The 57,271-nt window shown below is 71.9% G+C and carries 49 protein-coding genes (1 of these 49 cut by a window edge); 30 read left to right on the top strand and 19 right to left on the bottom strand.

Annotated elements, in window-relative coordinates:
- The 5 genes from ACH4SP_RS29730 to serC form a co-directional block, all read left to right on the top strand.
- Positions 1-309, top strand: partial view of a DUF742 domain-containing protein gene (locus tag ACH4SP_RS29730; protein WP_398419261.1) — the 3' portion only. 66 nt of this gene lie to the left of the window's left edge; the window shows 309 of its 375 coding nt (coding positions 67-375); its start codon lies off the left edge, out of view; its stop codon occupies positions 307-309.
- Between the two features lie 148 nt (positions 310-457).
- Entirely contained in the window at positions 458-1,090 is a 633-nt protein-coding gene (locus tag ACH4SP_RS29725) for a GTP-binding protein (RefSeq protein ID WP_398419757.1), read from the top strand.
- Positions 1,087-2,403, top strand: a complete 1,317-nt coding sequence (locus ACH4SP_RS29720) for a cytochrome P450 (protein ID WP_398419259.1) — start codon at positions 1,087-1,089, stop codon at positions 2,401-2,403. The genes ACH4SP_RS29725 and ACH4SP_RS29720 overlap by 4 nt, the downstream gene beginning before the upstream one ends.
- A gap of 122 nt (positions 2,404-2,525) precedes the next feature.
- The gene (locus ACH4SP_RS29715) at positions 2,526-3,734 is read left to right on the top strand and encodes a cytochrome P450 (RefSeq protein WP_398419755.1); all 1,209 of its coding nucleotides are present in this window, start codon (positions 2,526-2,528) and stop codon (positions 3,732-3,734) included.
- A 119-nt stretch (positions 3,735-3,853) separates the two neighbouring features.
- Positions 3,854-4,972 carry a phosphoserine transaminase gene (gene serC / locus ACH4SP_RS29710; protein ID WP_398419258.1) on the top strand — a complete coding sequence of 373 codons (1,119 nt, stop codon included), beginning with the start codon at positions 3,854-3,856 and terminating at the stop codon, positions 4,970-4,972.
- Positions 4,973-5,312: 340 nt separating this feature from the next.
- Here the strand turns inward: serC and ACH4SP_RS29705 are convergent, their stop codons facing one another.
- Together ACH4SP_RS29705 and ACH4SP_RS29700 are read right to left on the bottom strand one after the other, a co-directional pair.
- Positions 5,313-6,152 (bottom strand): ABC transporter permease, encoded by an 840-nt coding sequence (locus ACH4SP_RS29705; protein WP_398419256.1) that lies wholly within the window; start codon positions 6,150-6,152, stop codon positions 5,313-5,315.
- The gene (locus ACH4SP_RS29700; protein ID WP_398419254.1) at positions 6,149-7,150 is read right to left on the bottom strand and encodes an ATP-binding cassette domain-containing protein; all 1,002 of its coding nucleotides are present in this window, start codon (positions 7,148-7,150) and stop codon (positions 6,149-6,151) included. The genes ACH4SP_RS29705 and ACH4SP_RS29700 overlap by 4 nt, the downstream gene beginning before the upstream one ends.
- An 84-nt stretch (positions 7,151-7,234) precedes the next feature.
- Between ACH4SP_RS29700 and ACH4SP_RS29695 the strand changes: the two genes are divergently transcribed.
- Positions 7,235-8,044 (top strand): TetR/AcrR family transcriptional regulator, encoded by an 810-nt coding sequence (locus ACH4SP_RS29695; protein WP_398419251.1) that lies wholly within the window; start codon positions 7,235-7,237, stop codon positions 8,042-8,044.
- 161 nt (positions 8,045-8,205) lie between these two features.
- On the opposite strand, the gene ACH4SP_RS29690 is transcribed toward ACH4SP_RS29695, so the two are convergent.
- Positions 8,206-9,216 carry a WD40 repeat domain-containing protein gene (locus ACH4SP_RS29690; protein ID WP_398419249.1) on the bottom strand — a complete coding sequence of 337 codons (1,011 nt, stop codon included), beginning with the start codon at positions 9,214-9,216 and terminating at the stop codon, positions 8,206-8,208.
- A 59-nt stretch (positions 9,217-9,275) separates the two neighbouring features.
- Here ACH4SP_RS29690 and ACH4SP_RS29685 point away from each other — a divergent pair, with 59 nt between their 5' ends.
- Together ACH4SP_RS29685 and ACH4SP_RS29680 are read left to right on the top strand one after the other, a co-directional pair.
- Entirely contained in the window at positions 9,276-9,971 is a 696-nt protein-coding gene (locus ACH4SP_RS29685) for a GDSL-type esterase/lipase family protein (protein WP_398419248.1), read from the top strand.
- Positions 9,958-10,227, top strand: a complete 270-nt coding sequence (locus ACH4SP_RS29680; RefSeq protein WP_398419246.1) for a hypothetical protein — start codon at positions 9,958-9,960, stop codon at positions 10,225-10,227. Before ACH4SP_RS29685 ends, ACH4SP_RS29680 begins: the two co-directional genes overlap by 14 nt.
- A 33-nt stretch (positions 10,228-10,260) precedes the next feature.
- Here ACH4SP_RS29680 and ACH4SP_RS29675 read toward each other — a convergent pair whose 3' ends face one another.
- Positions 10,261-10,713, bottom strand: coding sequence for a hypothetical protein (locus ACH4SP_RS29675; RefSeq protein WP_398419245.1), 453 nt, complete (start codon positions 10,711-10,713; stop codon positions 10,261-10,263).
- Positions 10,714-10,823: 110 nt separating this feature from the next.
- Here ACH4SP_RS29675 and ACH4SP_RS29670 point away from each other — a divergent pair, with 110 nt between their 5' ends.
- Positions 10,824-11,321 (top strand): peptidylprolyl isomerase, encoded by a 498-nt coding sequence (locus tag ACH4SP_RS29670; RefSeq protein WP_398419243.1) that lies wholly within the window; start codon positions 10,824-10,826, stop codon positions 11,319-11,321.
- A 279-nt stretch (positions 11,322-11,600) separates the two neighbouring features.
- The gene (locus tag ACH4SP_RS29665) at positions 11,601-12,809 is read left to right on the top strand and encodes an esterase/lipase family protein (protein WP_398419242.1); all 1,209 of its coding nucleotides are present in this window, start codon (positions 11,601-11,603) and stop codon (positions 12,807-12,809) included.
- Positions 12,810-12,885: 76 nt separating this feature from the next.
- Here the strand turns inward: ACH4SP_RS29665 and ACH4SP_RS29660 are convergent, their stop codons facing one another.
- Positions 12,886-14,037, bottom strand: coding sequence for an alpha/beta hydrolase family protein (locus ACH4SP_RS29660; RefSeq protein ID WP_398419240.1), 1,152 nt, complete (start codon positions 14,035-14,037; stop codon positions 12,886-12,888).
- A gap of 82 nt (positions 14,038-14,119) precedes the next feature.
- Positions 14,120-14,650 (bottom strand): carboxymuconolactone decarboxylase family protein, encoded by a 531-nt coding sequence (locus ACH4SP_RS29655; protein WP_398419238.1) that lies wholly within the window; start codon positions 14,648-14,650, stop codon positions 14,120-14,122.
- 25 nt (positions 14,651-14,675) lie between these two features.
- On the opposite strand from ACH4SP_RS29655, the gene ACH4SP_RS29650 reads away from it, so the two are divergent.
- Positions 14,676-15,188 (top strand): MarR family winged helix-turn-helix transcriptional regulator, encoded by a 513-nt coding sequence (locus tag ACH4SP_RS29650; protein ID WP_398419237.1) that lies wholly within the window; start codon positions 14,676-14,678, stop codon positions 15,186-15,188.
- Positions 15,189-15,315: 127 nt separating this feature from the next.
- The gene (locus ACH4SP_RS29645; RefSeq protein WP_398419235.1) at positions 15,316-16,314 is read left to right on the top strand and encodes an aldo/keto reductase; all 999 of its coding nucleotides are present in this window, start codon (positions 15,316-15,318) and stop codon (positions 16,312-16,314) included.
- Positions 16,315-16,498: 184 nt separating this feature from the next.
- Here the strand turns inward: ACH4SP_RS29645 and thpR are convergent, their stop codons facing one another.
- Positions 16,499-17,098, bottom strand: coding sequence for an RNA 2',3'-cyclic phosphodiesterase (thpR, locus tag ACH4SP_RS29640; protein ID WP_398419753.1), 600 nt, complete (start codon positions 17,096-17,098; stop codon positions 16,499-16,501).
- A gap of 10 nt (positions 17,099-17,108) precedes the next feature.
- Positions 17,109-17,852, bottom strand: coding sequence for a TetR/AcrR family transcriptional regulator (locus ACH4SP_RS29635; protein WP_398419234.1), 744 nt, complete (start codon positions 17,850-17,852; stop codon positions 17,109-17,111).
- A gap of 359 nt (positions 17,853-18,211) precedes the next feature.
- On the opposite strand from ACH4SP_RS29635, the gene ACH4SP_RS29630 reads away from it, so the two are divergent.
- The gene (locus tag ACH4SP_RS29630) at positions 18,212-19,657 is read left to right on the top strand and encodes an APC family permease (RefSeq protein ID WP_398419751.1); all 1,446 of its coding nucleotides are present in this window, start codon (positions 18,212-18,214) and stop codon (positions 19,655-19,657) included.
- A 34-nt stretch (positions 19,658-19,691) separates the two neighbouring features.
- Positions 19,692-21,347, top strand: a complete 1,656-nt coding sequence (locus tag ACH4SP_RS29625; RefSeq protein WP_398419232.1) for an amidohydrolase — start codon at positions 19,692-19,694, stop codon at positions 21,345-21,347.
- Positions 21,348-21,548: 201 nt separating this feature from the next.
- Here ACH4SP_RS29625 and ACH4SP_RS29620 read toward each other — a convergent pair whose 3' ends face one another.
- Positions 21,549-22,889, bottom strand: a complete 1,341-nt coding sequence (locus ACH4SP_RS29620) for an MFS transporter (RefSeq protein WP_398419230.1) — start codon at positions 22,887-22,889, stop codon at positions 21,549-21,551.
- Positions 22,890-22,965: 76 nt separating this feature from the next.
- On the bottom strand, positions 22,966-23,403 hold the full coding sequence (locus ACH4SP_RS29615; protein WP_398419228.1) for a MarR family winged helix-turn-helix transcriptional regulator: 438 nt from the start codon (positions 23,401-23,403) through the stop codon (positions 22,966-22,968).
- A gap of 157 nt (positions 23,404-23,560) precedes the next feature.
- On the opposite strand from ACH4SP_RS29615, the gene ACH4SP_RS29610 reads away from it, so the two are divergent.
- The gene (locus tag ACH4SP_RS29610; protein WP_398419750.1) at positions 23,561-23,743 is read left to right on the top strand and encodes a ribbon-helix-helix protein, CopG family; all 183 of its coding nucleotides are present in this window, start codon (positions 23,561-23,563) and stop codon (positions 23,741-23,743) included.
- 25 nt (positions 23,744-23,768) lie between these two features.
- On the opposite strand, the gene ACH4SP_RS29605 is transcribed toward ACH4SP_RS29610, so the two are convergent.
- Positions 23,769-25,241, bottom strand: coding sequence for an NCS2 family permease (locus ACH4SP_RS29605; protein WP_398419226.1), 1,473 nt, complete (start codon positions 25,239-25,241; stop codon positions 23,769-23,771).
- Positions 25,242-25,443: 202 nt separating this feature from the next.
- Here ACH4SP_RS29605 and ACH4SP_RS29600 point away from each other — a divergent pair, with 202 nt between their 5' ends.
- Together ACH4SP_RS29600 and ACH4SP_RS29595 are read left to right on the top strand one after the other, a co-directional pair.
- Complete coding sequence (locus tag ACH4SP_RS29600; protein WP_398419224.1) at positions 25,444-25,743, top strand: DUF2530 domain-containing protein; 300 nt, start codon at positions 25,444-25,446, stop codon at positions 25,741-25,743.
- Between the two features lie 214 nt (positions 25,744-25,957).
- The gene (locus ACH4SP_RS29595) at positions 25,958-28,411 is read left to right on the top strand and encodes an HAD-IC family P-type ATPase (RefSeq protein WP_398419222.1); all 2,454 of its coding nucleotides are present in this window, start codon (positions 25,958-25,960) and stop codon (positions 28,409-28,411) included.
- Positions 28,412-28,646: 235 nt separating this feature from the next.
- Here ACH4SP_RS29595 and ACH4SP_RS29590 read toward each other — a convergent pair whose 3' ends face one another.
- Complete coding sequence (locus tag ACH4SP_RS29590; RefSeq protein WP_398419220.1) at positions 28,647-31,775, bottom strand: sacsin N-terminal ATP-binding-like domain-containing protein; 3,129 nt, start codon at positions 31,773-31,775, stop codon at positions 28,647-28,649.
- 220 nt (positions 31,776-31,995) lie between these two features.
- Positions 31,996-32,925 carry a DUF3027 domain-containing protein gene (locus ACH4SP_RS29585; protein ID WP_398419218.1) on the bottom strand — a complete coding sequence of 310 codons (930 nt, stop codon included), beginning with the start codon at positions 32,923-32,925 and terminating at the stop codon, positions 31,996-31,998.
- A gap of 286 nt (positions 32,926-33,211) precedes the next feature.
- Here ACH4SP_RS29585 and ACH4SP_RS29580 point away from each other — a divergent pair, with 286 nt between their 5' ends.
- The 4 genes from ACH4SP_RS29580 to ACH4SP_RS29565 all read left to right on the top strand — a co-directional run bounded on the left by ACH4SP_RS29580 (position 33,212) and on the right by ACH4SP_RS29565 (position 36,813).
- Positions 33,212-34,603 (top strand): MFS transporter, encoded by a 1,392-nt coding sequence (locus ACH4SP_RS29580; protein WP_398419216.1) that lies wholly within the window; start codon positions 33,212-33,214, stop codon positions 34,601-34,603.
- Between the two features lie 197 nt (positions 34,604-34,800).
- The gene (locus ACH4SP_RS29575; protein ID WP_398419214.1) at positions 34,801-35,289 is read left to right on the top strand and encodes a DUF2771 domain-containing protein; all 489 of its coding nucleotides are present in this window, start codon (positions 34,801-34,803) and stop codon (positions 35,287-35,289) included.
- Positions 35,290-35,303: 14 nt separating this feature from the next.
- On the top strand, positions 35,304-35,975 hold the full coding sequence (locus tag ACH4SP_RS29570) for a futalosine hydrolase (RefSeq protein ID WP_398419748.1): 672 nt from the start codon (positions 35,304-35,306) through the stop codon (positions 35,973-35,975).
- Positions 35,959-36,813 (top strand): 1,4-dihydroxy-6-naphthoate synthase, encoded by an 855-nt coding sequence (locus ACH4SP_RS29565; RefSeq protein ID WP_398419212.1) that lies wholly within the window; start codon positions 35,959-35,961, stop codon positions 36,811-36,813. The genes ACH4SP_RS29570 and ACH4SP_RS29565 overlap by 17 nt, the downstream gene beginning before the upstream one ends.
- A gap of 9 nt (positions 36,814-36,822) precedes the next feature.
- Here the strand turns inward: ACH4SP_RS29565 and ACH4SP_RS29560 are convergent, their stop codons facing one another.
- Positions 36,823-37,206 carry a cold-shock protein gene (locus tag ACH4SP_RS29560; RefSeq protein WP_384357350.1) on the bottom strand — a complete coding sequence of 128 codons (384 nt, stop codon included), beginning with the start codon at positions 37,204-37,206 and terminating at the stop codon, positions 36,823-36,825.
- Positions 37,207-37,373: 167 nt separating this feature from the next.
- Between ACH4SP_RS29560 and ACH4SP_RS29555 the strand changes: the two genes are divergently transcribed.
- Complete coding sequence (locus tag ACH4SP_RS29555) at positions 37,374-37,658, top strand: hypothetical protein (RefSeq protein ID WP_398419210.1); 285 nt, start codon at positions 37,374-37,376, stop codon at positions 37,656-37,658.
- Here ACH4SP_RS29555 and ACH4SP_RS29550 read toward each other — a convergent pair.
- A complete protein-coding gene (locus ACH4SP_RS29550) occupies positions 37,613-38,284 on the bottom strand; it encodes an HAD family hydrolase (RefSeq protein WP_398419208.1) in 672 nt (223 codons plus the stop codon). The two genes, ACH4SP_RS29555 and ACH4SP_RS29550, sit on opposite strands and share 46 nt — an antisense overlap.
- Positions 38,285-38,363: 79 nt before the next feature.
- Here ACH4SP_RS29550 and ACH4SP_RS29545 point away from each other — a divergent pair, with 79 nt between their 5' ends.
- The 4 genes from ACH4SP_RS29545 to ACH4SP_RS29530 are packed head-to-tail and all read left to right on the top strand — an operon-like array spanning position 38,364 to position 42,395.
- A complete protein-coding gene (locus ACH4SP_RS29545; protein ID WP_398419206.1) occupies positions 38,364-39,422 on the top strand; it encodes a FecCD family ABC transporter permease in 1,059 nt (352 codons plus the stop codon).
- Positions 39,419-40,513 carry a FecCD family ABC transporter permease gene (locus tag ACH4SP_RS29540; RefSeq protein WP_398419205.1) on the top strand — a complete coding sequence of 365 codons (1,095 nt, stop codon included), beginning with the start codon at positions 39,419-39,421 and terminating at the stop codon, positions 40,511-40,513. Before ACH4SP_RS29545 ends, ACH4SP_RS29540 begins: the two co-directional genes overlap by 4 nt.
- A complete protein-coding gene (locus ACH4SP_RS29535; protein WP_398419204.1) occupies positions 40,510-41,415 on the top strand; it encodes an ABC transporter ATP-binding protein in 906 nt (301 codons plus the stop codon). The genes ACH4SP_RS29540 and ACH4SP_RS29535 overlap by 4 nt, the downstream gene beginning before the upstream one ends.
- Complete coding sequence (locus ACH4SP_RS29530) at positions 41,412-42,395, top strand: ABC transporter substrate-binding protein (RefSeq protein ID WP_398419202.1); 984 nt, start codon at positions 41,412-41,414, stop codon at positions 42,393-42,395. The genes ACH4SP_RS29535 and ACH4SP_RS29530 overlap by 4 nt, the downstream gene beginning before the upstream one ends.
- Positions 42,396-42,443: 48 nt before the next feature.
- On the opposite strand, the gene ACH4SP_RS29525 is transcribed toward ACH4SP_RS29530, so the two are convergent.
- On the bottom strand, positions 42,444-43,517 hold the full coding sequence (locus ACH4SP_RS29525; protein WP_398419200.1) for a hypothetical protein: 1,074 nt from the start codon (positions 43,515-43,517) through the stop codon (positions 42,444-42,446).
- Between the two features lie 137 nt (positions 43,518-43,654).
- Between ACH4SP_RS29525 and ACH4SP_RS29520 the strand changes: the two genes are divergently transcribed.
- Both ACH4SP_RS29520 and ACH4SP_RS29515 read left to right on the top strand, forming a co-directional pair.
- Positions 43,655-46,396 carry a helicase-associated domain-containing protein gene (locus ACH4SP_RS29520; protein ID WP_398419198.1) on the top strand — a complete coding sequence of 914 codons (2,742 nt, stop codon included), beginning with the start codon at positions 43,655-43,657 and terminating at the stop codon, positions 46,394-46,396.
- Between the two features lie 119 nt (positions 46,397-46,515).
- Positions 46,516-48,177, top strand: a complete 1,662-nt coding sequence (locus ACH4SP_RS29515) for a DNA repair helicase XPB (protein WP_398419196.1) — start codon at positions 46,516-46,518, stop codon at positions 48,175-48,177.
- A gap of 114 nt (positions 48,178-48,291) precedes the next feature.
- On the opposite strand, the gene ACH4SP_RS29510 is transcribed toward ACH4SP_RS29515, so the two are convergent.
- Together ACH4SP_RS29510 and ACH4SP_RS29505 are read right to left on the bottom strand one after the other, a co-directional pair.
- Positions 48,292-49,506, bottom strand: coding sequence for a glycosyltransferase 87 family protein (locus tag ACH4SP_RS29510; protein ID WP_398419746.1), 1,215 nt, complete (start codon positions 49,504-49,506; stop codon positions 48,292-48,294).
- A 734-nt stretch (positions 49,507-50,240) separates the two neighbouring features.
- Positions 50,241-50,546 (bottom strand): hypothetical protein, encoded by a 306-nt coding sequence (locus ACH4SP_RS29505; RefSeq protein WP_398419194.1) that lies wholly within the window; start codon positions 50,544-50,546, stop codon positions 50,241-50,243.
- A 384-nt stretch (positions 50,547-50,930) separates the two neighbouring features.
- On the opposite strand from ACH4SP_RS29505, the gene ACH4SP_RS29500 reads away from it, so the two are divergent.
- The gene (locus ACH4SP_RS29500) at positions 50,931-53,102 is read left to right on the top strand and encodes a HelD family protein (RefSeq protein WP_398419192.1); all 2,172 of its coding nucleotides are present in this window, start codon (positions 50,931-50,933) and stop codon (positions 53,100-53,102) included.
- A 764-nt stretch (positions 53,103-53,866) separates the two neighbouring features.
- Here the strand turns inward: ACH4SP_RS29500 and ACH4SP_RS29495 are convergent.
- On the bottom strand, positions 53,867-54,565 hold the full coding sequence (locus tag ACH4SP_RS29495; protein WP_398419189.1) for a copper homeostasis protein CutC: 699 nt from the start codon (positions 54,563-54,565) through the stop codon (positions 53,867-53,869).
- Positions 54,566-54,843: 278 nt separating this feature from the next.
- On the opposite strand from ACH4SP_RS29495, the gene ACH4SP_RS29490 reads away from it, so the two are divergent.
- Positions 54,844-57,129: a heavy metal translocating P-type ATPase gene (locus ACH4SP_RS29490; protein ID WP_398419187.1), complete on the top strand. Its 2,286-nt coding sequence runs from the start codon at positions 54,844-54,846 to the stop codon at positions 57,127-57,129.
- Positions 57,130-57,271: the final 142 nt, after the last annotated feature.

Below are 57,271 nucleotides of genomic sequence, written 5' to 3'. Positions count from 1 at the left end.
ACCGGGGGCCGCAGCCGCACCCACTCGGACGTGTTCGACCTGGTCACCCTGGTCGTCGCGGAGTGCGACCCGACGCCGGGCATGCAGTCCGAGCACGCGGCGATCCTGCGCATGTGTGACTACCCGATCGCCGTCGTGGAGATCGCCGCCGAGCTCGCTCTGCCCGTCGGCATCACCCGCATCCTGCTGGCCGATCTGCTCGACACCGGCCGGATCAGCGCCCGCCACCCGCGCCGCGCACCCGAATCCGCCGAACTCCCCGAACCCGAACTCCTGGAGCAGGTGCTCGTTGGCCTCCGCAATCTCTGACCCGGCGCAGCACGCCTCCGACACGAGGCAGCACGTCTCCGGCCCGGCGCAGCACGCCTCCGACACGGCGCAGCACGCCTCCGGCCCGGCGCAGCACGCCTCCGACACGGGGCCCCGCACCGTCGCGCCGGGCACCGACCGGTCCCACCTGTCCCGCACCGCCGACAACGGCCTGAAGATCGTCGTGGTCGGCGGTTTCGGCGTCGGCAAGACCACCCTCGTGCGCTCCGTCAGCGAGATCCGTCCCCTCAGCACCGAGGAGACGATGACCCGCGCGGGCGAGACGGTGGACGACCTGGACGGCATCCGCACCAAGACGTCGACGACCGTCGCGTTCGACTTCGGCCGGATATCCGTCGACGCCCGCACCGTCCTCTACCTCTTCGGCGCACCCGGCCAGGAACGCTTCTGGTTCCTCTGGGACCGCCTCTTCTCCGGCACCCTCGGCGCGGTCGTCCTCGTCGACACCCGCCGCCTCGCCGACTCCTGGTACGCCATCGACCGCCTGGAGCACCACGGCACGCCGTTCGTCGTCGCGCGCAACGACTTCGGCGGCCCGGTCCACACGGACGAGCAGGTGCGGGAGGCGCTGGACCTGCCCGACCACGTCCCGATGGTCACCTGCGACGCCCGTAGCCGGGCCTCCAGCAAGAACGTACTGATCACGCTCGTCGAGCACCTGCACCACCTGTCGACAGCGGGCCGCGGCACCTCGGCAGAGCTCACCGCAGAGCCCACGGCCGTCACGGCCACCCCAGCCCGAGGGAGCACCCCCCAGTGACCACACCGCCCCCGGGCTGCCCCGCACACGCCGCCGCGGCCGGAGCCGAAGCAGTCGCGACCGGTTCCGAGGACGAGGCCGAAACCTCCGTCCCCCTCTCAGGACCCCGCTTCCAGAGCGAACCCTCCGCCCTCTACCGCGAGTTGCGCCGCGAGCACGGCCCCGTGGTCCCCGTGACCCTGGCGGGCGACATCCCCGCCTGGCTCGTGATCGGCTACCGCGAGGTGCACCAACTCACCACCGACGCAACCCTGTTCAGCCGGGACTCCGCCCTCTGGAACCAGTGGGACAACCTCCCCCCGAACTGGCCCCTCGCCCCGATGATCAGCCGCGAGCAGCCGTCGATCCTCTACACCGTCGGCGAGCGCCACCAGGCCCGTACCGGCATGATCAGCGACGCCCTCGAAGGCGTCGACGCGCACGAACTCCGGCGCTACGCAGAGGAGTTCGCGGACAGCCTGATCGACATGTTCTGCACGTCCGGCGAGACCGACATCATCAGCCGGTACGCGATGCTGCTCCCGGTCCGGGTGATCGCCAAGATGTACGGAGTCCCCGACGATCAGGGCCCCGACCTGGTCGCCGCCCTGATCGACATGATCGACGGCCGCGGGCGCGCGCTCGCGGGCCAGCAGCACGTACAGCAGACGATCATGGCCCTGATCGCGGAGAAGTCGCAGTTCCCCGGCCCGGACGTGGCGTCCCGCATGCTCGCCAACACCCAGGGCTTCAGCGCCGTCGACGCCGCGCAGGACCTGATGGTGATGGCGGCGGCCGGCCACCAGCCCACCGCGGACTGGATCGGCAACACGCTGCGCCTGATGCTCACCGACGACCGGTTCACCGCCTCCCTCTCCGGCGGCCGGCACAGCGTCGCCGAGGCCATGAACGAGGTGCTCTGGGAGGACACGCCGACGCAGAACGTCGCGGGCCGCTGGGCCGCCCGCGACACCCGGCTCGGCGGCCGCGCGATCGCCGCGGGCGACCTGCTGATCCTCGGCCTGGCCGCCGCCAACGCCGATCCGCAGGTGCGTACGGACGCGTCCGTCCTGACCGGCGGCAACAACGCGTTCTTCTCCTTCGGGCACGGCGAGCACCGCTGCCCCTTCCCCGCGCAGGAGATCGCCGAGGTCATCGCCCGTACCGCGGTCGAAGTGCTCCTCGACAGGCTGCCGGACATCGACCTGGCCGTCCCCGCCGAGGACCTCGCCCGCCGCCCGTCCGCCTGGCTGCGCGGGATGACCGCGCTGCCGGTGACGTTCACGCCCACCCCGGCCCTCGGGCCGGTCCCCGCACCCGGAGGCCACAGATGACCACAGCGCCCGACGCGGACACCGCGCCCGACGCACCGTCCGGCGAGTCCGCCTGCCCCTTCACAGGAACCACCGGAGCCACAGAAGCCACTGGAGCCACCGGAGTCACCGGCGGCGACCCCATGGCCCTCGACCCCCTCGTCCGGGACCTCGTCGGCGAAGGCGCCCGGCTGCGCGCCGCAGGCCCCCTCGTCCCCGTGGTGCTCCCCGGCGGCGTCCCCGTCTACGCGGTGACCCACCACACCGAGGCCCGCCGGCTCCTCACCGACCCCCGTCTGGTGAAGGACATCAACCACTGGAACGCCTGGCAGCGCGGCGAGATAGCCATGGACTGGCCGCTGATCGGCCTGGTCAACCCGGGCCGCTCGATGCTCACCGTCGACGGCCCCGAGCACCGCCGGCTGCGCCTCCTGGTCGCCCAGGCGCTGACCGTACGCAGGGTGGAGCGGCTGCGCGGCAGCATCGAGGCGATCACGAACACCCTCCTGGACGCCCTCACCGCCCGCACCCCCTCCGAAGTCGTCGACCTGAAGGCCGAGTTCGCCCAGCCACTGCCGATGAAGGTGGTCACGGCGCTGATGGGTGTCGAGCAGGTCGACCGGCCCCGTCTGAAGGAGGCCTTCGACCGGTTCTTCTCCAGCGAGACCGAGCCGGGCGAGATGCCCAGGGTCCTGGCAGAGATCGACGAGATCTTCTCCGACGTCCTCTCGGAGAAGCGCACGCACCCCGGCGACGACCTGACCACGGCCCTCCTGGAGGCCTCCGAGGGCGGCGACAGCCTCACCGAGGAGGAGATCCTCAACACCATCAAGGTGATGATCGTCGCCGGTCACGAGACGACGATCAGCCTCCTCCTGCAGGCCGTCATCGGCCTGGAGACGCACCCCGAGCAGCGCGCGAAGGTCCTCTCCGGCGAAGTCCCGTGGGAGAACGTCATCGAGGAGACCCTGCGCTGGTCGACCCCGACCACGCACGTACTCCTGCGGTACGCCACCGAGGACGTCACGGTCGGCGGTTCCGTCCTCCCCAAGGGCGAGGGCCTGCTGGTCTCCTTCGGCGCCCTCGGCAGGGACGAGCGGGTGCACGGCGACACCGCGGAGGACTTCGACATCACCCGCGACGGCGTCAAGCACATCTCCTTCGGGTACGGCCCGCACGTCTGCCCCGGTGCCGCGCTGGCCCGGCTGGAGGCCGCCATCGCGCTGCCCGCGCTGTACGCGCGCTTCCCCGACCTCACCCTCGCCGTGCCCGCCGCCGAGCTGCGCCACAACGCCGTACTCACCCAGAACGACCTCGTCGAGGTCCCGGCCCGCCTGGGCAAGCAGGCCTGACCAGCGCTTCTCTCGTACGGAGACACGTACGAAGACACCTGCCCCGGCCGGAGTGTCGGTCGTCTCATCCGCCGGACGGGTGTACCGCCCGCCCCTCGGGAGCGACTACGCTCCGGCTCGTGGCTGAGATCCAGATTCCCGCTGACATCAAGCCCGCCGACGGCCGTTTCGGCGCGGGCCCCTCCAAGGTACGGACGGAGGCGCTCGACGCGCTTGCCGCCACCGGTAGTTCACTCATGGGTACGTCCCACCGCCAGGCCCCGGTCAAGAACCTGGTCGGTGCGGTACGGGACGGCGTACGCGACCTCTTCTCGCTCCCCGAGGGCTACGAGGTCGTCCTGGGCAACGGCGGCTCCACCGCCTTCTGGGACGTCGCCACCCACGGGCTCATCGACAACAAGTCCCAGCACCTCTCCTTCGGCGAATTCTCGTCGAAGTTCGCGAAGGCGGCCAAGCTCGCCCCGTGGCTGGCCGACCCGACCGTCATCGCATCGGACCCGGGTACGCACCCGGACCCGAAGGCCGAGGCGGGCGTCGACGTCTACGCCTTCACCCACAACGAGACGTCGACGGGTGTCGCGGCGCCGATCAAGCGTGTCGCGGGCGCCGACGAGGGCTCGCTGGTCCTGGTCGACGCGACGTCCGGCGCCGGCGGCCTCCCCGTCGACATCACCGAGACGGACGTCTACTACTTCGCCCCCCAGAAGTCCTTCGCGGCGGACGGCGGCCTGTGGCTGGCGGCCTTCTCCCCGGCGGCCCTGGAGCGCGCGGCGCGCGTCCACGCGTCCGGCCGGCACGTACCGGAGTTCTTCTCGCTGCCGACGGCGATCGACAACTCCCTCAAGAACCAGACGTACAACACCCCCGCGCTGTCCACGCTCTTCCTGCTCAACGAGCAGCTGACGTGGCTCAACAAGCAGGGCGGCCTGGACTGGGCGGTCAAGCGCACCGGCGCTTCCTCGACGGCCCTGTACTCCTGGGCGGAGACGTCGAAGCACGCGACGCCCTTCGTGACCGACCCGGCGAAGCGCTCGCAGGTCATCGGCACGATCGACTTCGCGGACGGGATCGACGCGGCGGCCGTCGCGAAGGCCCTGCGCGCGAACGGCATCGTCGACACGGAGCCGTACCGGAAGCTGGGGCGCAATCAGCTGCGCGTGGCGATGTTCCCGGCGATCGACCCGGCGGACGTGCAGGCGCTGACGGCGTGCATCGACTACGTCATCGAGCAGCTCTGACGTAGTCGGGCGGTGGGTAGCGAGGGGCCCGGCACGGTCTATTCGTGCCGGGCCCCATCGCTTTGGCCGCGGGGCGGGGTGGTCGTCGTGCGGGCGCGTCGTGGCTGGTCGCGCAGTTCCCCGCGCCCCTAAATGCCTGCCCCCGGGGGCAGTGGGGTCTCCCCTGCTCCTTAAGAGCTTGGCGGGGGTCCCCCCTGCTCGAACGAAGTTGAGAGCTTGGCGGGGGTCCCCCCTGCTCGAACGAAGTTGAGAGCTTGGGGGCGGGTGGGCAAGGGGGCGGCCCCACCTCGGCACGCCCCTCCCCCGACCGCACGCCCTCGCGACCGCACCCCCGCACCGCCTACTTGCTCAGGCGTTGGAACCTTCGCACTGCCAGTGGCAGGAACACCGCCGTCACAACCAGCGGCCACACCACCCCCATCAGCACCGCATTCTCCTCGACCCAACTCCCACCGCTGGCAACGGGATTGCCGAAGAGTTCCCGAGTCGCCGTCACCGTCGAAGACACCGGGTTCCAGGCCGCCACGACCCCCAGCCAGCCCGGCATCAGCGAAGGTGCCACGAAGATCGACGAGATCATCGTCAGCGGGAACGCCACCGCGTACAACCCGCCCGCCGCCTCCGGCGTGGGGATCAGCAGTCCCAGCCACACCCCCACCCAGATCAGGCTGAACCGCAGCAGCAGGAGCAGCGCGAAGGCGGACAGGGTCTCCAGCACGGTCCCTCCGGCCCGCCAGCCGATCGCGAGCGCGGTCAGCGCCAGAATGATCAACTCCGCGCAGGCGATGAGGAGATCGGCGAGCCCCCGCCCCGTCGACATCGCGGACGGAGCCATCGGCATCGACCTGAACCGGTCGACGACCCCCTTCGAGGCGTCCGTGACCACCGCCATCGTGGTGTTCATGAACCCGAAGGCCATCGTCGAGGCGAACATGCCCGGCATCAGGAATTCCTTGTAGTCACCCCCACCCGGCACCACCATCGCCGCCCCGAAGACGAAGCCGTACAGCAGCACCGAGATGATCGGGAAACCCAACTGCCAGAGAATGGCCACCGGTTGGCGCTGATATCCGGTGAGGCTGCGGCGGGCGACGTTCCATCCGTCGACCACCGCCCAGCGCAGCCGGCCGACACCGGACTCGTCCGCGACACCCGGCACACCCAGTTCCGCCACGCTCATGCCGCCACCTCCCCATTGCCCGAGCCATCCGAGATCTCCGTACGGTGCCCGGTCAGCCGCATGAACACGTCGTCCAGGCTCGGCCTGCGCAGGCCGATGTCCTCGACCGCGATCCCCTGGTCCTGCAGGGTCCGCGCCACCTCCGTCAGCGCCGCCACCCGGTCCGCGACCTGCGCGTGCACCTTCCGCTCCAACTCCTCGCACTCCGGCGGCACTTCGGCCACCTCGGCAACCACCTTGAGCACGACCGGCAGGTCCGCGGCCTGCTCCGCGACGACCTCGATGCGGTCTCCGCCAACCCGGTTCTTCAGCCCGTCCGGAGTGTCGTCCGCGATGGCCCGCCCCCGGTCGATGACCGTGATCCGCGAGGCCAGCCTGTCGGCCTCCTCCAGATACTGGGTCGTCAGCAGTACGGTCGTGCCGCGCGCCACCAAGTCCCTGACGGCTCCCCAGACTTCGCCCCGGCCGCGCGGGTCGAGCCCCGTCGTCGGCTCGTCCAGGAAGAGCACTTCCGGAGCGAGGATCATCGACGCGGCGAGGTCGAGCCGGCGCCGCATGCCGCCGCTGTACGATCCCACCCCCTTGCCCGCGGCCTCGACGAGGTCGAACTGCTCCAGCAGCTCGCCGGCCCGCAGCCGGGCCCGCCGCGCCCCCAGATGGAACAGCCGCCCAAACATCTCCAGGTTCTGACGGCCGCTCAACACCTCGTCCACGGCCGCGTACTGACCGGCCAGGCCGATCCTGCGGCGCACCCTGCGCGCGTCCCGCGTCACGTCAAGACCGGCGATCTCCGCCCGGCCCCCGTCCAGCGACAGCAGCGTCGCCAGCGCCCGTACGGCGGTCGTCTTGCCCGCCCCGTTCGGCCCGAGCAGGCCGTGCACCGTGCCGCGCCGGACCGCCATGTCGAAGCCGTCCAGGGCGTTCTTCTCGCCGTACACCTTGCGGAGCCCTTCGGCCCGCACCACATATCTGCCGGCATGTCCGTCGATGTCGTTCATGACGTTCCCCTTCCCGTCGAACCGAGTACACCGTACCCTAATTCGAGTACGCCGTACTCAGTTTCCGAGAAATAGGGTGGCCCCATGAGTGACAGGGACGACACGGACGGCACGGACCGCACTGACCGCACGGACGGCAACGTGACCGAGGCGAAGATCGGCGCACTGCGCCCCAGCCTCGAACTCCTCTGGGGCACCGGCGAGCGCCCCGCCCGGGGGCCCAAGCGCGGTCTGTCGCTGGAGACCGTCGTCGACGCGGCCGTACGGGTCGCCGACGTGGAGGGCCTGGACACCCTCTCCATGCGCCGGCTCGCGAACGAACTCGGCACCGGCACGATGTCGCTCTACCGGTACGTTCCCGGCAAGACGGAACTCCTCGACCTGATGCTGGACCGCGTCCAGAGCGAGGCCGTCGAAGCACACAATCCGGCCGAGACGGCGGACTGGCGCGAGGCCGTGTCCGCCATCGCCCACGGCACCCTCGACCTGCACCGCCGCCACCCCTGGCTGCTCAAGGTCAACCAGAGCCGCGCCCTGCTCGGCCCGCGCACCATGCACAGCCTGGAGGTGTCGGTGGCGGGCCTGCGCGGCATGACCGGATTCTCGGACCCCGAGCTGATCTCGGTCATCATCGCGGTGCAGAGCTTCGCGACCGGCATCGCGCGCATGGAGGTCGAGACGACGGAGGCGGTGGAGGAGACGGGCCTCGACCACGAGGCCTTCTGGGCAGGCCAACAGCCTTATCTGGAACGGGCGATGCTGAGCGGGGACTATCCGGTGATGGCGGCGCTGTCCGAGGACACGTTCAACTACGCCTTCGACCACTTCGCCTTCGGCCTGGACCGACTGATCGACGGGTTCGCGGTGCTGGTCGCAGCACGGGAAGCGGAGTAGCCGGGGGCCGACCCGGCCCGGCCCGGCCCGGCCCATGCGCCTGCGGCGGGCCGGGTGGGTGGTCGTCGTGCGGGTGCGTCGTGGCTGGTCGCGCAGTTCCCCGCGCCCCTAAAAGCCTGCCCCCTAGCCCCCTTGGGCGGCTGACGCCACCGCCCCCGCCCTCAGCCCCGCTTCCGCATCCCCCTGAAGCCCAGGAAGGCGAGCACCACCGCTCCCACCACGACCAGCCCCGTGACCCCGCCCCCCAGCGACCCCTGGTCTCCGCCGGAACCTCCAGAGCTCGGGCTGGCCGAGGGCGAGTTGGCCGACTCATCGGAGTCGCTCCCGGAGTCACTCCCCGAGTCACTCCTCGGCTCCACCCCCAACCTCGCCACCTCGCTCCCCTCCCCCTCCGCCCCAAAGAGCATCGACTTCCCGTCCAGCGTGAACGTCACCGACTCCGACTGCCCCCGGTAGCCGATGTTCAGCGCACGCCCTTCCCCCAGCCCCCGCCCGCCGTCCTTCCAGTCGTACTCCTCCGCCCCGAGGTACGACCTCAGCACCAGCCTCGTCCCGTCAGGCGAGAACGCGCCGTCCGTCACCCACGGGATCCCGGCGACCTTCCGGAAGGTGTTCGTCCGCTCCGGCGAGAGCTGCGCGGGCCCCTCGTAGAGCCCCGCCCCGTCCTCCTCCTTGCTGCCGATGTAGACGCGCCCCGTCTTCGGATGCACCATCAGCGCCTCCGCGTTCCGCGCCCCGTCCGCGTACTTCACGTCGTACTGCACGGCCGAGACGGTCTGGTCCTTCAGCGTCTTCGGCTCGGGGAACCGGTAGATCCACACGTGGTCCCACGTCCCGCCGCGGTTGTCGCCGATGTCCCCGACGTACACGTCCCCGTCGGGACCGACCGAGATGGCCTCCATGTCGCGCGGCTTCCCGACCCCGCGCATCGTGATCCGCGCGACCGTCTCCCCGGTCTTCCCGTCCACCGCGTACACGTAAGGCCCGTCCTGGTCGTTGTGCGTCCAGTACACGCCCGGATGCGCCCGGCTCGCCGCCAGGCCGCTCGACTCCGTGATCCGGGGGTCCTTGAGGGTGAAGCCCTCGTCATCGGCGGCGAAGGCGACCGGCGCGGGCAGCAGCACCGCTCCCAGAGCGGCGGCCACGACTACACACGTACGAGAAGAGCGCATGCACCCAAGTGTTCAGCATCACGGTGCGGCCCCCTCGGCGCATCCCCGATGATGATCGGATGCGCAGCTTCCTCTTCGTCGGTGACTCCATGACCATCGGCTGCCCCGGCGACTTCACCTGGCGCTACCGCATGTGGCAGCACCTGGAGGCAAGCGGCGATGCGTACGAGATCGTCGGCCCCCGCACCGCCCTGTACGACCCGGTGGCCGCGGCCCCCACCTCCCACGCGTACGCCGCCGACGACTTCCCGGCCGCCGCCCGCCGCCACCTCGCCGGCTGGGGCGAGGGCTGGCTGCACATGGCCCCGGCGATCCGCTCCGCCGTCGAGTCGACCGGCGCGGACACCCTCCTGGTCTCCCTGGGCCTGATCGACCTCGGCTTCTATACGAACGCCACGCAGACCGCCGCCAACCTCGACCTCTTCCTCACCGAGGCCCGCGCCGCGCACCCTCACGTCAGCATCGCGATCCACCCGGTCATCCCCAACGTCCGCGCCGAACGCGACGCCCCGTTCGCCGCCGAGTGCGCCCGTTTCAACGAGCTCCTCGCCAAGACGGTCGCCGACCGCGACGAGCCCCGCTCGCCGATCCTGCTGGCCACGCCCCACCCCACGTACGACATCCACGCCGACACGTACGACGGCACGCACCCGGGCCCGACCGGCGAGCACAAACTCGCCGCGGCCTTCGCCGACGCGATGCACCAGGCATGGGGCGTCGGTGCCGCATACTCCTCGAATCATGAATTCGCGTAAGCCGTCCCAGCCGTCCCAGTCGTCTCAGACATCCCAGGCGTCTCAACCGTCCCGGGCGTCCGGGGCATCCCGTCCGGCACCGGCCCCGCCGGAGATCACCTACACCAACTGCCGCCGCTGCGGCACCGAAATAGCGGGCCTCGACGGCCGCTACGCATGCGGCGTCTGCGGCTGGACGAACCACTACTCCGAGGGCTACCACCCACTGCCCACGGCCCAGGACGACCCGGACTGGACGGGCCCCAACTGCCGTTGAGGCACGCCTTGTTGAGGCACGCCTTGCTGAGGCCTACCGCACCCGTCCCGACAGCCACGGCGACAGCATGCCCGAAGGCACCAGCTCCTTGTACGTCTCGTCGCCCGGCAGCGGTACGACCAGGAAGTAGCCCGGCGGGAAGAAGCGGCCCTTCACGTACGCCAGCCCGCCGTACACGGACCGCAGGAACGCGGGCACCGAGTCGCGCGGCACGTCCGACACCTCGATGCCGTCGACGACGAACTTCGCGTCCCCGTCCGCGTACAGCTGCACGCTCATCGCCGGTGACCCGCCCAGCTCCACGTACGCGTCGTGCGGCAGCGCCCCGCCCGCGTCCGTGACGGCGAAGACCCCGGCATCGGTGCGCCGCGTGACCTGGTCCGTCCCGATGTCGTCGGTGACGCGCACCTCGCGCCCGTACTCGCGCGCGACCCCACGGATCGCGACGACGGCGGCCTCTGTCGACGGCAGATGTTCGTGTCCCATGTCTCGATCATCACCCAGAAACCAGCCCAGAAACCACCCGTCTACGCTCTGACCTGCACAGACATAGCCCGAGTCGCTCCCCGACACCACTAGGTGTCAGGATTGCCCCCATGACGATCCAGACGTACTTCGACATCACCATCAACGACGAGCCCGCGGGCCGCATCACCTTCAACCTCTTCGAGGACGTCGTCCCGAAGACGGCGGAGAACTTCCGCGCCCTCTGCACGGGCGAGCAGGGCTTCGGCTACGCCGGGTCCTCCTTCCACCGCGTCATCCCGGAGTTCATGCTCCAGGGCGGCGACTTCACGCGCGGCGACGGCACCGGCGGCAAGAGCATCTACGGCGAGAAGTTCGCCGACGAGAACTTCACGCTCAAGCACACCAAGCCGGGTCAGCTCTCGATGGCCAACGCGGGCAAGAACACCAACGGCTCGCAGTTCTTCATCACCACGATCGTCACCGGCTGGCTCGACAACAAGCACGTCGTGTTCGGCGAGGTCGCGGACGAGGAGAGCATGAAGCTCGTCAAGAAGATCGAGGCGCTCGGCTCGCAGTCCGGCCGCACCTCCGCGAAGATCACCATCGCGTCCTCCGGCCAGCTCTAAACAGCAGCCGCAGGGTCAGCAGTACCCGCAGCACCGCTCCACCCCGAAGCCCGGCGCGCACCCCACGGTGCCGCCGGGCTTCGGCGCGTACCCGCACCCCCGTCACGTCAACAGGGGGACGCCGGGCCGTGGCCGGAACCCGCCCACACCACTTTCCGCCCGCACCGACCCTTTGCAGCCAAAGGTGCGCCACCCCGTTCATTCCGCCCCACGGCGCCGACTACGTTCAGTGCCCTGCCGAGCACCCTCGGTGGATCACCCCGTCGTACGGGAGGCCGTATGTCTGCACCTGTGGTCAATTTCTGGGGCGACCTCGACCCGCGCGCCCGCGCCGCGTTCCCCGAAGCACCCCGGCCCGACGAGACCTGGCCGCTCCAGGACGGTGGCACCGCGTGGGTCTACCGCGTGCCCGGCCGCCGGGCGATACAGAAGCCCGTCATCCTCTCCGACGGCTTCTCCAGCCTGCCCAGCTCGTACAACGAGCTCCACTTCGGTCTGGAGGGCGACGGCTCCCCGGACTACAAGTTCATCTCCGCCCTCCACCAGCGCGGCCACGACCTCGTCCTCCTCGGCTACGAGGACCGCACGAAGTCGATCATCGAGAACGCGAAGGTCGCGACCGAGTGCATCCACACCGCGCTCTCCCACCAGGAGGGCAACGCGCCCCTCACCGTCGGCGGCTTCAGCATGGGCGGCCTGATCACCCGCTACGCGCTGGCGGACATGGAACGCCGGCGGATGAACCACCACACGGCCCTCTACGTCTCGTACGACACCCCGCACCGGGGCGTCTGGCTGCCGATCGGCATCCAGAAGCTGATCCCGTACCTGCTGGGCGACTCGCGGATGCTGGGCCTGGTGAGCAGCCCCGCCGCGAAGCAGATGATGCGCTGGCACACGGAGCGGGTGCAGGGCGAACCCGGGATGCACGACGACCGCAAGACGTTCCTCCAGCAGCTGGAGCGGGTCGGCGGCTGGCCCCAGGTCCCCCGCCTCATCGGCGTCGCGAACGGTGACGGCAACGGCATCGGCAACGGCATCAAGCCCGACCAGCTCGCCCTGTCCGCCGAGGGCGACCTCTCCGGCACGAGGCTATACACGCAGCAGCAGGGCAGGGGCGCGCTGGTCGCCGAACTGGCCAAGACCGGCACGGAGCCGATCCCCGTCCGCACGGACACCATCCCCGAGATGGACGGCGCCCCCGGCGGGACCCTCGTCAACTTCGAGCTGGTGGCGCAGCTGCTGAGCGCGCTCGGTGCGCCGGCGACCGCGCACCTCCCGGCGACGTGCTTCGTACCGACGGGCAGCGCGGTCGACCTGCTGGACTTCGACCTGTCGACCCCGGAGGCCGACCCGTTCGCCGACCTCCGCAAGGTTCCGGAGGAGCAGAGCGGCCTGCACGCCTTCCTGTGTGCGCCGACGAGCACCGTGCACACGACGATGACGCCGGAGCTGGGGTCGTGGATCGTGAGCCAGCTCCCCGGCTAGCAGGCGGGCCAGGTCGCAGTCACGGCTGCGGCCGCGGTCACGATCACGGGGCTCCGGCCGGACCCGGGCCGGACTGTCACGGGCTGTGGAAGCTGACTTCAGGATCGGCCTCCGTCGGCCCGTCGAACAGCGGGGTCTGCCTCCCCTTCAGCTGAAGGTCGAAGAAGGCCCCGACGTACCCCAGGGTGATCTCGCCCGAGCGCTTCCCTGAGAGGGGAGCGCTCGGGTCGACCACGCCCAGCTGCCCGCCCAGTACGGGGATGTCGTTGAACGAGAAGTGCCCGGACCCGGCGACCGTGAGCCACCGCTTCCAGCCGTCGAGCGCCGTCCAGGCCTCGCCCCACTTCCCCTTGCCCCCGGGCCGGTGCGTGGCGTCGGTGCCGAGCAGCAGGAACGGGCGGCCGTTCAGGCCCGCGCCGGGCGCGTCGTCGAAGAAGCCGCCGTCGAGGTTGGCCCCGGCCTTGATCCGGGCGTCCCCTGCCATGGCGAAGGCGGAGCTGTTGCCGCCGATGGAGTGCCCGGCCATGCCGATCCGCCGCCGGTCGACGTACTGCGCGAACCCGCCCTTCGGGTCGAGGAGCCGGTCCAGTACGAAGGAGGCGTCGGCGGCCCGCACCGGCAGCACGTCCTTCGCCAGCCCGGCCTTCAGACCGAGCACGCGCCCGCCGGGGAACTCGGTCCCGAACGACTCGTAGGCGTGGTCCATGGTCGCGACGACGTACCCCCTGCTCGCCAGCTCCTCGGCGAGCCCGGTGAGGGTGGAGCGGTGCAGGGTGAAGCCGGGCGAGAGCAGCACGAGGGGGTGCTTGCCGCCCAACGGGCGTGCGTCGGTGCGGGAGTTGGTCCCGGCACCGGTGAGCAGCTCGGCCGGGAACTCGTCCGCGCGCCGGATCCCCTCCAGCAGCAGTCGCGCCTCCTCCTTCTTCAGGTACGGGGAGGCGGCGGTGCCGGTGCCCTTCCGGGCCGGGTAGTACAGGGAGACCATCAGCTCGCGGGCCCCTGCGGCCGGCACCCACGGGTCGGTCCGGTTCCGGTCGACGAGGTGCAGGTCCTTGCGCCCGACGGAGAACTTGCCGGTGGGGGCGGGCAGTTGAAGCCGTACGGACGCGGAGGCCGGCGCCTGCGGGTCCGGTGCGGCGAAAGCGGCGGGCGCCACGGCGACGGGTGCGGCGACGGTGAGGGCGATCAGTGCTGCTGCGGAGGCGGCGAGGCGCCGGTTTCTGTTCATGCCCCGAACGTACGGAGCGGGGCACCCCCGCCACCCCTGCCGAAAGTCATGCACCACCCGCATCTTCCGATCAGGGCGACCCTCACCCGACCCCGTGCTCGACGAGCCGGTTGGCGAAGGTGGAGAGGGTGTACGTGCCGATGCCGAGGACGACTTCGAGGGCGTTGCGCGGGGTGTACCCGTGCGCGTAGAAGGCTTCCAGTGCGGCGGCCTCCACGTCACCCGCCGTGTCCATCACGGCGTGCGTGAAGACCCGTACCGCATCCAATTCCGCATTGCTGAGCGGCAGTTGCTTCTCCAGGGCCTCGATCACCTCGGGCCCGGCCCCCAGCTTCTCCAGCTTTCCCGCGTGCATCCGCACACAGAAGCCGCACTCGTTCCTGGCCGCGACGGTCATGATCAGCACCTCGCGCGCGAGCGGCTCCAGCGTCGTGCTCTCGAAGAGCGCGCTCAGCCGGAGGAACCCGTTCAGCAGCTCGGGCGACTCGGCCTGCTTGGCGACGAGCGGCGGCAGGAAGCCGAAGCCCTTGACCACGCCCTCCATGGCCCGGACGGATCCGGCGGGTGCGGTGTCGCGAGTGTGCTCGGTGAATCGCAGATCGGTTCCGCGCATGCGTGGGCCCCCTAGAATCGACAACATGGTTGACGAAAAGAAAGTAAACCAGGTTGTCGATTCAGAAGCCACCCCCGGCTGGGAGCTCCCCTTCCTGCTCTTCGCCGGCTTCCGCTCCCTGATCGACCGCCTGCACGCGGAACTCGCGGACCAGGGCCACCCCCACGCACGCCCCGCGCACGGCTTCGCCATGCAGGCGATCGGCGCGTCAGGCCCTGCGGGCGCCACGGCCGGCGAGGTGGGCCGCCGACTCGGCGTCTCGAAGCAGGCCGCGGGCAAGACCGTCGACCGCCTGATCACCCTCGGCTACGCCACCGCGGCCCCCGACCCGGCCGACGCCCGCCGCAAACTCGTCCACCTCACCCCGCACGGCCGCGACGCCCTGACCCGCTCGGCCGCGATCTTCGAGACCCTGCGCGCGGAGTGGTCGCAGACGGTGGGCCGGGAGCGCGTACAGGACCTGGAGGCCGCCCTCCGCACGGTCGTCCCGCCGTCGGACCGGTTCAGGCTGGACACGGCGGGGTGGCTGGGCGGGTAGCCCGGCCCGCCCGACGCCCTGCATCCCCCGCTCCCCTGCTTCCCCGCTCCCCCGCTCCCACCCACTCTCCCCGCTCCCCCGTTTGCCCCTTGCGTCGAGCGCGCTCGAAGGCGTTGGCTTGGCTGTCATGAAGTACACACAGCTCGGACGCACCGGACTCAAGGTCAGCCGTCTCGTCCTCGGCACGATGAACTTCGGACCGCAGACCGACGAGGCCGACAGCCACACGATCATGGACGCCGCGCTCGGCGCCGGCGTCAACTTCTTCGACACCGCGAACGCCTACGGCTGGGGCAACAACAAGGGCCGCACGGAAGAGATCATCGGCTCCTGGTTCGCCAAGGGCGACGGGCGGCGCGACAAGGTCGTCCTCGGGACGAAGGTGTACGCCAACATGGCGGGCGACGGCGAGGAGCCGTGGCCCAACCACGACAAGCTCTCCGCCGTGAACATCCGGCGGTCGGTCGAGGCCAGCCTGAAGCGGCTCGGCACCGACCACATCGACGTGTACCAGTTCCACCACGTCGACCGGTCGACCCCCTTCGAGGAGATCTGGCAGGCCGTCGACGTCCTGATCCAGCAGGGGAAGATCCTCTACGCCGGGTCGTCCAACTTCGCCGGCTGGCACATCGCCCGCGCCAACGAGACCGCGCGCCGGCTCGGCTCGTACGGTCTGGTCAGCGAGCAGTGTCTATACAACCTCGCCGAGCGGCGCGCCGAGATGGAGGTGATCCCGGCGGCCCAGGAGTACGGGCTGGGGGTCATCCCGTGGTCACCGCTGCACGGCGGTCTCCTCGGCGGGGCGCTGCGCAAGGAGCGCGAGGGCGGCGGCGCGCGCACCGCTTCGGGACGGGCGGCGGAAGAGCTCGCGAAGCCGGAGGTACGGGCCCGGGTGCAGGCGTACGAGGACCTGCTCGACAAGCACGGCATCGAGCCCGGCGAGGCGGCGCTCGCCTGGCTGCTGACGCGGCCGGGCGTCACCGGGCCGATCGTCGGCCCGCGCACCGCCGACCAGCTCGCGTCCGCGCTGCGCGCGGTCGAGCTGGAGCTGTCGGCGGAGGTGCTGACGGGGCTGGACGAGATCTTCCCGGGACCGGGAGCATCGCCCGAGGCCTTCGCCTGGTAGGGAAGGCCCCGGTGAGAAGGACCAGTGGGAAGGCCTCGGCGGGGAAGGACCGGTTCTCGTCAGTTGCCCGCGATGGATGCCACCGCGATGACGGCGAACATCAGGACGAGCACGCCGGCCATGATCTGGTTACGGATTTTGGGATTCACACATCGAGCGTAACCGGACGGGTCGGCGGTCCGGCTCACCGGCCCAGCGGCCAGGCGGTGACGGTTTCGTAGCGCGAACCGGAACCACTCGCTCCGTGAGTGGCCGGGTCGCCGCGCAGATTGCTGCGTACGAGGGCGAGCTCGGACACCGTCCAGGGCGTGCCGGTGAAAGGGGCGAGGGCGGCGAGGTACGGACCGAGGTCCGCGTCTCCCGCCCTCGCCTCCTCGCGTCGGCTGCGGGTACGGGCGAGGGTGAGGTGGGGGCGGAACGGGAGACCGGTGTCGGGCTCGACCCCGGCCTCCCGGGCGGCGTCCCCGGCCGCTGCGGCGAGGCGGCGCAGGGCGACGGTGTCACCGGACGCACCGGCCCAGAGGGCACGGCCCGCGAAGTGTCCGCTGCCGTGGAGGGCGAGGGAGAAGGGGGTCGCGCCTGCGGCGGCGTGGGCAAGGGCCCGCTGGAGCGGAGGAATCCGCTCCTCCTCGACCTCACCGAGGAACGCGAGCGTGAAGTGCCAGCCGGGCCGACCGGTCCAGCGAAGGGCCTCCGCCCCCGGAAGCTTCTCCAACCGGTCGACGGTCCGGGCGAGTTCGGCCATCGCCTGCGGCGGGGGGAGGACGGCGACGAAGAGTCTCATGTTCATGGGATCAGTGTGCACAGGGTGGGGCCGGAGGGGGTCGATGTCCGGGGCTGTGCCCCGTGCCCGGCTGCGTCGCGCGTCCCTCGATCGCCGCCAGCACCAGCTCCAGCGCCCCCTCGAACGCCGACTCCGCCATCACCGGCAAATGCTCCCGCACCGCGTACAGATGCGGATACTCCTCCTCCGACACCCCCGCGTACGCCGACTCCCACGCCCCCGCGTCCGCCTCCTGCTGCTCGGGGCGCAGGCCCTGGACCGCCGCGTCCAGGGCCGCGTGGCCCAGGACCGTGTCGACGAAGGCGTGGTAGTGGCGGACCGCCGCCGCCTCGTCGAAGCCCGCCGCGCGCAGCAGGCCGATGCCCGTGTCGATGGCGCGCTGTTCGTTCGGGAGCCGGGTGACGCGGAAGCCGCTCAACAGGGCGGCGCGCGGGTGACGTTGGGCCGAGTGGTACGCCCGTATGCCGAAGTCCCGTAGCGAGGCACGCCAGTTGGCGGGGTCGGGATCCGGTACGAAGCCCGCCATCGTCTCGCCGATCAGGCGGTCGCCGAGCGCCAGGTGCAGGTCCTCCACCGAGCGGAAGTAGCGGTAGACCGCGCTCGGGTCGGCGCCGAGGGCCTGGCCCAGCCTGCGCATGGTCAGGGCCTCCGCGCCGTGCTCCTCGACCAGGGCGAGCGCCTTCTCGACGATCGACTCCGCGGACAGGACGACCCCGGAGCGCGTCGGCCGCCGCCGCTTCCGCTCGACCGGCACGCGCGCCGCGTCACCACGCGTGCCACCCCCCGCGTCACCACGCGTGCCACCCCCCATGTCACCACGCGTGCCGACCCATGCGTCGCCCTGTGTGCCGCTCCGTGCGCCGTTCGTTGCCATTGGTCCGAGGCCCCCTCGACGATCTCCGTTCCCACCTGCGGTCAGTTAACCACCGCGTTACGTCAACACCATTGACATAAGTCTGACGGCAGCTGTTTCATCGGCGCACACCACCCATACGCCCAGGACCCGCAGGAGTGTGCGCCGTGCCCCCGAACACGCAGCAGCCACCGTCCGTGCCCCAGCAGGCGCCCCAGCAGGCGCCCGCCCTGCGCCGCTCCCTCGGTGTCAAGGACGGCATGGCCATCGCCGCCTCCAGTACCGCCGCCACCACCAGCATCGGCATCGGCATGGGGTCGCTGGCCGCCTACGCGGGCCGGCAGACGCCGGTACTCCTTCTTCTCGCGTTCCTGCCGATCGTCGGCATCGCCCTCGCGTACGCCCGCCTCAACCGCACCGAACCCAACTGCGGCGCCGGTTACACCTGGGTGGGGCGGGCCATCGGGCCCTGGTCCGGGTTCCTCACCGGGTGGGTCATCCTCGTCGGCACCATGATCTTCATGGCGTACACCGGGGCGGTGACCGGCTCGGTCATCCTCCAGTTCCTCAACAAGCTGGGCATCGACTCCGCCTTCGGCCTCGCCCTCGACCCGGCCTCCACCGGCATCAGCACCGTCGTCGGGCTGGTCGCGCTCGTCGCGGTCACCATCACCGCGATCACCGGGGTGCGCGGCGCCACCCGGCTCCAACTCGGCCTGCTGATCTTCGAGTACGCCGTACTGATCGTCTTCTGCGGCTGGGCGATCCTCGTCGGCGACCAGCCCTTCTCGCTCTCCTGGCTGAACCCCTTCGAGATCTCCTCCGGCCAGTCGCTCGCCCAGGGGCTCGTCCTCGCCGTCTTCATCTTCTGGGGCTGGGACGCCGCGTTCAGCGTCAACGAGGAGAGCAAGGACCCGCGTGACGCGGCCAAGGGCGGCTTCATCGCCCTCCTCACCATGCTCGGCCTGTTCCTCTTCGCGTCGATCGCCTTCCAACGGGTCATGAGCACCGGCGAGTTGGTGGAGAACGGACCGGCCGCCCTCACCTTCCTCGGCTCCCACCTCGCCTCCGAACCATGGGCCTCCCTCCCCCTCGCCGCCCTGATGTGCTCCGCCTTCGCCTCGCTCCAGTCGAGCGTCATCCCCACCGCACGCGGCAACCTCGCGATGAGCCGCGACCGCACGCTGGGCAGGATGTGGGCCCGCATCCACCCGCGCTTCGGCACCCCGGCGATCGGCACGCTCGTCCTCATGGCGATCGCCGCCGCCATTTCCGTCCTCGCGGTCGGCATCCCCAAGCTCAACGACATGATCCTCACCGCCGTGAACTCCATCGGCCTGATCGTCGCCCTCTACTACGGCCTGACCGCGATCGCCTGCGCGGTCCGCTTCCGGGCCAACCTGCGGGCGGGGGCCCGCGAGGCCCTCGCCTCGGTGATCGTGCCCACCGTGAGCGGACTGGCCCTCTTCGGACTCGGCGGGTACCTGGCGTACACGTACGCCACGATGAGCGACCACTTCGAGGCGAGCCCGGACAACGGCTGGTTCATGCTGACCATTCCGGTGGGGATCCTCGCGTCCGGTTTCGTGGCGGCGGCGATCGCCAAATGGGGCCGCAAGTCCCCCTACTTCACCTCCGAGGGGCGGGGCCGGGGCACCGACCCGGACGCCGTGGTCCTGCCGATGGACCGCACCGCCGCACTCTGACCCACCCACACCTCTTCTTCAAGGAGCACTTCGCATGCCGACGTTCGACCAGCCCGCAGACCTCGTCCTCACCGGCGGCCCCGTGCACACGGTGGACGCCGCCCGCAGCCGGGCGACCACCGTCGCCGTGCGCGCCGGGCGGATCGTCGCCGTCGGGCACGACGAGGTGCGCGGACTGATCGGGTCGGGCACCCAAGTCGTCGATCTGGAAGGGAAGTTGCTGATCCCGGGCTTCCAGGACGCCCATGTCCACCCGGTCGGCGGCGGCGTCGAGATGGGCCAGTGCGACCTGACGGGGGCGGAGACGGCCGACGAGTACCGCACGATCATCGCCGCGTACGCGGAGGTACACCCCGAGGCGGAGTGGATCACCGGCGGCGGCTGGTCCATGGAGGCCTTCCCCGGCGGCACCCCCACCCGCGACTTCCTCGACGCGCTCGTCCCCGACCGCCCCGTCTACCTGGTCAACCGCGACCACCACGGCGGCCTCGCCAACTCCCGTGCACTGGAGCTGTGTTCGGTCACCCGGGACACCCAGGACCCGGCCGACGGCCGACTGGAGCGGGACGGCGCGGGCGTGCCGACCGGCATGCTCCAGGAGGGCGCGATGGGGCTCGTCGCCCGACATGTCCCCGCCCCGACCAGGGACGCCATTCTCGCCGGGCTGCTCCGTGCCCAGGAACTGCTCCACTCGTACGGTGTCACCGCCTGGCAGGACGCCATGATCGGTACGCACGCGGGCATGGCCGACCCGACGCCCGCCTACGCGTTGGCCGCCCGGGACGGCCTGCTCACCGCCCGCGTGACCGGCGCCCTCTGGTGGGACCGGGCCCGCGGCGCCGAGCAGCTTCCCGAACTCCTGGCCCTGCGCGACAAGTTGACCATCGGAGACCGACTCCGCGCCTCCACTGTGAAGATCATGCAGGACGGCGTCGCGGAGAACCGCACCGCCGCGATGCTCGACCCCTACCTGACCGCCTGCGGCTGCCCGTCCGACAACTCCGGCATCTCCTTCATCGACCCCAAGTCCCTCTCCTCATACGTCACTTCACTCGACGCGGCCGGGTTCCAGGTGCACTTCCACGCGCTGGGCGACCGGGCCGTACGGGAGGCCCTGGACGCGATCGAGGCGGCCCGCGCGGCCAACGGCCGGACCGACACCCGCCCGCACCTCGCCCACCTCCAGGTCGTCCACCCCTCCGACGTGCCCCGCTTCCGCGCCCTCGGAGCCACCGCCAACATCCAGGCGCTCTGGGCGGCCCACGAGCCCCAGATGGACGAGCTGACCATCCCCTTCCTCGGCCCCGAACGCGCCGCCCACCAGTACCCCTTCGGCGACCTGCTCCGCTCCGGGGCGACCCTGTGCGCGGGCAGCGACTGGCCGGTCAGCAGCCCGGACCCGCTCGCCGCGCTCCAGGTCGCGGTCACCCGCCGCGAACCGGGCTGCGCCGCCGACACCCCGGTCTTCCTCCCGGACCAGCGCATCGACCTGGGTGCGGCACTGGCGGCGTACACGGCGGGCAGCGCCTACGCGAACCACCTCGACGACACCGGCTCGATCCGCCCCTGCATGCTGGCCGACCTGACCGTCCTGGACCGAGACATCTTCGCGGCCCCGCCGGAGGAGATCGCGTCGGCACGGGTCGTGTCCACGTACGTGGGCGGTGTGGAGGTGTACTCGGCGGGGTGAGCCGGGTGGGGCCGGGCCTGCCCCGTGCGCTCCGGGAAGAGAGACCCCCCTCTCCGTACTCGCTGGTCGAGCCGTCCCATGTGCCTCGGCACCGCTGGGACCGGTCGAGCGTACAGAACGTCCGTGCCCCGCCGGGGAAGTTGATCCGGCGGGGCACGGACGTACGGGGCGGGGCAACTTCCCGGAGCGCACAGTCAGGCCCTACGCCACCGCCACCAGTTCCCTGCGGCGAGCAGCCCTCGCGCTCGGGACCAGTTGAAGGTGCTGATGACCCCGGCGCAGGTCCACCTTCGGTCGCAGCCCGCCGACCCGGCAGAGCAGCAGACCCACCCCCGCCGCGGCCAGAGCGGAAATCACACCGCCCGCCGCGAATCCGATCCGCGCGCCGTACGTGTCGGTGATCCAGCCGAGGAGCGGCGCCCCCAGCGGCGTACCGCCGGTGAACACCATCATGAAGAGGGCCATGACGCGCCCCCGCATCGCGGGGTCCGTCGCCATCTGGACGCTCGAATTCGCCGTGACGTTGACGGTCAGGCCGAACATGCCGATCGGCACCATCATCGCCGCGAACAGCCAGAACGACGGGGCGAAGGCGGTCACCGTCTCCAGCACTCCGAAGAGCACCGCGGCGCCCACCAGCAGCCGCAGGCGGGACGTCCCGCGCCGGGCGGCCAGGAGCGCGCCCGCGAGCGAGCCCGCCGCCATCAGCGTGTTGAGCAGCCCGTAGGTGCCCGCGCCCTCGTGGAAGACGTCGCTGGTGAAGGCGGACAGCCAGATCGGGAAGTTGAAGCCGAACGTGCCGATGAAGCCGACAAGCACGATCGGCCAGATCAGCTCGGGACGGCCCGCGACGTAACGCAGTCCCTCCCTCAGCTGCCCCTTGCCGCGCGGCGCCCGCTCCACCTTGTGGAGTTCGGAGGTACGCATCATCAGCAGTCCGACGATGGGCGCGATGAACGACAGGCCGTTCAGCAGGAAGGCGAAACCGCTGCCCACGGCCGTGATCAGAACACCGGCGACCGCCGGTCCCACCAGTCGCGCCGACTGGAAGTTCGCGGAGTTCAGGCTGACCGCGTTGCGGATCTCGTCGGGGCCGACCATCTCGGCGACGAAGGTCTGCCGGGCGGGGTTGTCGACGACGGTCACGAGTCCGCCGACGAAGGCGGTCGCGTAGACGTGCCAGACCTCGACGTGGCCGGTCAGGGTGAGCGCCGCCAGGGCCAGGCCGGTCAGGCCCATCGCGGACTGGGTGACCAGCAGCAGCGGCCGCTTCGGCAGGCGGTCGGCGAGGACGCCTCCGTACAGGCCGAAGAGCAGCATCGGGAGGAACTGCAGGGCGATGGTGACACCCACGGCGGACGCGGATCCGGTGAGTGAGAGCACCAGCCAGTCCTGGGCTATTCGCTGCATCCAGGTGCCGGTGTTGGAAACTACTTGCCCGCTTGCGAAGAGCCGGTAGTTCCGGTTCCTGAGCGAGCTGAACATGGACTGCTTGGGGGTGGTCGGTGCGGGGGCGGAGTCTGCTCCGGATCCCGTACTCAATGTGGGTTCGCCTCCTTGGCGGCGCGCGGGGTCGTTGACGGCAGGGCCCACCCTGGGCAGGCCAGCAAACTGGCACTTACAGGTGGGCGAGCTTCTCCAGGACCGGGGCTGCAGCGCGCAGCTTCGCCCATTCGTCCTCGTCCAGACCGTCGGCGAGGCGGGCCAGCCAGACGTTCCGCTTGCGGCGGCTCTCTTCGAGCATCGCCTCGGCGGTCTCGGTCTGGCTGACCACCTTCTGCCGGCGGTCCTCGGGGTGCGGCTCCAGCCTGACCAGGCCCTTCGCTTCGAGCAGTGCCACGATGCGGGTCATCGACGGCGGCTGTACGTGTTCCTTGCGGGCCAGCTCGCCGGGTGTGGCGGAGCCGCAGCGGGCGAGGGTGCCGAGCACCGACATCTCGGTGGGGCTCAGCGACTCGTCGACCCGCTGGTGCTTCAGTCGTCGGCCGAGGAGCATGACTGCGGAGCGGAGTGCGTTCACGGCGGCGGCGTTGTCGCCGTGGGACAGGTCAGGCATGTTTGTTAGCGTAACTCATTACCCACTCTAAAGACCACCCCAGCCACAGTGGCACGGGACACGGGGGCAGAAGTCACCCGTACGAGTGAGAACGGGGCGGAAAGTGACGCATGCCGCCCGGCCCCGGACGGACCCTGGGGCAGTGACCCCACCAGCGATGGAATCCTCGGTGCTCAGCCTCCGGATAGACGGCGAGCTCCTCGACCGCCTCCGGGACCATGCCGCGAAACGCGGAATGAGCGTCCAGGACTATGTGGTCCGGACGCTCATTCGCGACGACTTCGACGAGCGCTTCAAGACGGCGGTCGACGAGACGGAGAAGTTCTACGGGGCGGCATGAGCCCCGTTCGTATCCACTGGTGCTGCTACGTAAGACCCAGCGCCGGCATCAGGTAGTAGAAGCCGAAGACCGCCGACACGGCGTACATCGCGACCGGGACCTCGCGCCCGCGCCCGGCCGCCAGCCGCAGCACGCAGAAGCTGACGAAGCCGATGCCGATGCCGTTCGTGATCGAGTACGTGAACGGCATCATCAGCATCGTCAGGAACGCCGGGATCGCGATCGTGTAGTCGCTCCAGTCGATCGCCCTGATCGAGCCGGACAGGATCAGGAAGCCGACCGCGAGCAGCGCGGGCGTGGCCGCCTGCGACGGGACCATCGTGACCAGCGGGGTCAGGAAGAGTCCTGCCGCGAAGAGGCCGCCGGTGACCATGTTGGCGAGACCCGTGCGCGCGCCCTCGCCGACACCGGCCGTGGACTCCACGAAGCAGGTGGTGGCGGAGGAGGAGGTTCCGCCGCCCGCGGCGACCGCGAGGCCGTCGACGAGGAGGACCTTGTTGACGCCGGGCAGGTTGCCCTTCTCGTCCGTCAGCTTGGCCTCGTCGCCGACCGCGAGGATCGTGCCCATCGCGTCGAAGAAGCAGGACAGCAGGACGGAGAAGACGAAGAGGACGCCGGTGAGGATGCCGACCTTCTCGAAGCCGCCGAACAGGCTGACCTTGCCGACAAGACCGAAGTCGGGCATGGCGACCGGGTTGCCGGGCCACTCGGGCGTCGTCAGGCCCCAGCTCTTCACGTCCGCGACCGCGTGGATGATCATCGCGACGACGGTCATGACGACCATCGAGATCAGGATCGCGCCGGGCACCTTGCGGGTCAGCAGGGCCAGCGTGAGCAGGACGCCCAGGACGAAGACCAGGACCGGCCAGCCGTTGAGGTGGCCGCCCGTGCCGAGCTGGAGCGGGACGGTGGTGTGCGCGGCGTCCGGGATGCGGGAGACGAAGCCCGAGTCGACGAGGCCGATCAGCATGATGAACAGGCCGATGCCGATGGCGATGCCCTTGCGCAGGCCCAGCGGCACCGCGTTCATCACGCGCTCCCGGAGCCCGGTGGCGACCATCAGCATGACGATGAGACCGGCGAGCACGACCATGCCCATCGCGTCCGGCCAGCTCATGCGCGGGGCGAGCTGGAGGGCCACGACGGTGTTCACGCCGAGGCCGGCCGCGAGGGCGATCGGGACGTTGCCGATGACGCCCATCAGGAGCGTGGAGAAGGCGGCGGTCAGGACGGTCGCGGTGACCAGCTGGCCGTTGTCGAGCTGGTGCCCGTACATGTCCTTGGCGCTGCCGAGGATGATCGGGTTCAGCACGATGATGTACGCCATCGCGAAGAAAGTGGCGAGACCGCCGCGCAGCTCGCGGCCGACGGTCGAACCCCGCTCGGTGATCTTGAAGAACCGGTCGAGTCCGTTGACCGGCCCCTGCGGCTGTGCCGCTGACGACTCGGGGACGGGCGGCTGCTCGGCGGCATCCACCGGGGAGCTGGCGGGGGGCATGCGTGACCTCACGGGGAGAAGGCAGGAGCGGGGTGAAAACCGGTCAGACTTGGATGTTCAAACGAACGGAACAAGTCAATCCAAGGAATATTCAGTATGAATGCATAAGGGGAAGATCGGTATCTCCGCGCGTAGACCCATGGGCCGCCCGGCTCGACGGCCTTCCCGCGACCCCTCTCCGGCCGCGGCCTACACTGCTCGCATGGCGAAGTGGACTGCGAAGCACGAGGCACCCGAGCCCCTGGAGGGGCCCGTGGTCGGCACGATCACCGGTGGCACGATCATCTGGTTCGTGATCTTCCTCGCCCAGGCCGCGTTCTACGGCTGGTTCGCCGACCGCGACCTGCTCTGGTGGTACTGGACACCGCTGGCCGGCGCGGGACTCGGCCTCATCGGCATCTGGTACGTGCGGGGGCGCGACGCGGCGCTGAAGCGGTTCGCGGCGGAGAAGGCGGCACAGGCCGCGCGGACGGCCGGGGAGAGCGCGCCCTCGGCCCCGTAGCCGACTGGTCCTGTGACCGACCGGCCCTGTGACCGACCGGTCCTGTGATCGACCAGCCCCGTGACCGACCGGCCCCGTAGCCGACGAAAGTCGCCGCGGTTGTACATCTCGCGGCCGGGCCGCGTCGTACCGAGGTCTGATCTTGCCTCCCCGTGGCCCTGAAATCCGCTCCCTCGACGGGTAAACCCGGACATCCGGTCGTACGGTCGAGTGCATGACGCACATTGACGCGGGCTCGGAGCTGGACCCCGTACACCCGGTGAATCCACCTGCCTCCGAAGGGCCCGTCGCCGTGCGCGCGACCGGGTCGGCCGGGACGCTGCCGGCCGCGACCGGGCTGACCTCGGCCGAGGTGGCGGAGCGGATCGCCCGGGGTGAGGTCAACGACGTTCCGGTGCGGAGTTCGCGCTCGACGGCGGAGATCGTCCGGGGCAACGTCTTCACCCGCTTCAACGCGATCATCGGCGTGCTGTGGATCATCATGCTGTTCGTCGCGCCGATCCAGGACAGCCTGTTCGGCTTCGTGATCATCGCGAACACCGGCATCGGCATCATCCAGGAGCTGCGCGCCAAGAAGACCCTCGACGGGCTCGCGGTCATCGGCGAGGCAAAGCCGACGGTGCGCCGCGACGGGGTGGCCGCCGAGATCTCCACCTCCCAGATCGTCCTCGGCGACGTCATCGAGCTGGGCCCCGGCGACAAGGTCGTGGTCGACGGTGAGGTCGCGGAGGCCGACAGCCTCGAAGTCGACGAGTCGCTGCTGACGGGCGAGGCGGACCCCGTCCTCAAGAAGCCGGGCGACGTCATGATGTCCGGCTCGTTCGTGGTCGCGGGCGGCGGCGCCTTCACGGCGACGAAGGTCGGCCGGGAGGCGTACGCGGCACAGCTCGCCGAGGAGGCGTCCCGCTTCACCCTCGTCCACTCCGAGCTGCGCTCCGGCATCTCCACGATCCTCAAGTACGTGACGTGGATGATGATCCCGACGGCGATCGGGCTGATCATCAGCCAGATGGTCGTGAAGGACAACGACTTCAAGAACTCCGTCGCCCGCACCGTCGGCGGCATCGTCCCGATGATCCCCGAGGGCCTGGTCCTCCTCACCTCGGTCGCCTTCGCCATCGGCGTCATCCGCCTCGGCCGCAAGCAGTGCCTGGTGCAGGAGCTGCCCGCGATCGAGGGCCTGGCGCGCGTCGACGTCGTCTGCCTCGACAAGACCGGCACCCTCACCGAGGGCGGCATGGACGTCACGGAGCTGCGGGCGCTGGGCGGGACCGACGAGGCGTACGTACGACAGGTGCTGGGCGCACTCGGCGAGTCCGACCCGCGCCCCAACGCGAGCCTCCAGGCCATCAAGGACAAGTACCCGGACGAGGCCGAGTGGCGGGTCCAGGAGTCCCTCCCCTTCTCCTCAGCGCGGAAGTACAGCGGGGCGTCCTTCAGCGACGGTACGGGCGAGAACTCGACGTGGCTCCTCGGCGCCCCCGACGTGCTGCTGCCCCCCGGCGACCCGCACCTCGCGGAGATCGACGACCTGAACGCGCAGGGCCTGCGCGTCCTCCTCCTGGCCCGCGCGACCGGCTCGGAGCTGACCGACCCGCAGGTGGGCTCGGGCGCCACCGCGACCGCCCTCGTCGTCCTGGAACAGCGGCTGCGCCCCGATGCGGGCGAGACCCTCGCCTACTTCGCCGACCAGGACGTGGCGGCCAAGGTGATCTCCGGCGACAACGCGGTGTCGGTCGGCGCGGTGGCCGGGAAGCTCGGCCTGCCGGGCGCGGAGAACACCATCGACGCCCGCCAACTCCCGAAGGACCAGGCCGAGATGGCGGCGGTCCTCGACTCGAACGCGGTCTTCGGGCGGGTCACGCCGCAGCAGAAGCGGGACATGGTCGCGGCCCTCCAGTCGAAGGGCCACACGGTCGCCATGACGGGCGACGGCGTCAACGACGTCCTCGCCCTGAAGGACGCCGACATCGGCGTCTCGATGGGCTCGGGCTCGGAGGCGACGCGCGCGGTCGCGCAGATCGTCCTCCTCAACAACAGCTTCGCCACCCTCCCGTCGGTGGTCGCCGAGGGCCGCCGCGTCATCGGCAACATCACGCGGGTCGCGACCCTCTTCCTGACGAAGACCGTCTACTCCGTCCTCCTCGCCATCATGGTGGTCTGCTCCCAGGTCGAGTACCCCTTCCTCCCGCGGCACCTGACCCTCCTCTCCACCCTCACGATCGGCATCCCGGCCTTCTTCCTGGCCCTCGCGCCGAACAAGGAGCGGGCGAAGCCGCACTTCGTACGGAGGGTGATGCGGTACGCGATCCCGAGCGGGGTCATCGCAGCGGTCGCCACCTTCACCACCTACCTGCTCGCCCGCTCCCACTACTCCGGCCCCGACGCGCTGGCCGCGGAGACCAGCGCGGCGACGCTGACGCTCTTCCTGGTGTCGATGTGGGTACTGGCGATCATCGCCAGGCCGTACACGTGGTGGCGGATCGCGCTGGTGGCGACGATGGGGGCCGGATTCCTGCTGGTGCTGGCGGTGCCGTGGCTCCAGCACTTCTTCGCACTGAAGCTGATCGGGACGACGATGCCGTGGACGGCGGTCGGGATCGCCGTGGCGGCGGCGGCGCTGCTGGAGGGATCGTGGAGGTGGGTCGGCCGCAAGTGGCCGGCGTAGGGCATTCACGGGGGCGCGCGGTCGCGGGGGCAGGCTTTTAGGGGCGCGGGGAACTGCGCGGCCAGCCACGACGCACCCGCACGGGCCGCGGTCGCGAGGGCATGCGGGCGCGAGGGCGTGCGGTCGCTGAGGGCGTGCCGCAGTGGGGGGCCGCCCCCTTGCCCACCCGTTCCGCCCCCGGGGGGCGGCCCCGCTGCCCAAGGGGGCTAGGGGGCAGGTGGCCCGCCCAGACTCCTCAGTCGAACCATCTGTTGCGGGACAGTTCCGACGTTCGGGTCGGGTCCTCCAGGAGCGCGGCCACCTCGAAGCGGCGCGGCCACTGACCGGTCGCCCAGGCCAGTGCGGCGGCCACGCCCTCCAGTGTGGACGCGTGGAGCACCCCGTCCGGTGTCCCGCGCCAGTCCAGTTCCACGCCGCCCGCGAGCAGCTCCTCGTGTTCGAGGTACGTCGCCGGGGTCCGCGACCCCAGCAGCTCCCGTACCGCCGGCGGGACCTCCCGTACGATGCCCTCCGAGCTCACCTCTCCCGGCACCGTCTCCCCCAGCCCCCGCACCTGGAACAGCTCCGCCAGCCGTGCCGCCCGCGAAGGCGCGACCGGCAGCAGGGCCAGTCCGCCGGTCAGCGGCAGCAGGTCCGGGGCGTCCGCGACGAGCGCGTCGGCCGCGTCCACGACCTCCACCCGCCCGTCGACGACCGCGCACAGCTCGTCGGGAAGCGTCACCTGCTCCGGATCCAGGTCGGCCAACGCCGTATACAGCGCGTGCAGTTGGTGCTCGTCGACCTCGCTCGAAGGGTCCGCGAGCCGGCCGAGCAGCTCCGCCGCACCGCCCGGCTCTGCGAGCAGCGAGGCCAGCGAGGTCCGTACGCCCAGCGCCCGCAGCACCTGCTCGTCCTCGAAGCCGGTCGCGTCGGCCTCGTCGTAGAGGCCTTCCAGGAGTGCGTCGCCGCCGGCCGCCAGCAGGCCCGCCGGGCGGCGCCCGTCAAGCACCGGGTGGTCGCGCAGCCACCACGCCGTGTACGGGCGTACGGACCGCGTCGTCCCGTCCGGCAGCAGCACCCGCACCTGCTGGGTGAGGGCGTCCCGCAGCGGCGGCTGTGCCAGCAGGGCGAGGGCTTGGGGCCACTTGTCGTCGTCGACCAGATCCAGGTCCCGTACGGCCACGATCTCCGTCGCCACCGGCGGCACCGGCGTCCGGGGCAGCTGGTCGAGGATGTCCTCGCACCACACGTCGACCGCGTCGAGCAGCCCCGCGTCGTCCGGCTCGGCGAAGTCGCCGTCGCGCGGTTCGAGCTCGTCCGGGTCGAGCACGACGTCCGTCGCCCGTACGAGAGCGAAGGTGGCCAGCACGCCGACGGCGGCGAGCACCTGCTCCCCCCACTTGTCCGTCAGCTCCTGGTCGGCGAAGGCCAGTTCGTCCTCCCGCATGACCTGCGCGAAGTCCGATCCCGGCACCACCAGCTCGCCGGCCGGGGCCAGTTCCCCGTCCTCGTCCGGCAGGGCCAGCGCACCCAGCCACGGCTCGTCGCCCGGCGCCAGGTCCGCGTCCCGTACGAGGCCGAGCACCGTCTCGGCCAGTTCGTCCGCGTCGAGCCCGTCCTCGTCCCAGATGTCCGAACCGTCGAGCGAGCCCGCAACCGCCGCCCGCACCTGGGGAGTCGTCAGCACCGCACGCGGCGTCGCGGGCAGCGCGCCCAGCTTCTCCAGGAGCGGGTGGGCGGCCTCCGCGTGCGCCACCCGCAGCCCGAGCCGGGCGAGCTGTTCGGGGGCGGTGGTGTCCGGCAGCGGGAGGAGGACCTGGCGCGGCCCGATCGCCGTACGCCCGTTGGCGAGCGGCACCGGGAGGCCCGCCAGGCGGTCCGGGTCGACGCCGGCCAGCGACTCGTACAGCCGCCGCCACCAGCCGGGAGCGCGCTCGGCGCCGCCGATGCGCTCGACGGCGTCACCGAGCGGGAGCCGCCCCACGCCCAACGTCCGCAGTTCCGCCCGCCGTTCGAGCCCGGCGGGCAGGAGGGTGGGCAGGACTTCCGCCAGTACGCGTACGGTCTCGTCGCCCGCCCCCTCCACGACCTCCGCCTCGAACGGGCGCAGCGCGGGCTGCTCCTCGGTGGGCGCGGCGGGCAGCAGGAAGGGGATGCGCGGCAGCCGGGCGACGATCGCGGCGCGCAGCGCTCCGTCCAGCTCGCCCTTCCCCAGCGGTCCCGGGACGAGCGAGAGGGTGCCGGTGGACAGCGGCTCCCAGCCGCTCAGCAGCTCGGCGTACGTGTCGGCCGCCCGCTCCACGAGGAAGTCGGTGAGCGGACCCGGGGCGGGGTGCCTGCGGGTGGTGTCCAGCGGCAGCGAGGCGATGAGCAGCGCCGGTACGCCCAGCGGCTCGTCGGTCGGCGTCGGCGCGTGCACGACGCGCGCGGTGCGCGGCGGCAGCGGGGAGCCGTCGTCGTCGACGGGGACGGCCCAGGTGAGGGACCAGTGCGGGCGCAGGCGCTCCTCGACGGGGCGGTCCGCGAGGAGGTCGCGGGTGAGGGGGCCGGACGCGGCGGCCGTGCGCCAGCGGGTCGTGCCGTGCGCGCTGTCCCGTACCTCTGTGTACGCCCCGTCCACCGACCGGGCCAGCGTCCGTACCGTCTCGGGCGTCTCGACGACGACCTCGCTCAGCCCAGGCAGCGTCAGCAGCAGCGCGTCGTCGATCGCGGCGAGCAGGTGCTCGACCAGCGCCACGGCCGCCGGGTCGCGCAGCGGGAGCACGACGACCGTGTCGTACCCCTCGGGCGCGGTCCCCTCGGCGGGCAACGGCAGCCGCAGCAGCGGCACATGGCCGTCGCGGCGGCGGAGTTCGTCGGCGAGTCCTGGGCTGCGCAGCGCGGACTCGTCCGCCATTCCGCGCGCCTCGGCGAGCGACCAGCGCACACCGCCGTGCCGGCCGAGCACGGCGGGCTCGTCGCTCACCGCGAGCACGGCGGCGAACCCGACGCCGAAGCGGCCGACGGCGGTGTCGGTGTCCTCGCGCTTGGCGGAGGCCCGCAGCGTGCTGAGCGACTCCGCGCCGGCGGCGTCCAGCGGAGCGCCGGTGTTCGCGGCGGCGAGCACGGCGGGCCCGTCGGCGGTGGCCGGGTGCAGGGTCAGCCGCAGCCGTCCGACCGCCCCCGCGCGTCCCGCCGCGTCGGCGGCGTTCTGTGCCAGCTCCACGACGAGCCGGTCCCGGTAGCCGCCGAGGGCGAGGTCCTCCTCCGCGTTCGCGTCCTCCCGGAAACGGGCCGGGGTAGCGGTCCAGGCGTCCAGCACACCGCGCCGCAGCCGTGCGGTGCCGAACGGGTCACCGGGGTCGCCCTCGTTCGCCCCGCTGGAATCCGTCTCCGATGCGCTCACGGTGGTCGCTCCTCTGTCGTGGTCTGCGGCGTGCAAGGTACCGCGCGGCTGACCCATGCCCCTGCCCCGTGAGCGGCCGGACAGTCCCGTTCAGGGGCGCGGGGCAGTATCGATTTGCGGCTCCGCCGCGTGGGCGCGACCGGCCACGGACGCACCTGCACGCGCAAAACCCTGCCCGGACGGGCAACCCCTGTTCCGGGCGAAGCCCGGAGAGCCAGGGTCAGGAGTGACCCAGGTCCTCCGACTCCGGGTCCGCGGTCCCCGGCACCGATCCGCCCGCCGGGTCCGGCCTCAGCGGAAAGGCGTCGACCGCCATCGAGTCGTGCACAGGACCCGTCGGCTTCGGGGTCTTCGGCATGACGGCCGCCTCCGAGTGGCCGCCGCAGCCGTACGAGAGCGAGACGACATGGCCGTCCGCCGGGCCGAATTCATTGGCGCAGATACCGAAGGCCTGGCCGAGCGAGCCGGAGACCGGGATGAGGAACGCGCAGGAGACACAGGTGGCGGGGGCCGCTTGCGCCATCGGGGTCTTCGCGCCGTACTCCTCGTCCCAGCGGTCGGCCGCCAGGTGGAGGCCGTAGCGGGACAGGACGCGGGCCCGGCGCATGCCGAGCTCCTCGGCCACGGAGGTGATCGAGCCCCGGACCGGAACCGGTGCGACCGGAGCGGTCAGTTCCGCATCCTCGGCATCCGCCACCTCGGCGAGGGCCTGGGACTCCATCTCCTCGGAGAGGAGCGAGTTCGGCGGCGGGGCGTCCTCGCCCGTCCAGCCGGGCTCCAGCCGGAGGTCCTCCGCCTCCGTCGGGAGCAGGTCGCCGGGGCCCATGTCGCCGGGGCGCAGCCGCTCGCTCCACGGCACCCATTCGGGGGCCTGGAGGGAGTCGGGGCCCGGCAGCAGGACCGTCTCGTCGAGGGTGACGAACTTCGCGCGGGACGCGCGGGCCACCGTGACGGCCCAGCGCCAGCCGCGGTAGCCGGGCTCCTTGGCCTCGAAGAGGTGGGTGACCACCCGGTCGCCCTCGGCGAAGAGAGTGACGTGCTCGCCGACCACCCCGGGGAAGGCGGCCTCCTCGGCGGCCTCGCGCGCGAGGTCGACCGCTTCGGCGCACAGACGGTCAGGGGTACGGCTTCTCGTCGTCGCAGCACTCACAGGTTTCGCTTCTCTCCTACGCCGTATCACGGGTGCGCCTGCCGAGGAGCGATGCAGATGGATGTACGAGCCGCGGGCGGAGCGGACCATGGGGCCGCGTCGACGTCCGCGCCCGACCTACCTACTGCCTCGGGCACACCTTCCGCCATCCATTCTGCGGGATCGCTGAGAGGCGCGCGGCCGAGGACAACCGCCGGTGGCGCGCTACGCACGCTACCCCCTCCGCCGCCCCCATCCCACCTGCGCGTCCGAATCCTGGTTCGGGTCGGGTGGGGCCCGCGCGTCTTTGGGGCACTATGGCGGGGTGGCCAGCACACGTTCGTCGTCACGCTCGAACGTCCCAACTGGGCCGCTGCGCAAGGCGGGCCGGGCGGTCGGCCGCGCCCTCCACCTGCCGTTCACCGGTACGGCGCGGGGCATCAGGCGCGCCACGCACGCGCACGGCGCGGGTGAGTCGGGGCTCGGAAAGCTCATCGAACTGCACGCCGTCAACGGCGCGGGCGACGTATTGATCACAATCGCGCTCGCCTCGACCGTTTTCTTTTCCGTACCGACCGACGAGGCCAGGGGCCGTGTCGCCCTCTACCTGGCGATCACCATGGCGCCCTTCACCCTGCTGGCCCCGGTGATCGGCCCGCTCCTGGACCGGCTGCCGCACGGGCGGCGGGCCGCGATGGCGGGCGCGATGCTGGCGCGGGCGGTGCTGGCGCTGGCGATGTCGGGGGCGGTGGCGACGGGAGGCATCGAGCTGTACCCGGCGGCGCTGGGCGTACTGGTGGCCTCGAAGGCGTACGGAGTCGTCCGGAGCGCCGTCGTGCCGAGGCTGCTGCCACCGCGCTTCTCGCTGGTCAAGGCGAACTCGCGGGTGACCCTCGCGGGTCTGCTCGCGACGGGGGCCGCCGCACCCATCGGGGCGGCGCTGCAGCGCGTCGGTCCTGCCTGGCCGCTGTACGGGGCCTTCCTCGTCTTCGTGGCCGGCACCTTCCTCGCCTTCTCCCTCCCCGGAAAGGTGGACTCCGCGAAGGGTGAACGGCGCGCCCATCTGGCCTCCGAACACCCGGGAGAGGAAGAGGCACCGGAACGCCCGGGGCGGGGCCTTCGCGACGTGGGCCCGTCCGTCGTCCACGCCCTCCAGGCGAACGCGGCCCTGCGCGCGCTCTCCGGCTTCCTGATCTTCTTCCTCGCCTTCCTGCTGCGCCAGCACCCGCTGGCCGGGCAGAGCGCGGCGGTCTCCCTCGGGATCGTCGGAGTCGCCGCGGGCCTGGGGAACGCGGTGGGAACGGCGGTCGGCGCCTGGCTGAAGTCCCGCGCACCCGAACTGATCATCGCGACGGTGCTCGGCATCGCGCTGGGCGTTTCCGCACTGACCGCCGTCTTCTTCGGCGGGGTGCTGGTGGCGGTACTGGGGGCGACGGCGGGGCTCTGCCAGGCCCTGGGAAAGCTGTCGCTGGACGCTTTGATCCAGCGCGACGTGCCGGAGGCGGTACGGAACTCGGCGTTCGCCAGATCCGAGACGCTGCTGCAGGTCGCATGGGTGGTGGGCGGCGCGATCGGCATCGTGCTGCCACTGGTGGCCTGGCTGGGAATGAGCGTGGGCGCGGCCCTGGTGACGCTCGGCGTACTGCTGTCGCTACGAGGCCTACTGGGCGCAGGCCGCAAGAGAGTAGGACTGCGGTAGAGCCCCATAGGGGCGCGGGGCTGCATCGATTTGCGGCTCCGCCGCGTGGGCGCGACCAGCCACAACGCACCCGCACCCGACACACCCCGCCCAACCGGGCAACCCCTGGGTCCGGGCGCAGCCCGGCAAGTCACGCCACGAACACCCCGAAAACCCCCCGGCGCAGCCGGGCCCGGTTCGGGCGATAGCCTTCGCGCATGACCGTTGCGTTGTTCTCGGGCAAGGCCCGCCGTACCGCTGCCGCCCTCGGCGTTGTCTCCGCCGGGCTGCTCGCCCTCTCCGCCTGCGACAAGCCGACGCCGCGCGCCACCATCACGGTCGGCTCGGAATCGGTGAACTCCGAGGCCGCCTGCTACGCCCACGGCGACGCGGGCGTCAGCGAGAAGGAGACCCCGGGCTGCCTGAACAAGAAGCCCGCCAAGTCCATCAAGGTCTCCATGGAGGACAAGGTCCGCCTGGGCGTCGACCCCGAGGTCGCCGAGAACGGCTGGACGGTCTTCATCAACGGGCAGCCCGCCGAGCAGGAGCCGTTCAAGAAGACGTACCGGTCCATCCCGGGCAACGCGTTCTTCAGCAGCGGCCAGCAGGGCTCCCCGCCCGCCAAGGAGGCGACGGTCAGCATCGTCGAGACCGGCGGCAAGAAGCTCATCGGCGTGTGGAGCTTCAAGCTGGAGAAGGCTTCCTGAACCCCGTGACCCCTGTGAACGTCCTCGTCGTGACCGCGGTCCCCGCTGAGCGGGACGCGGTCACGCGTGCGTTCGGGGGGAACCTCCGGGGGTACGACGTGATCTCCGGCGGTGTCGGCCCCGCCGCGGCCGCCGCATCCACCGCCCGCGCCCTCGCCACAGCTGCCGCCGCCTCCGCCCCGTACGACCTGGTGATCTCCGCCGGGATCGGCGGCGGGTTCGCGGACGTCGCGCCGGTCGGCTCCGTCGTCGTCGCCGATGCGATCGTCGCCGCCGACCTCGGCGCCGAGACGGCGGAGGGATACGTTCCGGTCACCGGGCTCGGCTTCGGGACCGTCGAGCACCTGCCGCCCGCCGCTCTCGTACGTACGGCGGCGCGGGCCACCGGCGCCGCCGCCGGCACCGTCCTCACCGTCTCCACCGTCACCGGCACCGCCGCCCGCGCCGCCGAGCTGCGCGTGCGGCACCCGTACGCCGCCGTCGAGGCGATGGAGGGGTTCGGGGTGGCGGAGGCCGCCGCCCTCTTCGGGCTGCCGGTGCTCGAAATCCGTGCCGTCTCCAACGCCGTCGGGCCGCGCGACCGCGACGCCTGGCGGATCGGGGACGCGCTCGCCGCGCTGAGCGACGCCTTCGGGAAGCTCAGGCCCGTACTGGAGAGTTGGACACCACATGACGACGCAATCTGATGCCTTGAAGATCGCCTTCTCCCCCTGCCCCAACGACACCTTCGTCTTCGACGCGTGGGCGCACGGCCGGGTGCCAGGGGCGCCGGAACTCGACGTCACCTTCGCGGACATCGACATCACCAACGCGATGGCCGAGCGCGGCGAGTTCGACGTGCTCAAGGTGTCGTACGCCGTGCTGCCGTGGGTCCTCGACGACTACGCGCTGCTGCCGTGCGGCGGGGCGCTCGGCCGGGGCTGCGGGCCGCTGGTCCTGACGAAGGACGCGGACGTCGACCTGACCGGGAAGACCGTCGCCGTGCCGAGCGAGCGCTCGACGGCGTACCTGCTGTTCCGGCTGTGGGCGGCCGACGTGGTGCCGGGCGGGGTCGGCGAGGTCGTCGTCATGCCGTTCGACCAGATCATGCCCGCGGTGCGGGACGGCAAGGTGGACGCGGGCCTTGTCATCCACGAGGCCCGGTTCACGTACCAGAACTACGGCCTGCACAAGCTGGCCGACATGGGCGAGCACTGGGAGGCCACCACCGGGCTGCCCATCCCGCTCGGCGCGATCATCGCCAAGCGCTCGCTGGGCGAGGCCCGGCTGCGGGAGCTGGCGCAGGCCGCGCGCACGTCCGTGACGATGGCGTGGGACGAGCCGGAGGCGTCGCGTCCGTACGTCGCGGCGCACGCCCAGGAGATGGACCCGGCCGTCGCCGACCAGCACATCGGGCTGTACGTGAACGAGTTCACGGCGGAGCTCGGCGAGGACGGGTACGCGGCGGTGCGCGGACTCCTGGAACGTGCGGCGGCCGAGGGGCTCGTTCCGCCCCTCGGCCGCGATGCGCTGAGTTTCCCGTAGACCGGGCGCCTACACGTCGAGCTGGTCCGCCACCGCCCGCAGCAGGCCCGCGATCTTCGCGCCGGCCGCCTTGTCGGGGTAGCGGCCCCGCTCCAGCTGCGGGGTGATGTTCTCCAGGAGCGTCGTCAGGTCCTGCACGATCGACGCGAGCTCGTCGGGCTTGCGGCGCTGGGCCGCCGCGACCGACGGGGTCGGGTCGAGGACCGTCACCGACAGGGCCTGGTCGCCGCGCTGGCCGGCGACGACACCGAATTCCACGCGTTGGCCGGGCTTGAGGCTCTCGACACCGGCCGGGAGCACCGAGGAGTGGACGAAAACGTCGCCGCCGTCGTCGCGCGAAAGGAAGCCGAAGCCCTTTTCTCCGTTGAACCACTTGACCTTGCCGGTAGGCACCGTCTGTCCTCGTCCTCGTACTCGTCGGGTCCGGAAAGGCCGCGAAAGCGGTTCCGGATAGCACTCAGCGGGTCGTCATCGACCCGCCACTCACCAGGCTAATCGTCTGTGCGCTGCTGACAAGAGTCGCCGGATGCTTCCTCAGAGCTGGGAACTACCCTTGCCGGGTGAGCAATGAAACCCCCGCGGCACAGTCCGCGAAAGAGAGCACGACCGGCGATCGGCTGGTTCGCGTCGGTGCTGTCGTCTTCTTCGTCGGTGCGGTCGCCACCCTGGTCACGGTGGCCCCGCTGTTCCTGAAGACGGAGCCGTTCCCGTCGGTGGCGTACGCCGTCTGCATGCTGATGGGCGTCGGTTTCGTGATCGCGGCGGCCGGTGTGCTCTGGTCGATCTCCGCCCAGAGGCGTCAGGCCAAGGCCGTGTCGGCCTCCCCCGCTTCCGCCGCGCAGTAGTCGGCGAACCAGGCGGGGAAGGCGGTCAGGTCCGGCAGGACCACGTCCGCACCCGCTTCCTCCAACGCCTGTGCGTCGTACGGTCCCGTCGGCACGGTGACCGAGAGAGCGCCCGCCGCGCGTGCGCCCCGTACGTCGCCGAGGTGGTCCCCCACGTAGACGGCCGCCCCGTGCTCGCGCAGTGCGAGGGCCTTGCCCTCCGCCCACACATTGCCGATGACGGCGTCCACCTCGATGCCCAGGTGGGTGAGGTGCAGCTTGGCGTTGGGCTCCCACTTGCCGGTGACGACGACCGCCCGGCCGCCCGCCGCACGCACCGCGGCGACGGCCTCGCGGGCCCCCGGGAGCGCGGTGGCCGGGGCGATCGCGCACGCGGGGTAGAGCGCGCGGTAGCGGTTCGCGGCCTCCTCGACCTGTTCGGCGGGGAACCAGTTGGCGATCTCGTCCTCCAGCGGAGGGCCGAGCCGGGTGACGACCAGGTCGGCGTCGATCTCCACCCCGGTTTCGGCGGAAAGCCGCTGGTAGGCGGCCCGGATGCCGGGGCGGGTGTCGATCAGCGTCATGTCGAGGTCGAAGCCGACGGCGGGTCCTGCCACAGGGGAACCAAGGGACTCAAGTGTGGTCATGACTGCCATTGTGCCGGGACGGCCGCGCACCCCCGCCCGTACACTTAGGCCCGCCTAACCTGCCTGCTCAGCCTCCGGAATGGGACCGATGCCGACCGCGCCACCCCTGTCCAGGTCCGCCCCACCGCCCCGGGTCCGCAACGCAGTCGTCTCCCGCCGGATCGGCTGGACGGCGCTCGCCGTGGCGGCGCTGCTGGTGGCCGTACTGCTGAGCCTGGCGGTGGGTGCGCGGAGCGTCGCCCCTGCGACGGTGTTCGACGCGCTGCTGCACGGCGGGAGCACCTCCGACGCCGAGGTCGTACGGCAGATGCGGGTGCCCCGCACCGTCATCGGCCTGATGGTCGGCGCGGCCCTCGCGATCGCCGGAACCGCCCTCCAGGGCATCACCCGCAACCCGATCGCGGACCCCGGAATCCTCGGCATCAGCCAGGGCGCCTCGGTGGGCGTGGTCCTCGCGATCGCGTTCACGGGCGTGCACACGCTCAGCGGGTACGTGTGGTTCGCGTTCGCGGGAGCGGCGCTCGCTTCGGTCGCGGTGTACGCGATCGCCTCGGGCGGGCGCGGCGGCGCGACCCCCGTGAAACTGGCGCTGGGCGGTGCGGCGATCAACGCGCTGCTGGTGTCGGTGACGATGGCGGTGCTGACGACGAAGGCCGCCGCGATGGACGAGTTTCGGTTCTGGCAGGTGGGTTCGGTGGCCGGGCGGGACGCGGAGATCATTGGCCAGATCTGGCCGTTCCTGGTGGTCGGAGTGGTGCTCGTACTGGCCGTGGCGCGCGGACTCGACGCGCTCGCGCTGGGCGAGGACGTGGCGAAGGGGCTCGGGCAGAACGTCGCGCTGGTGCGGATCGTGGGCGGGCTCGGCGCGACGGTCCTGACCGGTGTCGCGGTGTCCGCCGCCGGGCCGATCGCGTTCATCGGTCTCGCGGTGCCGCACATCGCGCGGGCGGTCGTCGGCAGCGACCACCGGTGGGTGCTGCCGATGGCGGCGCTGATCGGGCCGGTCATGCTGCTGGTGTCGGACGTGATCGGGCGGGTGGTCTTCCCGCCGAGCGAGGTTCCGGCGGGTGTGATGACGGCGCTGATCGGGGTGCCGTTCCTGGTGGCGCTCGTCCGCAGGAAGGCGGTGCCGGCATGAGTACGACGACCACGGCCCCCGCCCCCACGACCGCTGCCGGGCGGGTCCGCCCCGCCGGGTACACGCTCGTACGGGCCGGGAGCGCCTCGTTCCTGCTGCACCGCAGGGCGGCGCTCGTCGCGGGCGCCCTCGCGGTGGTGCTCGCCGCGGTGTGCGTCGCGTACCTGTGCGTCGGGGAACGGTTCGTGGCGCCGGGCGAAGTGCTGCGGGTGCTCTTCGGGCAGGAGTCGCACAGCGAACTCGTCGTAGGCACGCTGCGGCTGCCCCGGATGACGGTCGGACTCCTTGTCGGGCTGGCCTTCGGGGTCGCGGGGGCGCTCATCCAGACCGTCGCCCGCAATCCGCTGGCCAGCCCCGACATCATCGGCATCAGCCAGGGCGCGAGTGCGCTCACCGTCGGAGCGATGGTCTTCGGCGTCACGTCGGCTGGCGTGCTGCCGTACCTCTCCGTGCTCGGCGGTGTGCTCGCCGCGGCGCTGGTGTACGTCTTCGCGTGGCGCGGCGGGCTGCACGCGACGCGGTTCGTGCTGATCGGCATCGGCTTCGCGATCGCGCTGCGGTCGGTGACCCAGCTCTTCATGACGAAGGGCGACTACCTCGTCGCACAGCAGGCGCAGATCTGGATGACCGGGTCGCTCAACGGGCGCGGCTGGGGCGAGGCGTCCACCCTCGGGTGGGTGCTGCTCGTGCTGCTGCCGGGCATCGCGTGGGCGGCGCGGGCGCAGCGCACGGCCGGTATGGACGACGACACGGCCGTCGCGCTCGGCGTACGTCTCGGGCGGGTGCGGCTCGGTCTCGTCGCCCTCGGTGTCGTCCTGGCGTCGGTGGCGACCGGGACGGCCGGGCCCGTCGACTTCGTGGCGCTGCTCGCACCGCAGATCGCGCGCCGGCTGACCCGGACCGCGCAGATTCCGCTGGTCTGCTCGGCGCTGCTCGGTGCGGTGATCGTCGTACTCGGGGACCTGCTGGCGCGCAGGCTCTTCTCGCCCGTCGAACTGCCGGTGGGCGTGCTCACGGCGGCGGTGGGCGCCCCGTATCTGATCTGGCTCATCGTGCGTGGACACAGTGGGCGTACTGGAGGCAAGGCATGAGTTCCGACGCGTCCCGGCTGCGGGCGGCCTCGCTGACCCTCGGCTACGAAGACCGCACCGTCGTCCGCGAACTGGACCTGGCGGTGCCCGACGGGCGGGTCACCGTCATCGTCGGCCCGAACGCGTGCGGGAAGTCGACCACGCTGCGGGCGCTCGGGCGGCTGCTGAAGCCCCAGGGCGGGGCGGTGCTCCTCGACGGCGCCGAACTGGCGAGGATCCCCACCAAGAAGATCGCCCAGTCGATCGGCCTGCTGCCGCAGACGCCCGTCGCACCCGAGGCCATCACCGTCGCCGACCTCGTGTCGCGCGGCCGGCAGCCGCACCAGGCCTGGTGGAAGCAGTGGTCGGGCGAGGACGAGCGGGCCGTCACGGACGCCATGGAGCGTACGGACGTGGCGGCGCTCGCGGACCGGTCCGTGGACGAGCTGTCGGGCGGTCAGCGCCAGCGCGTGTGGATCGCGATGGCGCTCGCCCAGGAGACCGACCTGCTGCTGCTCGACGAGCCGACGACGTACCTCGACATCTCCCACCAGGTGGAGGTCCTCGACCTGGTCAGGCAGCTCAACCGGGAGCGCGGGCGGACCGTCGTGGTGGTGCTGCACGACCTCAACCAGGCCGCCAGGTACGCGGACCACCTCGTCGCGATGAAGGCGGGCGAGATCGTCGCCGAGGGTGCGCCCGCCGATGTGGTCACCGAGGATCTCGTACGAGAGGTGTTCGGTCTGGAGGCGGTCGTGGTGCCGGACCCGGTGACGGGGTCGCCGCTGGTGGTGCCGGGGGCGCCGTGGACACCGCCCGAGAACCCCGAGGTCAAGGATTCCGTGGCGGCCGACGCCGTCGCGGACGACGCCGGTACGGACGATTCCGTTCCGCCCGCCCTGCGAAAGGCAGCCACCTCATGAGCAACGCACTGCGCCACCGTCGCGGCACGGCCGCCGTCTCCCTCGCCGCCGTGGGCGCGCTCGCGCTCTCCGCGTGCGGGGGCTCCGACAAGGGCTCGGGCGCGGACGCCGGCGAGCAGAAGAAGACGCACACCGTGCAGACCGCCATGGGCGCCGTCCAGGTGCCCGTGGCGCCGAAGCGCGTCGTCGTCCTGGACACCGCCGAACTGGACTCCGCGATCACCCTCGGGGTGAAGCCGGTCGGCTCCACGCACGCCGACGTCGAGTCCGGCTTCCTGAACTACCTGCCCAAGGACAAGGTCGCGGGCATCAAGGACGTCGGCGAGATGATGACCCCCAATCTGGAGGCCATCGCCGAGCTGGAACCTGACCTGATCCTCACCAGCAAGGTCCGCCACGAGGACAAGTACAACGAGCTGAAGGCCATCGCCCCGACCGTGATGACCGAGGGCACCGGCTTCCCCTGGAAGGAGAACTTCCAGCTGCACGCCAAGGCGCTCGGCAAGGAGGCCGAGGCGAAGAAGACCGTCGAGGAGTACACCGCGCACGCCGCGAAGGTGACCGCTGCGGTCGGCGGCAAGGACCAGGCCGCGCGGACCAAGGTCAACGTGGTGCGCTTCGTCGAGGGCGCCGACATCCGCATCTACGGCAGGAAGAACTACATCGCGACCGTCCTCGCCGACGTCGGCCTCGGCCGGCCCGCCGTCGCGGACAAGGCGAAGGACGGCTTCTCGTACGACGTCAGCCCCGAGAAGATCGACCTCGCGGGCGAGGACGCGGCCGTCATCTTCCACTCCACGTACGGCGACCCGACGAAGGCCAAGCAGACCCGGACGCTCAACTCGGCGCTCTGGAAGAACATCCCGGCGGTCAAGGCGGGCAAGGTCTTCGGCGTCGACGACCAGCTGTGGATCCAGGGCATCGGCTACACGGCCGCGAGCAGGATCCTGGACGAACTGCAGACGGACCTGACGAAGTGACGGAGTAGCGACTTCGCGCGCGCTCGGGCCGTTCGGGAGGCCCGAGCGCTACCGGCCGAGCCTGCGGGCCCGCCACACCAGGTAGAGCGCCGTGACGACGGCCGCCGTCCGCAGCAGTACGGGCCAGAGCCCCGCGATCGCGTCGCTCAGCGCGCCCTCGACCTGCGTCGACAGCGGTGCGCCCCAGCGTCCGTCCGTACGCCCCCACAGCCAGGCCACACCACCGGCCGCGACGACGCCGGGCAGCCCGAGTACGGCCCACTTCGCCTCGGCACGGCTGAGCCTGCGCGAGAAGTACGCGAGGAACCAGCCGCCCGCGAGGACCAGCACATTGCCGAGCACGGCGCCGGTGACCAGCAGCAGGGCGGCGAGAAGGAGGAACGGGCTGCCGCGCGGCACGAGCGCCGCGCGGCCGGGCGCCGGGGCGTCCCCGGCACCAGCGCCGGCATCCGCCCCCGCGTCCTCCACCGCGTCCGCCCGGGTGCGCCGGCGGAGGCCGCGCGGCAGCCACCGGCCCAGGCCCGCTCCGCCCTCTTCCTCCTCCTCGCCGTCCTCCTCCGCCTCGTCCTCGTCGTCCTCCGGCGGCGGCTTGAGCAGCTCGGGGATCTCCACGCCGCCGGTGAAGCCGGGCACGGATGCGCCGAGGCCGCCGAAGGGCCCCGGCTCGCTGCGCCACCACTCGATGTCGTCGCCGCCGGGCCCGAGTTCGTCGCTGTCGGCGAGATGCGGGGCGGACGGCCCGGACCGCGGCCACGCCTGCGCCTCCGGGCGCTTCTCGAAGCCGACGGGGGTCTCGGGCCGCTTCTCGTCCCGTCCGGGCTCCTGGGCGGTACGTCTCTGCCGGGGCACCTTCCGTGACGTGCGCGAGGACACGACCGCTTCCACGCCTCCGCCGCCCGCCGCCTCGACGATGTCGTCCGGCGTGCCGAGTCTGCCGAGGATGCGCTGCACGGCGGCGACGCTGTCCGGGCCGCCGATCGCCTTCGCCCGCTGCCGGTCGATCTCGCCGCGCAGCGCGGCCACCAGGCGCATGCGGTCGCCGGAGTTCAGCTGGTGCTGCTGGGCCAGGTCGCCGACCCGGCTCAGATAGTCGAAGACCAGCTGGTCGCTCTCGATGCCCACGACGTCCGTCCGTCCCCTGCGTCCGCTTCTCGTACCCCGCAAGTACGCGTCGGCTACACGCAGTTGCCGACCCGCCCCGGACCGACGTTAGCGCCTGCCGCCGGGTGAGGGCCCGCGCAGGGGCTAACGTGGGGCGGATGGGGACCAGCGAGCGCGACCTGGAGGCGCACGTGCCCGAAGGAAACACCACCGGTGACACGACTGCCGGAACGTCGGCCGGGTCGGCCGGAACGTCAGCCGACACGTCCGCAGGCATGCCCGGCGGCGGAACACCCGCCGGCGCGCCGTCGGACCGCACCACGTCCGACCGCGCCACGTCCGACCGCACCGCCCCCGGCAGCGCCGCGCCCCCGCGCACCCTCGCCGAGGACCTGCGCACCCGGGACGACGCGGCTCTGACCGCGCTGCTGCGGGCCAGGCCCGACCTGCTCTCGCCCGTACCCGGGGACGTGGGCCTGCTCGCCACCCGGGCCGGAACCAGGGCCTCCGTCGTCCGTGCCCTGGAGCGGCTCGACAAGTTCGCACTGCAGACCGCCGAGGCCCTCGCGGTGGCGCCGGACCCGGCGACGTACGACATGCTGCGCGCCCTGATGAGCGGCGACGAGGGCGCCCCGGAGACGGAGGCGGCGCTGCCGCACGCCGTCCGGGTGCTGCGCGAACAGGCCCTCGTCTGGGGTGCGGACGACCGGCTCCGCCTCGTGAGGACCGCGCGCGAGCTGCTCGCGCCGTCCGCCACGCACCCGTCGCCCACCGGTCTCGGCCCGACCGTCGCGGAGGCGACGACCGGGATGTCACCGACCCGGCTGCAGGGCATCCTGGCGGCGGTCGGACTGCCCACCACCCACGACCCGGTGTCGGCGGTGCACGGCCTGACCTCGCTCTTCACCGACCGGGTGCGGATGGACGCGCTGCTCGACACGGCCCCGTCCGAGGCGCTGACCGTGCTCGACCGGCTGGTCTGGGGCCCGCCGTACGGCGAGGTCAGTTCGGACCCGACGCCGCCGGTGCGCTGGCTCCGCGACCACGGACTGCTGCTGCCGACCAGCGCGCGTACGGTCGTACTGCCCAGGGAAGCCGCCCTGCACCTGCGGGCGGGCCGCGCCCACCGCGCCACGGAACCTCTCCCTCCGCAGCTGGTCACCGCCTCGTCGCACGCGTCGGAGATGGTCGATCAGACCGCGGCGGGCCAGGCGTTCACGGCGCTGACGACGGTCGAGGACCTGCTCAAGGACTGGGACCGGGGCGGCCCGGCCGTGCTGCGTTCCGGCGGCCTGAGCGTCCGCGACCTCAAGCGCACGGCCGCGGCGATGGACCTGCCGGAGCCGACCGCCGCCTTCTGGCTCGAACTCAGCTACGCGGCAGGCCTGTTGGCCTCCGACGGCGAGGCCGACGAGCGGTACGCCCCGACGCCCGCGTACGACGAATGGCTGAGCCTCCCGCCCCAGGACCGCTGGGCCCGCCTCGCCGTCACCTGGCTGCGCGGCACCCGTACGGCGGGCCTGATCGGCGGCCAGGACGCCAAGGGCCGCACCCTGTCCGCGCTCGGCCCCGACCTGGACCGCTCCGCCGCCCCCGAGGTGCGCCGCCGGGTCCTGGCCCTGCTGGCCGCCCTTCCGGAAGGCGCCGCCCCCGACCCGGAGTCCGTCCTGGACCGCCTCCGCTGGGAACGCCCCCAGCGCGGCACCACGGGCGAGCTCCGCAGCCGGGTGGCGCTGTGGACCTTGACCGAGGCGGAACAGCTGGGCGTGACGGGCCGCGGCGCGCTGTCGGCACACGGCCGGGCACTGGCGGGGCTGGACGACACCCCGACGCTCCCCACGACCACGGCCACGACCACGACCACCCCGAGCACTCCGAGCACCGCCCCCGCCTCCCCCACCGAGGCCGAGTCCGCCGCAGCCGCCCTCCGCGCCTCCGCCCTCCTCGCGCCGCTCATCCCCGAGCCCCTCGACCACGTGCTCCTCCAGGCCGACCTGACCGCCGTCGCCCCGGGCCCGCTGCAGCGCCCGCTCGCCGAGATGCTGGCGGTGCTCGCGGACGTGGAGAGCAGGGGCGGGGCGACCGTGTACCGGTTCACGCCGGGTTCGGTGCGCCGCGCCCTCGACTCCGGCCAGGCCGCCTCCGACCTGCACGCCTTCCTCGCCGCACACAGCCGCACCCCGACCCCGCAGCCCCTCAGCTACCTCATCGACGACGTGGCCCGCCGGCACGGACATCTGCGCGTGGGCGCCGCCTCCGCGTACGTGCGCTGCGACGACGACGCCGTACTGGGCGAGATCCTCGCCGACAAGCGCGCGGCGGTACTCGGCCTGCGCCGCCTCGCCCCGACGGTCCTGGCCGCCCGCACCGACCCGGCCACGCTCCTCGACGGACTGCGCGCGATGGGCTTCGCGCCGGCCGCCGAGTCGGCCGCGGGGGACGTACTGATCACGCGTGCGGACGCCCACCGCACACCGGCGCGCACCGCGCCGGAACCGGTGCCGGAAGGCCCGCACGTACCGGACGACACCCTCCTGGGTGCGGCGCTGCGCGCGATCCGCGCGGGCGACATGGCCGCGAACGCGGTACGCAAACCTGGCTCCGCGCCGTCCGGCTCCCCCGAGGAATCCGCAGCCGACCCCACCGGCACCCCCGGCACCCAGCTCCCCCGCACGTCCTCCGCCGAGACCCTCGCCACCGTCCAGGCCGCCGCCATGACCGGCTCCACGCTCTGGATCGGCTACGTCAACGCGGACGGCGCGGCCAGCCAGCGCGTCATCGCCCCGGTCCGCGTCGAGGGCGGCTTCGTCACCGCCTACGACCACACGGCGGACCAGGTGAAGACGTACCCCCTGCACCGCATCACGGGAGTGGCGGAACTGGCGGACGACCCGGCGTGAACGGGGTGCGCCGCGTGAGCCGGGTGCGCCGGCCCCCGTCAGGGGCCGCTCTCCACCCGACCCGCTTGCGCACGTACGGCACACTGGAGGTTTGACCGCGCGCGGAAGGACCCACGGCGTTGAACGGACCTCTCATCGTCCAGAGCGACAAGACCCTCCTCCTGGAGGTCGACCACGACCGGGCGGACGCCTGCCGTCGTGCCATCGCGCCGTTCGCGGAGCTGGAGCGCGCGCCGGAGCACATCCACACCTACCGGCTGACCCCGCTGGGGCTGTGGAACGCACGGGCCGCGGGGCACGACGCCGAGCAGGTCGTGGACGCGCTCGTCGAGTTCTCGCGCTACCCGGTGCCGCACGCGCTGCTCGTGGACGTCGCCGAGACGATGGCCAGGTACGGGCGGCTGACCCTGTCCAAGGACCCGGTGCACGGCCTCGTACTGACGTCGACCGACCGCCCGGTGCTTGAGGAGATCCTGCGGTCGAAGAAGGTGCAGCCGCTGGTCGGGGCGCGGCTCGACCCGGACACCGTGGCCGTGCACCCCTCCGAGCGCGGGCAGATCAAGCAGACGCTGCTGAAGCTGGGCTGGCCGGCCGAGGACCTCGCCGGTTACGTCGACGGGGAGGCGCACCCGATCGAGCTGGCCGAGGACGGCTGGGCGCTCCGCCCGTACCAGAAGCAGGCCGTGGAGGGCTTCTGGCACGGCGGCTCGGGCGTCGTCGTCCTGCCCTGCGGTGCGGGTAAGACGCTGGTCGGGGCCGGTGCGATGGCCGAGGCGAAGGCGACGACGCTGATCCTGGTGACCAATACGGTCTCGGCGCGGCAGTGGAAGCACGAGCTGGTGAAGCGGACCTCGCTGACCGAGGACGAGATCGGCGAGTACAGCGGCACGAAGAAGGAGATCCGGCCGGTCACCATCGCCACGTACCAGGTGCTGACGACGCGGCGGAAGGGCGTCTACCCGCACCTGGAGCTGTTCGACTCGCGCGACTGGGGTCTGGTGATCTACGACGAGGTGCATCTGCTGCCCGCGCCCGTCTTCAAGTTCACGGCTGATTTGCAGGCGCGGCGGCGACTGGGGCTGACGGCGACGCTCGTGCGGGAGGACGGGCGCGAGTCGGACGTCTTCTCGCTCATCGGCCCGAAGCGGTTCGACGCTCCGTGGAAGGAGATCGAGGCGCAGGGCTACATCGCGCCCGCCGACTGTGTGGAGGTACGGGTCAACCTGACCGACTCCGAGCGGCTGGCGTACGCGACGGCCGAGGCGGAGGAGAAGTACCGCTTCTGCGCGACGACGGCGACGAAGCGGAAGGTGACGGAGGCCCTGGTCGCCAAGCACAAGGGCGAGCAGACGCTGGTCATCGGGCAGTACATCGACCAACTGGACGAGCTGGGCGAGCACTTGGGGGCTCCGGTCATCAAGGGCGAGACGCCGAACTCGCAGCGGGAGAAGCTCTTCGACGCGTTCAGGACCGGGGAGTTGAACGTCCTGGTCGTGTCGAAGGTCGCGAACTTCTCGATCGACCTGCCGGAGGCGACGGTCGCGATCCAGGTGTCGGGCACGTTCGGGTCGCGGCAGGAGGAGGCGCAGCGGCTGGGGCGCGTACTGCGGCCGAAGGCGGACGGGCACGAGGCGCGGTTCTACTCGGTCGTGGCGCGCGACACCATCGACCAGGACTTCGCGGCACACCGCCAGCGCTTCCTGGCCGAGCAGGGGTACGCGTACCGAATCGTGGACGCGGACGACCTGCTGGCGGAGGGGTCCGGACCGCAGCAGGCGTAACTCTGGGGCGGACCGGGGGCGGACCGCAGCAGGCGTAACTCCGGGGCGGACCCGGGGGCGGACCTGGGGGGGCGGACCGGGGGCGGGCCACGTTCCCCCGGTCCGGGTACGTCCTCAGCGCTCGGTGCGGGACTCCGACGGCGTCTGCTGCTTGCGCGGCTCGGGCATCGAGCCGCGTACCGGCCCGCCCACGCTCGCGCCCACGCCCGTACCCCCGCCCGGCAGCGACGTACCGTCCGCCGCCGCCCCGTCCCGCAGTCGCCACACCATCCAGCCCAGCAGGGCCAGCCCCACCATCGGGTAGGGCGACAGTCCCGGCTGCTGCCACCACGGCAGCTGTACGTCGAGGTCGCCCTGGTGCGGCACCGCCCAGAAGCTGCGGCAGGTGAAGAGGAAGGCGACGGCGACGGCCGTACGGAACCGGCGTTCGGCCAGCAGCAGCGCGAGCAGCGGTACGCACCACACCCAATGGTGGGACCAGCTGATCGGCGAGACCAGCACCATCGTGACCGCGACGATCACGATGCTCCACTCCTCCATCCCGGCCCGCACCGCCCGGCGGGCGATCCACAGCCCGGCGAGCCCGACGACGACGGCGCAGCCGAACCACACGAGGCCGGGCTCCATGGAGTTCATCGCGCGCGCCAGCATCCCTTGCAGGGACTGGTTGTCGACGATCCACACCTTGCCGACCCGTTCGGTCTCGAACATCCGCCGGGTCCAGAAGTCGAGGCTCGCGGAGGGCAGGACGAGGATGCCGAACAGGACGGTGGCGGCGAAGGAGGCGAGGGCGGTCAGCCCGTTCCGTACCCGGCCGGTGACCAGCAGGTACACGATGAAGATGGCCGGGGTGAGCTTGATCCCGGCGGCGATGCCGAGCCCGACCCCCTTGCCCAGGGCGCCCTTCGGCCGGGTCAGGTCCCACAGCACCAGGCACGCGAGCGCGAGGTTGATCTGCCCGAACACGAAGGTCTGGAAGACCGGCTCCAGCCAGATCGCGAAGGCGATCGCGGCCGTCATCAGCTCGGGCCGCTTCGGCAGCTTGGCGAACCGCCACGAGAGCCGTACGAGAAGGGCGAGCAGGGCGAGGTTGCCGACGAAGAAGCAGACCTTCATGGCGGTGACCGGCAGCCAGGTCGTCGGCACGAAGAGGATCGCCGCGAACGGCGGATAGGTGGCGGGCAGCTTCCACTCGGTCGTCACGAAGTCGTAGAGGCTGGTGCCGTTGACGACGGCCTGTCCCTCGGCCCGGTAGACGAGGGTGTCGCCCAGCGGAATGCGGGTCACCAGGAAGAGGGTGGTGAGCGCGGCCAGCGAGAGAACCAGCAGCACACGCGCGGCGAGCAGGGCTCGTGGGCGGGCCGCACGGCGCTCCTCGCGGGGCTCCTCGCTGGGCTCTTCGCGAGGCTCCTCGCGGGATTGCCCTTGCGATGAGCGGGGGGAGCTCACGCGGGCGGTGGCGGCGCGGGCGTTCTCGGTCCGGTCTGTCGTCACGACGGCAAGCCTATGAGGCTTCCCCCTCCCAGAACCACGCACATCGGGGAGGGAGGCGCGTTCGGGGCGGTTCGCGGGCGTGGGGTTCGGGTGGAGGGTCGGGGTCGAGGTCGGGGCGCGAGTGGGGGTGTGACCTTGCGCGGGTCCTGCCCCGTGGTGGGCTCACCGGGGATCACCGCTCGTGCGGCTGCCACGTCGGATCCGGCCACGCATCGCGCAGACAACTCTCGCGTCAGATCCAGCCGCTCGTCACTCAGGCAACTCTCGCGTCAGATCCGGCCGCTCGCCGCGCAGACAACTCGCGCTTCAGATCCGGCCGCTCGCCGCTCAGGCCACTCGCGCTTCAGATCCAGCCGCTCGCCGCGCAGGCCACTCGCGCGTCAGATCCAGCACTCGCCGCTCAGACGACTCTCGCGTCAGATCCAGCCGCTCGCCGCGCAGACAACTCCCGCTTCAGATCCAGCCGCTCGCCGCGCAGACAACTCCCGCTTCAGATCCAGCCGCTCGCCGCGCAGACAACTCCCGCGTCAGATCCAGCCGCTCGCCGCGCAGACGACCGTCGCCTCAGCTCACCGGTCGCCGCTCATCCGGCCGTCCGCCCACGCGTCGCGCTCGCGCCGCCAGTCCTGTGGCTTTTGGTCCTGTGGCTTCCGGCCGTCGGCCGTCGCCCGGACGTCTTCCTTCCACTCGTCCGCGTAGTCGCCGAGCAGGACCACGCCGACCGCCGCACCCGCGAAGATCCGGACGGCCCGCAGCGCGCGGGCGACGCGGTGCGGTTTGTCCGAGACCGCGGTGGCACCGGAGTGCCCGTGGCCCGCCGTGCGGGTTCCTGCCAATCCTTCTGCTGCACCTGGGGTGAACGTCGCTGTACTCATGACTCCATGGTGTCCGCCGCCCCTCTCCAGCACATCGGACCCGGGGTTGAACCGCACCCCCGCCCCTCTCCACCCTCAGGCTGAGCCCGCCCCCGAAACTCACCCCTTGGTCTTACGGGAGCACCCCCGGCGGCAACAGGGGCTACCCCCACCCCCGATAACCATTCGCCCCCGCCCGCCCCCACCACTACAATCGCCCGTCTGCCCGCCTCCCTTCCGTGGAGCGCGCGCCGCCCGGACGGAAACCGGTCGGCAAGCCACAACGTGACTCCCGCCGAGCCGAGCCGCACACCCGGCCGCCCCGGTCCAGGCCCGCGCCAGGACCCCGGCCGCCGCAAGGAACCCGGCCGCCCGGCCTTCGTATCCCAAGCCGGAGGCCCTACCGTGCCCGCGCACGACACCGACCGCACCGAGCCCGACCGCACCGAGCCCGTCGACCCCGCCGACCCGCTCTCCCGCGAGCGCGCCCACCTCTCCGCGTCCCGCTCCGCCCTCCGCGCCATGCGCGAGGACGTCGAGAACCTCGACATCAAGGACGTCACCGCGAACTGGGTCAACGCCGTCGTCCTCACCGCCCAGATCGAGGACCGCATCAAGGCCCTCGCGGACCTCTCCCACACCCCGCTCTTCTTCGGCCGCCTCGACTACCTGCACACGGTCGGCGCCGCGGAGGCCGAGGGGAGCGCGGGCGAGCGCCCGCTGCCGGAGGCAGCTGAGATGCGGGTGTACATCGGGCGTCGGCACGTGCACGACGCCGACGGCGACCCCATGGTCATCGACTGGCGCGCCCCCGTCTCGCAGCCCTTCTACCGCGCCTCCAAGAAGGACCCGCAGGACGTCGGCCTGCGCCGCCGCTTCGGCTACACCGCCGGCGAACTCACCGCGTACGAGGACGAGCACCTCTCCGACACCGACACCGCGTCCGACACCGACGCCACGTCCGACACCGGGGCCGCGCACACCAGCAAGCTGCTCCAGGCGGAGATCGAGCGCCCCCGCGTCGGCCCGATGCGCGACATCGTCGCGACGATCCAGCCGGAGCAGGACGAGATCGTACGAGCCGGCCTGTCCGGCTCCGTCTGCGTGCAGGGCGGCCCCGGCACCGGCAAGACCGCCGTCGGCCTGCACCGGGTCGCGTACCTCCTGTACGCGCACCGCGACCGCCTCGCCCGCACCGGCACCCTCGTCATCGGCCCGAACAAGTCCTTCCTCCACTACATCGAGCAAGTCCTCCCGGCACTAGGCGAGTTGGAGGTGAAGCAGGCGACGGTCGACGACCTCGTCACCAGCGGCGACGGCGCGGGCATCGAGATCCGCGGTACGGACGAGGCCGCCGCGGCCGTCATCAAGGGCGACGCCCGCATGGCGGAGGTACTGCGCCGCGCCGTCCGCTCGCACGTGACGCCGCCCACCGAATCGCTGATGGTCGTACGGGGATCCCGCCGCTGGCGCGTCCCCGCGTACGAACTCGAAGAGATCGTCGGGGAGTTGCAGGCCCGCGACATCCGTTACGGCGCCGCCCGCGAGGCCCTTCCGCAGCGCATCGCGCACCAGATCCTGGTACGGATGGAGGAGGCGGGCGAGGCGCCCGACGACCGCGTGCAGGACGCGGTGGCCCGCAACGCGGCGGTGAAGGCGGTGGTGAAGGCGATCTGGCCGCCGGTCGACCCGGCCAAGCTGGTCCTGCGGCTCCTCGCCGACGCCGAGTTCCTGGCCGAGCACGCGGACGGCGTCCTCACGCCCGCCGAGCAGTCCACCATCCTCTGGGCCAAGCCGGCCCGTTCGCCGAAGTCCGCGAAGTGGTCGGCGGCCGACGCCGTTCTCATCGACGAGGCCCGCGACCTGGTGGCGCGCACGCACTCGCTCGGCCATGTCGTACTCGACGAGGCGCAGGACCTCTCGCCCATGCAGTACCGGGCGGTGGGCCGCAGGTGCAGCACCGGCTCTGCGACGATCCTCGGGGACCTCGCCCAGGGCACCACCCCCTGGGCGACGGCGAGTTGGGCCGAAGCCCTCACCCACCTGGGCAAGCCGGACGCGCTCGTCGAGGAACTGACCGCGGGCTTCCGCGTCCCCCGCGACGTGATCGCGTACGCCTCCCGCCTGCTCCCCCACATGTCACCGGGGCTCGCCCCGGTCTCCTCGGTACGGGAGAGCCCCGGTGACATGTCCGTCCAACAGGTCGCGGACGAAGCCGACTTGAACGACTCGATCGTCGCCGCCTGCGAGGCGGCACTCACCCACGAGGGCTCGATCGGCCTGATCGCGGCGGACGCGCGCATCCCGGACCTGGCGAAGGCCCTCGAAGCGGCGGGCCACGCCTTCCTCTCCCCGGGCGAGGAGACAACTGCCGCCTCCCGCCTGACACTTGTCCCCGCCTCCCTCGCCAAGGGCCTCGAATACGACTACGTGGTCCTCGACGAACCGACGGCGATCGTCACCGGCGAGCCGGACGAACGGACGGGGCTGCGTCGGCTGTACGTGGCGCTGACGCGTGCGGTGTCGGGACTGGCGGTCCGCCACTCGGCTCCGCTCCCGCCCGCACTGACCACCTGACGCAACCCCGTGGGCGCGGCCCCACCGCCCCCTCGGGCAGCGGGGCCGCCTCTCCTGCGCGCTCCCACCGCCTCCTTGGACAGCGGAGCCACCCTTCCTGCGCACTCCCGCCACCTCCTTGGGCAACGGGGCCACCCTTCCTGCGCGCTCCCGCCACCTCCTTGGGCAGCAGGGCCGCCCCCTCACCCGCTCTCTCTCCCCCCCGCCGCCCTCTTGGGCAGCGGGGCCGCCCTTCCTGCGCGCCTCCCGCCGCCTCCTTGGGCAGCGGGGCCGCCCCCCGGGGGCGGAACGGGTGGGCAAGGGGGCGGCCCCCACGCGGAGCGCACCCTCCCCCGACCGCACGCCCTCGCCACCGCACCCCCCGCTCCCGCGACCGCGTCCCGTGCGGGCCGGTGGGCCGCTTCGCGGATGAGCCCCTCCCCGCCCCTCCACCTAAACCGCTCGCCGCGGGGCGGGCGGGTGGGTGAGTTGTACGTGCGGGTGCGTCGTGGCTGATCGCGCAGTTCCCCGCGCCCCTAACGGGGCCGCTGATCGCGCCCACGCGGCACAGCCGCACATCCAGCACAGCCCCGCACCCCTAACGGGGCCGGTGGGCGTCGTAGCTGGTCGCGCCCGCGCGGCGGAGCCGCACATCCAGCACGGCCCCGCACCCGCGCGGCCGAGCCGCATGTCGAGCACAGCCCCGCGCGCCTGGCGGGGCGGCCCCGGTACCGCGCCCAGTGCACGGCCACGCCGCACGCCCCCAAATGCCGGACAATCCCCCGCTACGCGTCCAGAACCCCCCGCCACTCCCCCACCGCCCGCGCCGAAACCGCCTCCGCCCAGCCCCCCGGCCGCGCCGCCCCGCCGATGTGGAACGCGTTGATCCCCGCGTCCCGCAGCACCGGCAGGTGGTCGAGCCGCAGGCCGCCGCCCACCAGGATCTGCGCCCCGTAGCCGGGCTCGCCCGCCCGTGCCGCCTCCGCCAGTAGCGTCGGCAGGCCCGCGTCGACGCCCTCCGCCGCCCCCGCCGTCAGGTATGTGTCCAGTCCCGGCAGGTCCGCCAACTGCTTGCGGACCGCGTCCCGGTCTCCGGCCCGGTCGATCGCCCGGTGGAAGGTCCACCGGCATCCCTCCAGCTCCGCCACCAGCCGCTCCACCGCGACCAGGTCGGCATTGCCCTCCGCGTCCAGGAAGCCGAGTACGAACTCCTCCGCACCCTCGGCCCGCAGCGCCCGCGCGTCCCTGACCAGCGCGTCCACGTCCGCCGGGGAGCCCACCGCGAAACCGTCCGCCGCCCGCAGCATCACCCGCAGCGGGATGTCCACGGCCGCGCGGATCGCGGCGAAGGTCTCGACGGGCGGGGTCAGCCCGTCCGCGGCCATGTCCGTGACCAGCTCCAGCCGGTCGGCTCCGCCGGACTGGGCCGCGATCGCGTCCTCGGCAGTGAGGGCGATCACCTCCAGGACTGCACGCTCACTCATGGGGTTCCGCTTCCTTCGCCATCGCCGATACGGGCACAGCCAGTACGGGCACAGCCAACAGATATAGGTCTAGTCCAATCTCAAGACTAGAGCCCCGACCCCTCCCGCGCACCACCCCCACGCGGACGTGATCCGCCTCCCGCCCCCGCATGCATTCAGAAATACCCCCGGGGGGTATTCGATGCCCCCTTGCACCACATGGGGGAGGGGGGTATACATGGACCCAGCAAGAGATACCCCCAGGGGGTAGCAGAGCCCCATACTCAAGGAGAGCGGTCATGACCGTCCAGACACCGGCACCCGCACCGACCCCGGCGGCCCCCTCCCACGTCGAGCTCGCCATCGGCGGCATGACATGCGCCTCCTGCGCCGCCCGCATCGAGAAGAAGCTCAACCGGATGGACGGCGTCGAGGCCACCGTCAACTACGCCACCGAGAAGGCGAAGATCTCGTACGACCGCGAGAACACCGAGGTCGCCGACCTCATCGCCACCGTCGTGAAGACCGGCTACTCCGCCGATGAGCCGGCCCCGGTACGGCACGACGGCCCGCCCGACCCACAGGGCGACGCGGATACGGAGGCGGCCGACCCCGCCCTCACCTCCCTCCGCCAGCGCCTGATCACCGCCACCGTCCTCGCCGTCCCAGTGATCGCGATGGCGATGGTCCCGGCCCTCCAGTTCGAGTACTGGCAGTGGCTGTCGCTCACGCTCGCCGCACCCGTCGTCACGTACGCCGCCTGGCCCTTCCACCGGGCCGCCTGGACCAATGCCCGGCACGGCGCCGCGACCATGGACACCCTGATCTCGGTCGGCACATCGGCGGCCTTCCTCTGGTCGCTCTGGGCGCTGTTCTTCGGCACGGCGGGCATGCCCGGCATGACGCACCCGTTCGAGCTGACGATCGCCCGCAGCGACGGCGCGGGGAACATCTACCTGGAGGCCGCCGCCGGTGTCACCGCGTTCATCCTGGCCGGCCGCTACTTCGAGGCCCGCTCCAAGCGCAAGGCGGGCGCCGCACTGAAGGCGCTCCTCGAACTGGGCGCCAAGGACGTCACCCTGCTGCGCGACGGCGTCGAAGTCACCGTTCCGACTTCGGAGTTGAAGCCCGGCGACCACTTCCTCGTACGTCCCGGGGAGAAGATCGCCACGGACGGCACGGTCGTCGAGGGCAACTCGGCCGTCGACGCGTCGATGCTGACCGGCGAGTCCGTACCGGTGGAGGTCGGCGTCGGCGACAGCGTCACGGGAGCCACCCTCAACGCGGGCGGCCGCCTCGTCATCGAGGCCACCCGGGTCGGCGCCGACACCCAACTCGCCCGGATGGCACGCCTGGTGGAGGACGCGCAGAACGGCAAGGCGGCCGCCCAGCGGCTCGCCGACAAGATCTCCGCCGTCTTCGTGCCGATCGTCATCGCACTCGCCCTCGGCACGCTCGGCTTCTGGCTCGGCAGCGGCGCGGGTCTGACGGCCGCGTTCACCGCGGCGGTCGCCGTACTGATCATCGCCTGCCCCTGCGCCCTGGGGCTCGCCACTCCGACCGCCCTCATGGTCGGCACCGGGCGCGGCGCCCAGCTCGGCATCCTGATCAAGGGCCCGGAGGTCCTGGAGACCACCCGCAAGGTCGACACGATCGTCCTGGACAAGACCGGCACCGTCACCACCGGCAGGATGACTCTCCTGTCCGTGCACACCGCCCCCGGCGTCGACGAGACTGAAGTCCTGCGCCTGGCAGGCGCGTTGGAGAACGCGTCCGAGCACCCGATCGCCCAGGCGGTAGCGGCCGGAGCCACCGAGAAGGCCGGCGCGCTCCCCACCCCCGAGGACTTCGCGAACGTTCCCGGACTCGGCGTCCAGGGCATCGTCGAGGGCCACGCCGTCCTCGTCGGCCGCACCAAGCTCCTTGCCGAGTGGGCCATGGCCCTCCCCGCCGAACTGGAGCGCGCCAAGGCCGATGCCGAGGCGGCCGGACGTACCGCCATCGCCGTCGCCTGGGACGGCGAGGCCCGCGCCGTCCTCACCGTCGCCGACGCGGTCAAGGACACCAGCCCGGAAGCCATCCGCAGGCTCCGCGCCCTCGGCCTCACCCCGATCCTCCTCACCGGCGACAACAAGGCCGTCGCGGAAGCGGTGGCCGCCGAGGTCGGCATCGACCAGGTCATCGCGGAGGTCATGCCCGAGGACAAGGTCAGCGTCGTCAAGTCCCTCCAGGCGGAGGGACGTTCGGTCGCCATGGTCGGCGACGGGGTCAACGACGCCGCCGCCCTCGCCCAGGCAGACCTGGGCCTGGCGATGGGCACGGGAACGGACGCCGCCATCGAAGCCGGCGACCTCACTCTCGTACGGGGCGACCTGCGCGCCGCGGCGGACGCCATCCGCCTCTCCCGCAAGACGCTCGGCACCATCAAGTCGAACCTCTTCTGGGCCTTCGCCTACAACGTCGGCGCGCTGCCCCTGGCCGCGATGGGCCTGCTCAACCCGATGATCGCGGGAGCGGCGATGGCCTTCTCCTCGGTCTTCGTGGTCGGCAACAGCCTCCGCCTCCGCAGCTTCAAGGCGGCGTGAGGCGCAGAAGGACAGGGAGGGGCGGGGGGCCCCCCGGGCCCCCCCCCCCCCCCGGGGGGGGGGGGGCCCACCGCCCCCCCCCCCCCCCCCCCCCCACCACCGACCCGGGGCCCCCCCCCCGCCCCGTGCCCGCACACCCCCC

Origin of the sequence: Streptomyces sp. NPDC021093, assembly GCF_044333135.1 — a bacterium.
Taxonomy (GTDB): Bacteria; Actinomycetota; Actinomycetes; order Streptomycetales; family Streptomycetaceae; genus Streptomyces.
The sequence above is the reverse complement of the archived record's forward strand: the minus strand, read 5'-3'. Positions and strand labels throughout refer to the sequence as shown.

Coding starts and splice junctions, on each gene's coding strand:
- ACH4SP_RS29625 (WP_398419232.1), top strand. CDS start 19,692: ATGCCGACGTTCGACCAGCCCGCAGACCTCGTCCTCACCGGCGGCCCC.
- ACH4SP_RS29690 (WP_398419249.1), bottom strand. CDS start 9,216: ATGCGCTCTTCTCGTACGTGTGTAGTCGTGGCCGCCGCTCTGGGAGCG.
- ACH4SP_RS29530 (WP_398419202.1), top strand. CDS start 41,412: ATGAGCAACGCACTGCGCCACCGTCGCGGCACGGCCGCCGTCTCCCTC.
- ACH4SP_RS29550 (WP_398419208.1), bottom strand. CDS start 38,284: ATGACCACACTTGAGTCCCTTGGTTCCCCTGTGGCAGGACCCGCCGTC.
- ACH4SP_RS29565 (WP_398419212.1), top strand. CDS start 35,959: ATGACGACGCAATCTGATGCCTTGAAGATCGCCTTCTCCCCCTGCCCC.
- ACH4SP_RS29490 (WP_398419187.1), top strand. CDS start 54,844: ATGACCGTCCAGACACCGGCACCCGCACCGACCCCGGCGGCCCCCTCC.
- ACH4SP_RS29680 (WP_398419246.1), top strand. CDS start 9,958: ATGAATTCGCGTAAGCCGTCCCAGCCGTCCCAGTCGTCTCAGACATCC.
- ACH4SP_RS29695 (WP_398419251.1), top strand. CDS start 7,235: ATGAGTGACAGGGACGACACGGACGGCACGGACCGCACTGACCGCACG.
- ACH4SP_RS29595 (WP_398419222.1), top strand. CDS start 25,958: ATGACGCACATTGACGCGGGCTCGGAGCTGGACCCCGTACACCCGGTG.
- ACH4SP_RS29575 (WP_398419214.1), top strand. CDS start 34,801: ATGACCGTTGCGTTGTTCTCGGGCAAGGCCCGCCGTACCGCTGCCGCC.
- ACH4SP_RS29615 (WP_398419228.1), bottom strand. CDS start 23,403: ATGCCTGACCTGTCCCACGGCGACAACGCCGCCGCCGTGAACGCACTC.
- ACH4SP_RS29645 (WP_398419235.1), top strand. CDS start 15,316: ATGAAGTACACACAGCTCGGACGCACCGGACTCAAGGTCAGCCGTCTC.
- ACH4SP_RS29540 (WP_398419205.1), top strand. CDS start 39,419: ATGAGTACGACGACCACGGCCCCCGCCCCCACGACCGCTGCCGGGCGG.
- ACH4SP_RS29495 (WP_398419189.1), bottom strand. CDS start 54,565: ATGAGTGAGCGTGCAGTCCTGGAGGTGATCGCCCTCACTGCCGAGGAC.
- ACH4SP_RS29650 (WP_398419237.1), top strand. CDS start 14,676: ATGGTTGACGAAAAGAAAGTAAACCAGGTTGTCGATTCAGAAGCCACC.
- ACH4SP_RS29535 (WP_398419204.1), top strand. CDS start 40,510: ATGAGTTCCGACGCGTCCCGGCTGCGGGCGGCCTCGCTGACCCTCGGC.
- ACH4SP_RS29505 (WP_398419194.1), bottom strand. CDS start 50,546: ATGAGTACAGCGACGTTCACCCCAGGTGCAGCAGAAGGATTGGCAGGA.
- ACH4SP_RS29715 (WP_398419755.1), top strand. CDS start 2,526: ATGGCCCTCGACCCCCTCGTCCGGGACCTCGTCGGCGAAGGCGCCCGG.
- thpR (WP_398419753.1), bottom strand. CDS start 17,098: ATGAGACTCTTCGTCGCCGTCCTCCCCCCGCCGCAGGCGATGGCCGAA.
- ACH4SP_RS29675 (WP_398419245.1), bottom strand. CDS start 10,713: ATGGGACACGAACATCTGCCGTCGACAGAGGCCGCCGTCGTCGCGATC.
- ACH4SP_RS29670 (WP_398419243.1), top strand. CDS start 10,824: ATGACGATCCAGACGTACTTCGACATCACCATCAACGACGAGCCCGCG.
- ACH4SP_RS29660 (WP_398419240.1), bottom strand. CDS start 14,037: ATGAACAGAAACCGGCGCCTCGCCGCCTCCGCAGCAGCACTGATCGCC.
- ACH4SP_RS29545 (WP_398419206.1), top strand. CDS start 38,364: ATGGGACCGATGCCGACCGCGCCACCCCTGTCCAGGTCCGCCCCACCG.
- ACH4SP_RS29605 (WP_398419226.1), bottom strand. CDS start 25,241: ATGCCCCCCGCCAGCTCCCCGGTGGATGCCGCCGAGCAGCCGCCCGTC.
- ACH4SP_RS29600 (WP_398419224.1), top strand. CDS start 25,444: ATGGCGAAGTGGACTGCGAAGCACGAGGCACCCGAGCCCCTGGAGGGG.
- ACH4SP_RS29665 (WP_398419242.1), top strand. CDS start 11,601: ATGTCTGCACCTGTGGTCAATTTCTGGGGCGACCTCGACCCGCGCGCC.
- ACH4SP_RS29520 (WP_398419198.1), top strand. CDS start 43,655: ATGGGGACCAGCGAGCGCGACCTGGAGGCGCACGTGCCCGAAGGAAAC.
- ACH4SP_RS29705 (WP_398419256.1), bottom strand. CDS start 6,152: ATGAGCGTGGCGGAACTGGGTGTGCCGGGTGTCGCGGACGAGTCCGGT.
- ACH4SP_RS29700 (WP_398419254.1), bottom strand. CDS start 7,150: ATGAACGACATCGACGGACATGCCGGCAGATATGTGGTGCGGGCCGAA.
- ACH4SP_RS29610 (WP_398419750.1), top strand. CDS start 23,561: ATGGAATCCTCGGTGCTCAGCCTCCGGATAGACGGCGAGCTCCTCGAC.
- ACH4SP_RS29655 (WP_398419238.1), bottom strand. CDS start 14,650: ATGCGCGGAACCGATCTGCGATTCACCGAGCACACTCGCGACACCGCA.
- ACH4SP_RS29630 (WP_398419751.1), top strand. CDS start 18,212: ATGGCCATCGCCGCCTCCAGTACCGCCGCCACCACCAGCATCGGCATC.
- ACH4SP_RS29685 (WP_398419248.1), top strand. CDS start 9,276: ATGCGCAGCTTCCTCTTCGTCGGTGACTCCATGACCATCGGCTGCCCC.